At 63.4% G+C, this 56,161-nt stretch carries 50 protein-coding genes (1 of these 50 running past the window's edge); 22 read left to right on the top strand and 28 right to left on the bottom strand.

Going from position 1 to position 56,161, the window contains the following annotated elements:
* Positions 1–49: the final stretch of a Bug family tripartite tricarboxylate transporter substrate binding protein gene (locus AC1DZE_RS04075; protein WP_477699811.1), read on the top strand. Its footprint begins 935 nt before the window's first position; 49 of the gene's 984 nt are visible here — the last part of the coding sequence; its start codon lies beyond the left edge, outside the window; the stop codon is at positions 47–49.
* Between the two features lie 83 nt (positions 50–132).
* The gene (locus AC1DZE_RS04080) at positions 133–1,107 is read left to right on the top strand and encodes a Bug family tripartite tricarboxylate transporter substrate binding protein (RefSeq protein WP_477668557.1); all 975 of its coding nucleotides are present in this window, start codon (positions 133–135) and stop codon (positions 1,105–1,107) included.
* Positions 1,108–1,190: 83 nt separating this feature from the next.
* Here AC1DZE_RS04080 and AC1DZE_RS04085 read toward each other — a convergent pair whose 3' ends face one another.
* On the bottom strand, positions 1,191–1,445 hold the full coding sequence (locus tag AC1DZE_RS04085) for an acyl-CoA-binding protein (protein WP_477668558.1): 255 nt from the start codon (positions 1,443–1,445) through the stop codon (positions 1,191–1,193).
* Between the two features lie 215 nt (positions 1,446–1,660).
* On the opposite strand from AC1DZE_RS04085, the gene AC1DZE_RS04090 reads away from it, so the two are divergent.
* A complete protein-coding gene (locus AC1DZE_RS04090) occupies positions 1,661–3,193 on the top strand; it encodes a wax ester/triacylglycerol synthase family O-acyltransferase (protein WP_477668559.1) in 1,533 nt (510 codons plus the stop codon).
* Between the two features lie 141 nt (positions 3,194–3,334).
* On the opposite strand, the gene AC1DZE_RS04095 is transcribed toward AC1DZE_RS04090, so the two are convergent.
* Positions 3,335–4,102, bottom strand: a complete 768-nt coding sequence (locus tag AC1DZE_RS04095) for a type III pantothenate kinase (protein ID WP_477668560.1) — start codon at positions 4,100–4,102, stop codon at positions 3,335–3,337.
* A gap of 79 nt (positions 4,103–4,181) precedes the next feature.
* Positions 4,182–4,850, bottom strand: coding sequence for a helix-turn-helix transcriptional regulator (locus AC1DZE_RS04100; protein WP_477666524.1), 669 nt, complete (start codon positions 4,848–4,850; stop codon positions 4,182–4,184).
* A 90-nt stretch (positions 4,851–4,940) separates the two neighbouring features.
* On the opposite strand from AC1DZE_RS04100, the gene AC1DZE_RS04105 reads away from it, so the two are divergent.
* Positions 4,941–6,242, top strand: coding sequence for a sensor histidine kinase (locus tag AC1DZE_RS04105; RefSeq protein ID WP_477668561.1), 1,302 nt, complete (start codon positions 4,941–4,943; stop codon positions 6,240–6,242).
* A gap of 47 nt (positions 6,243–6,289) precedes the next feature.
* Positions 6,290–7,276 (top strand): response regulator, encoded by a 987-nt coding sequence (locus AC1DZE_RS04110; RefSeq protein ID WP_477699812.1) that lies wholly within the window; start codon positions 6,290–6,292, stop codon positions 7,274–7,276.
* 8 nt (positions 7,277–7,284) lie between these two features.
* Here AC1DZE_RS04110 and cqsA read toward each other — a convergent pair whose 3' ends face one another.
* Complete coding sequence (cqsA, locus tag AC1DZE_RS04115) at positions 7,285–8,535, bottom strand: alpha-hydroxyketone-type quorum-sensing autoinducer synthase (RefSeq protein ID WP_477673012.1); 1,251 nt, start codon at positions 8,533–8,535, stop codon at positions 7,285–7,287.
* A gap of 219 nt (positions 8,536–8,754) precedes the next feature.
* Positions 8,755–9,198 carry a rhodanese-like domain-containing protein gene (locus tag AC1DZE_RS04120; RefSeq protein WP_477668564.1) on the bottom strand — a complete coding sequence of 148 codons (444 nt, stop codon included), beginning with the start codon at positions 9,196–9,198 and terminating at the stop codon, positions 8,755–8,757.
* A gap of 200 nt (positions 9,199–9,398) precedes the next feature.
* On the opposite strand from AC1DZE_RS04120, the gene AC1DZE_RS04125 reads away from it, so the two are divergent.
* From AC1DZE_RS04125 to icmF, 5 genes are all read left to right on the top strand, one after another.
* On the top strand, positions 9,399–10,289 hold the full coding sequence (locus AC1DZE_RS04125) for a PPK2 family polyphosphate kinase (RefSeq protein ID WP_477668565.1): 891 nt from the start codon (positions 9,399–9,401) through the stop codon (positions 10,287–10,289).
* A 152-nt stretch (positions 10,290–10,441) separates the two neighbouring features.
* Positions 10,442–11,551 (top strand): TRAP transporter substrate-binding protein, encoded by a 1,110-nt coding sequence (locus AC1DZE_RS04130; RefSeq protein ID WP_477668566.1) that lies wholly within the window; start codon positions 10,442–10,444, stop codon positions 11,549–11,551.
* Between the two features lie 77 nt (positions 11,552–11,628).
* Entirely contained in the window at positions 11,629–12,255 is a 627-nt protein-coding gene (locus tag AC1DZE_RS04135; protein WP_477668567.1) for a TRAP transporter small permease subunit, read from the top strand.
* A 64-nt stretch (positions 12,256–12,319) separates the two neighbouring features.
* The gene (locus AC1DZE_RS04140; protein WP_477699813.1) at positions 12,320–14,308 is read left to right on the top strand and encodes a TRAP transporter large permease; all 1,989 of its coding nucleotides are present in this window, start codon (positions 12,320–12,322) and stop codon (positions 14,306–14,308) included.
* Between the two features lie 185 nt (positions 14,309–14,493).
* Positions 14,494–17,817 carry a fused isobutyryl-CoA mutase/GTPase IcmF gene (icmF, locus tag AC1DZE_RS04145; protein ID WP_477699814.1) on the top strand — a complete coding sequence of 1,108 codons (3,324 nt, stop codon included), beginning with the start codon at positions 14,494–14,496 and terminating at the stop codon, positions 17,815–17,817.
* Positions 17,818–17,866: 49 nt separating this feature from the next.
* On the opposite strand, the gene AC1DZE_RS04150 is transcribed toward icmF, so the two are convergent.
* The 3 genes from AC1DZE_RS04150 to AC1DZE_RS04160 form a co-directional block, all read right to left on the bottom strand.
* A complete protein-coding gene (locus AC1DZE_RS04150) occupies positions 17,867–19,015 on the bottom strand; it encodes an ABC transporter substrate-binding protein (RefSeq protein ID WP_477672164.1) in 1,149 nt (382 codons plus the stop codon).
* 182 nt (positions 19,016–19,197) lie between these two features.
* Positions 19,198–20,625, bottom strand: a complete 1,428-nt coding sequence (locus AC1DZE_RS04155; protein WP_477672163.1) for an MmgE/PrpD family protein — start codon at positions 20,623–20,625, stop codon at positions 19,198–19,200.
* Positions 20,626–20,730: 105 nt separating this feature from the next.
* On the bottom strand, positions 20,731–21,705 hold the full coding sequence (locus AC1DZE_RS04160) for a Bug family tripartite tricarboxylate transporter substrate binding protein (protein ID WP_477668572.1): 975 nt from the start codon (positions 21,703–21,705) through the stop codon (positions 20,731–20,733).
* A gap of 176 nt (positions 21,706–21,881) precedes the next feature.
* On the opposite strand from AC1DZE_RS04160, the gene AC1DZE_RS04165 reads away from it, so the two are divergent.
* Positions 21,882–22,787, top strand: coding sequence for a LysR substrate-binding domain-containing protein (locus tag AC1DZE_RS04165; protein ID WP_477668573.1), 906 nt, complete (start codon positions 21,882–21,884; stop codon positions 22,785–22,787).
* Between the two features lie 556 nt (positions 22,788–23,343).
* Here AC1DZE_RS04165 and AC1DZE_RS04170 read toward each other — a convergent pair.
* The 5 genes from AC1DZE_RS04170 to AC1DZE_RS04190 all read right to left on the bottom strand — a co-directional run bounded on the left by AC1DZE_RS04170 (position 23,344) and on the right by AC1DZE_RS04190 (position 30,291).
* Positions 23,344–25,758, bottom strand: coding sequence for a TIM-barrel domain-containing protein (locus AC1DZE_RS04170; protein ID WP_477699815.1), 2,415 nt, complete (start codon positions 25,756–25,758; stop codon positions 23,344–23,346).
* Positions 25,759–25,791: 33 nt separating this feature from the next.
* Entirely contained in the window at positions 25,792–26,793 is a 1,002-nt protein-coding gene (locus AC1DZE_RS04175; RefSeq protein WP_477672161.1) for an ABC transporter ATP-binding protein, read from the bottom strand.
* Between the two features lie 14 nt (positions 26,794–26,807).
* Positions 26,808–27,863 carry a carbohydrate ABC transporter permease gene (locus AC1DZE_RS04180; protein ID WP_477672160.1) on the bottom strand — a complete coding sequence of 352 codons (1,056 nt, stop codon included), beginning with the start codon at positions 27,861–27,863 and terminating at the stop codon, positions 26,808–26,810.
* A 10-nt stretch (positions 27,864–27,873) separates the two neighbouring features.
* Positions 27,874–28,863, bottom strand: a complete 990-nt coding sequence (locus AC1DZE_RS04185) for a carbohydrate ABC transporter permease (protein WP_477668577.1) — start codon at positions 28,861–28,863, stop codon at positions 27,874–27,876.
* Positions 28,864–29,001: 138 nt separating this feature from the next.
* Entirely contained in the window at positions 29,002–30,291 is a 1,290-nt protein-coding gene (locus AC1DZE_RS04190) for an ABC transporter substrate-binding protein (RefSeq protein ID WP_477699816.1), read from the bottom strand.
* Positions 30,292–30,811: 520 nt separating this feature from the next.
* Here AC1DZE_RS04190 and AC1DZE_RS04195 point away from each other — a divergent pair.
* Entirely contained in the window at positions 30,812–31,840 is a 1,029-nt protein-coding gene (locus tag AC1DZE_RS04195; protein WP_477673495.1) for a LacI family DNA-binding transcriptional regulator, read from the top strand.
* Between the two features lie 131 nt (positions 31,841–31,971).
* Here the strand turns inward: AC1DZE_RS04195 and AC1DZE_RS04200 are convergent, their stop codons facing one another.
* The 5 genes from AC1DZE_RS04200 to AC1DZE_RS04220 all read right to left on the bottom strand — a co-directional run bounded on the left by AC1DZE_RS04200 (position 31,972) and on the right by AC1DZE_RS04220 (position 35,966).
* Positions 31,972–32,133, bottom strand: coding sequence for a hypothetical protein (locus AC1DZE_RS04200; protein ID WP_007863796.1), 162 nt, complete (start codon positions 32,131–32,133; stop codon positions 31,972–31,974).
* Between the two features lie 75 nt (positions 32,134–32,208).
* Entirely contained in the window at positions 32,209–33,045 is an 837-nt protein-coding gene (locus AC1DZE_RS04205; RefSeq protein ID WP_477668583.1) for an amidohydrolase family protein, read from the bottom strand.
* Positions 33,046–33,048: 3 nt separating this feature from the next.
* Positions 33,049–34,077, bottom strand: coding sequence for a tripartite tricarboxylate transporter substrate binding protein (locus AC1DZE_RS04210; protein WP_477668584.1), 1,029 nt, complete (start codon positions 34,075–34,077; stop codon positions 33,049–33,051).
* Between the two features lie 36 nt (positions 34,078–34,113).
* Positions 34,114–34,863, bottom strand: coding sequence for a GntR family transcriptional regulator (locus AC1DZE_RS04215; protein ID WP_477673496.1), 750 nt, complete (start codon positions 34,861–34,863; stop codon positions 34,114–34,116).
* Between the two features lie 140 nt (positions 34,864–35,003).
* Positions 35,004–35,966 (bottom strand): Bug family tripartite tricarboxylate transporter substrate binding protein, encoded by a 963-nt coding sequence (locus AC1DZE_RS04220; RefSeq protein ID WP_477699817.1) that lies wholly within the window; start codon positions 35,964–35,966, stop codon positions 35,004–35,006.
* 258 nt (positions 35,967–36,224) lie between these two features.
* Between AC1DZE_RS04220 and AC1DZE_RS04225 the strand changes: the two genes are divergently transcribed.
* A complete protein-coding gene (locus tag AC1DZE_RS04225) occupies positions 36,225–36,953 on the top strand; it encodes a hypothetical protein (RefSeq protein WP_477673194.1) in 729 nt (242 codons plus the stop codon).
* A 13-nt stretch (positions 36,954–36,966) separates the two neighbouring features.
* Here AC1DZE_RS04225 and AC1DZE_RS04230 read toward each other — a convergent pair whose 3' ends face one another.
* Positions 36,967–37,800 (bottom strand): aldo/keto reductase, encoded by an 834-nt coding sequence (locus AC1DZE_RS04230; RefSeq protein WP_477673193.1) that lies wholly within the window; start codon positions 37,798–37,800, stop codon positions 36,967–36,969.
* Positions 37,801–37,944: 144 nt separating this feature from the next.
* Here AC1DZE_RS04230 and AC1DZE_RS04235 point away from each other — a divergent pair, with 144 nt between their 5' ends.
* Positions 37,945–38,256 (top strand): cupin domain-containing protein, encoded by a 312-nt coding sequence (locus AC1DZE_RS04235; RefSeq protein WP_477668589.1) that lies wholly within the window; start codon positions 37,945–37,947, stop codon positions 38,254–38,256.
* Positions 38,257–38,284: 28 nt separating this feature from the next.
* On the opposite strand, the gene AC1DZE_RS04240 is transcribed toward AC1DZE_RS04235, so the two are convergent.
* Together AC1DZE_RS04240 and AC1DZE_RS04245 are read right to left on the bottom strand one after the other, a co-directional pair.
* Positions 38,285–39,358, bottom strand: coding sequence for a DUF6352 family protein (locus tag AC1DZE_RS04240; RefSeq protein WP_477673192.1), 1,074 nt, complete (start codon positions 39,356–39,358; stop codon positions 38,285–38,287).
* 12 nt (positions 39,359–39,370) lie between these two features.
* Entirely contained in the window at positions 39,371–39,523 is a 153-nt protein-coding gene (locus AC1DZE_RS04245) for a hypothetical protein (protein WP_477668591.1), read from the bottom strand.
* A gap of 177 nt (positions 39,524–39,700) precedes the next feature.
* Here AC1DZE_RS04245 and AC1DZE_RS04250 point away from each other — a divergent pair, with 177 nt between their 5' ends.
* From AC1DZE_RS04250 to AC1DZE_RS04275, 6 genes are all read left to right on the top strand, one after another.
* Complete coding sequence (locus AC1DZE_RS04250) at positions 39,701–42,067, top strand: DUF6600 domain-containing protein (protein WP_477699818.1); 2,367 nt, start codon at positions 39,701–39,703, stop codon at positions 42,065–42,067.
* A 314-nt stretch (positions 42,068–42,381) separates the two neighbouring features.
* Positions 42,382–43,155, top strand: a complete 774-nt coding sequence (locus AC1DZE_RS04255) for an ABC transporter ATP-binding protein (protein ID WP_477668593.1) — start codon at positions 42,382–42,384, stop codon at positions 43,153–43,155.
* Entirely contained in the window at positions 43,156–43,860 is a 705-nt protein-coding gene (locus AC1DZE_RS04260; protein ID WP_477668594.1) for an ABC transporter ATP-binding protein, read from the top strand.
* A 73-nt stretch (positions 43,861–43,933) separates the two neighbouring features.
* Positions 43,934–45,127 carry an ABC transporter substrate-binding protein gene (locus AC1DZE_RS04265; RefSeq protein ID WP_477699819.1) on the top strand — a complete coding sequence of 398 codons (1,194 nt, stop codon included), beginning with the start codon at positions 43,934–43,936 and terminating at the stop codon, positions 45,125–45,127.
* Between the two features lie 172 nt (positions 45,128–45,299).
* Positions 45,300–46,184, top strand: a complete 885-nt coding sequence (locus AC1DZE_RS04270) for a branched-chain amino acid ABC transporter permease (protein WP_477673034.1) — start codon at positions 45,300–45,302, stop codon at positions 46,182–46,184.
* A 2-nt stretch (positions 46,185–46,186) separates the two neighbouring features.
* Positions 46,187–47,167, top strand: a complete 981-nt coding sequence (locus AC1DZE_RS04275) for a branched-chain amino acid ABC transporter permease (RefSeq protein ID WP_477668596.1) — start codon at positions 46,187–46,189, stop codon at positions 47,165–47,167.
* Positions 47,168–47,281: 114 nt separating this feature from the next.
* Here the strand turns inward: AC1DZE_RS04275 and AC1DZE_RS04280 are convergent, their stop codons facing one another.
* Entirely contained in the window at positions 47,282–48,280 is a 999-nt protein-coding gene (locus tag AC1DZE_RS04280) for a GlxA family transcriptional regulator (RefSeq protein WP_477673038.1), read from the bottom strand.
* A 145-nt stretch (positions 48,281–48,425) separates the two neighbouring features.
* Here AC1DZE_RS04280 and AC1DZE_RS04285 point away from each other — a divergent pair, with 145 nt between their 5' ends.
* Complete coding sequence (locus tag AC1DZE_RS04285) at positions 48,426–49,073, top strand: cysteine hydrolase family protein (protein WP_477673036.1); 648 nt, start codon at positions 48,426–48,428, stop codon at positions 49,071–49,073.
* 21 nt (positions 49,074–49,094) lie between these two features.
* Here AC1DZE_RS04285 and AC1DZE_RS04290 read toward each other — a convergent pair whose 3' ends face one another.
* From AC1DZE_RS04290 to AC1DZE_RS04305, 4 genes are all read right to left on the bottom strand, one after another.
* Positions 49,095–49,961 (bottom strand): transglutaminase-like domain-containing protein, encoded by an 867-nt coding sequence (locus AC1DZE_RS04290; protein ID WP_477673037.1) that lies wholly within the window; start codon positions 49,959–49,961, stop codon positions 49,095–49,097.
* A gap of 358 nt (positions 49,962–50,319) precedes the next feature.
* Positions 50,320–51,768, bottom strand: coding sequence for an ATP-dependent RNA helicase DbpA (dbpA, locus tag AC1DZE_RS04295; protein WP_477699820.1), 1,449 nt, complete (start codon positions 51,766–51,768; stop codon positions 50,320–50,322).
* Between the two features lie 23 nt (positions 51,769–51,791).
* Entirely contained in the window at positions 51,792–53,072 is a 1,281-nt protein-coding gene (locus tag AC1DZE_RS04300) for an alpha-hydroxy acid oxidase (RefSeq protein WP_477699821.1), read from the bottom strand.
* 7 nt (positions 53,073–53,079) lie between these two features.
* Positions 53,080–54,051 carry a Bug family tripartite tricarboxylate transporter substrate binding protein gene (locus AC1DZE_RS04305; protein WP_477673679.1) on the bottom strand — a complete coding sequence of 324 codons (972 nt, stop codon included), beginning with the start codon at positions 54,049–54,051 and terminating at the stop codon, positions 53,080–53,082.
* Positions 54,052–54,157: 106 nt separating this feature from the next.
* Between AC1DZE_RS04305 and AC1DZE_RS04310 the strand changes: the two genes are divergently transcribed.
* Positions 54,158–54,958: an IclR family transcriptional regulator gene (locus AC1DZE_RS04310; RefSeq protein WP_477699873.1), complete on the top strand. Its 801-nt coding sequence runs from the start codon at positions 54,158–54,160 to the stop codon at positions 54,956–54,958.
* 88 nt (positions 54,959–55,046) lie between these two features.
* Here AC1DZE_RS04310 and AC1DZE_RS04315 read toward each other — a convergent pair whose 3' ends face one another.
* Together AC1DZE_RS04315 and AC1DZE_RS04320 are read right to left on the bottom strand one after the other, a co-directional pair.
* Entirely contained in the window at positions 55,047–55,832 is a 786-nt protein-coding gene (locus AC1DZE_RS04315) for a crotonase/enoyl-CoA hydratase family protein (RefSeq protein WP_477674151.1), read from the bottom strand.
* The gene (locus AC1DZE_RS04320; RefSeq protein WP_477668602.1) at positions 55,826–56,119 is read right to left on the bottom strand and encodes a DUF2917 domain-containing protein; all 294 of its coding nucleotides are present in this window, start codon (positions 56,117–56,119) and stop codon (positions 55,826–55,828) included. Before AC1DZE_RS04320 ends, AC1DZE_RS04315 begins: the two co-directional genes overlap by 7 nt.
* Positions 56,120–56,161 lie beyond the last annotated feature (42 nt).

Consider the following 56,161-nt stretch of genomic DNA (forward strand, 5'->3'; position numbering starts at 1 on the left):
GCCGCGCTGGAACAAGATCGTCAAGGACTCTGGCGCCCGCATCGACTGATCCACCGCCCTTCAGCCAAAACCTGGTCGGGCATTGTCCGGCCTGAGTCACCCTTCCCCGAAAAAAACTATCCGGAGACAACCATGACCCTTATTTCCCGCAGAACCCTCATGGCCGTCGCCAGCCTGAGCACGGCCGCCTGGCTCAACCCGGTGCGTGCACAGCTCGCCGGCAAACCCATCACACTCATTGTTCCCACGGCGGCCGGTGGCACCACCGACATTGCGGCGCGCATGCTGGCCGAGCCCTTGGGCAGGATTCTGCAAACCTCGGTGGTCGTGGACAACCGCGGCGGCGGCAACGGCAACATCGCCGGCCAGATGGTCGCGCGAGGCCCGGCCGATGGCACCAGCCTGCTGGTGCAGTACTCGGGCTACCAATGCATCACGCCGCTGATCCAGCCGGTGCCCGGCTTTGACCCGGCGACCAACCTCAAGCCGCTGGGCCATTTGATTGACGCGCCGCAGCTGCTGGTGGTACGCGGCAACTTTCCCGCCGACAACTTTGTGGACTTCATCAAGTACGTCAAGGCCAACCCCGGCAAGGTCAACTATGCATCCAGTGGCAACGGCTCGCTGCAGCATGTGACGACCGAGCTGCTCAAGGACCTGACCAAGACTTTCATGGTGCACATCCCCTACCGCGGTACGGGCCCGGCGCTGAACGACCTGCTGGCCGGCACGGTGGACTTCACCATCACCACACCGCCGCCGCTGCTGCCGCACATCCGCGCAGGCAAACTCAAGGCGCTGATGGTGACCGGCCGCACGCGCCTGGCCGCGCAACCCAATGTGCCGACCGCCATCGAGACCGGCGTGCCGCTGGTGGCATCGTCGTGGTTCGCGGTCTACGGGCCGACAGGACTGTCCGCCGACCTGCAAGGCCGACTCTCGCTGGCCATCAAGCAGGTGGTGGAGTCGGAAGGCTTCAGGAAGCGCGCCGAAGAGCAAGGCGCGAAAGCGGTTGTGATGAGCGGCGCCGAGCTGGCTACCCTGGGTGACAACGAGCGCAAGATGTGGGGCCGGATCGTGAAACTGGCGAACATTAAAGCCGACTGAAGTCTTTAATAGCCAGCAAAAAGCGGCACAGCCCCGGTGCAAATCGCGCCGGGACTGTGCCGCTTTTTTTGTGGAGGAGAGTCTTAGCTCAGATCGGCGATCAAATCGATGTACTGCTGCATTGCATCGTCCTGCGAGGTGCCCTTGAGGCTGTTCCAGGCGTCCCACTTGGCGCGGGCCACCATGTCACCGAAGCCGGGCTTCTTGTCGGCGTTGTCACCGCTGCTGCCCTGCTTGTAGAGCGCGTAAATCTTCAGCAGCGTCGCGTTGTCGGGGCGCTCGCTGAGGTTTTTCGAATCGGCCATGGCTTTGTCGAAGGCAGCTTTCAGGTCTGACATGAGAAATCTCCGTTTTTAGAAGTGGGTCACCAATGAGGTGGCTTGGGGTAACTGCCCGGTATCTTAGCGAGGCCGTTACCGCCAAAATAGAGGATTACCCCCACGCTTTTCACTACGTGTAATGCGCTGCCCCCCGAGGGGGTTAATTTTCCTTGGGGGCGGCCCGGCGGAAAATTCTTTCCGACAGGTAATTTAGTTGGTTTTAGGGAGTGCTCATGGTTACACGCGTTACCGCTCAGGCCGCAGGCCGAAAAGTGGCAAAAAACGTCCAGAAGAACGTCAAGCGGGCCGTCTCGGGAACCCTGGGCATTTCAGGGGAGCGCATGAGCAAGGTCGACACGGCCTGGCTGCGCATGGACAACGATGCCAACCTCATGATGATCGTGGGCGTGTGGCAGCTTGCGCCGGGCGTCAGGTACGCAGCCGTCTGCGAACGCATCGAAAACAGCCTGCTGAAGTACGACCGCTTCAAGCAGCGCGTGATGGAAGACGCCGCCGGCGCCACCTGGGTGATGGACCGCAACTTCGACCTGGCCAACCATGTCGTGCAGGAGAAATTGGCCAAATCAGCCAACCAGGAGCAGGCCCTGCAGGACCGCGTGGCCGTGCTTGCCACCCAGCGCCTGGACCCGAAACGCCCGCTGTGGCAAATTCACCTGATCGAGGATTACACCGGGCCCGATGGCGTCAAGGGCAGCGCGATGATCGTGCGCATCCACCACTGCATCGCGGACGGTATTGCGCTGATCTCCGTGACCATGTCGCTGGTCGATGGCGGCACGCCGCCGCCTGAGCGGCGCAAGAAGGCTGCGGCGGCTACCGGCACGGAAGACTGGATTGCCGACACCCTGCTCAAGCCCTTCACCGACATCACCGTCAAGGCACTGGGTGCCGTCGGTGAAGGCGCAGCGCGCTCGCTGGGCATGCTGGGTGACCCCAAAAAGGGCATGGAAGACGGCATGCACGGCTCCATGGACATGGCCAAGGTCTTGATGCAGGTGCTCAAGGACGGCGCCGCGCTGGCCCTGATGCCCGACGACTCCAAGACCCGGCTCAAAGGCAAGCCCGGCGGCGCAAAAAAAGTGGCCTGGTGCCAGCCGATTCCGCTGGACGAGGTCAAAGCCGTGGGCAAGGCACTCAACTGCTCGATCAACGACGTGCTGCTCAGCTGCGTGGCCGGCGCCCTGGGCGAATATTTGAAAACCTTCGGTGACGATGTGGCGGGCCAGGAGATTCGCGCCATGGTGCCGGTCAACCTGCGGCCGCTGGACCAGGCGCACAAGCTGGGCAACCGGTTCGGCCTGGTGCCGCTGGTGCTTCCCATCGGGGTGGAGAATCCGATCGAGCGCGTCTACGAGGTGCGCCGGCGCATGGCTGCGCTCAAGGGCAGCTACCAGCCGTTGCTGGCTTTCAGCCTGCTGGCGGTGGCAGGCCTTTTGATCAAGCCGGCGCAGGACGTGATGCTCAACCTCTTTGCCAAGAAAACCACGGCTGTGATGACCAACGTGCCTGGCCCGCGCGAAAAGCTCAAGTTCTGCGGCTCGACACTGGAGCAGAGCATGTTCTGGGTACCGCAGTCGGGCGACGTGGGGCTGGGCGTGTCTATCTTGAGCTACGGCGGCGGCGTGCAGTTCGGCGTGATCACCGACAGCACCCTGTGCCCGGAGCCGCAGCGCATCATCGATGAGTTTGTGCCGGAGTTCGCCAAGCTGTCCATCGTGACGCTGATGTTGCCTTGGGGAGAGTGAGCCCTCGCTGTGCGTCGCAGCTGCCAGGAAGCTCCGGTTAATTTTTTGAGATTTTTATGGCCTTAGCCCAATAACGACGGGCGCAAGCAGCTACTTTTTTGATAGCACATCCCGCAGCAACTCCACCGCGCGGAAAAGGCGTCAGGCTGCAAAACGCTGTGAGGCGATGGCCAACAGTCCGTCGAAGATGAGGCTGTCCACCAGCTCAAACTTCACCGACATGCTGGGCGCCATCTTCCAGCCAGCGCCGCCGGTCATGATGCATTCGGGTGTTTCGCCGCAGTGGCGGGCGACGTTTTCCACCATGCGGTGTATCGCACCGGCAATGGCGAAAGTGCCGCCGCTGGTCAGCGCATCGCTGGTATTGGTGGGAAAGTCGCGCACCTCGCCGGTAGGAACGTGCAGACCGGCCGTGCCGGACTCGAGCGCGCGCAGCATGATGCCGTGGCCTGGAAGAATGAAGCCGCCCAGGAATTTGCCGGAAGCGTCGATCGCCTCGACCGTCACGGCGGTACCCACCATGACAACCACGCAAGGCTTGTTGATGCCGCGCGCCAGCAGCCGGTGGCGCGCACCGATCATGGCCACCCAACGGTCAGCGCCCAACCTGGCCGGATGGTCATAGCCATTGGTGACACCAGCCTCATGCGGGCTGGAAACGACCCAGTGCGGCGCCACGTCCCAGAGTTCCATCTGCTCGACCACACGCCGCTTGATGGCGTCGCCGGCAACGATGCAGCCGAGGATACGCGACGGAGGTTGCATGCCGCCCCACTCTTCTTCGGACAGCTTGTCGATGTTTTCCAGAAACACCGCGCCCTGCGCCAGCAGCTTGGCCTTGGGCACAGGGGCTTCGTACTGGGCCCATTTCAGGCGGGTGTTACCCACGTCAAGCGCTAGGAAGGTCATTTGGCGGATTATGAACAGGTTTGAAGCGCACCTGCAGGCGCAGGCCTACAGGTTTTCCAGTAGACGCGGCAAAGAACGCTCAGATCAATCCGAACCAGCACGCGCGCTGGATGGCGGCCAGCTTGTTGTCGACCTTGAGTTTGGTCATGGCATTGGAGAGGTGAAAGTTCACCGTGCGTTCGCTGCAGGCCAGCAACTCGCCGGTCTCGCGTGCCGTCATCCCCTGGAAGGCCAGGCTCAGGCATTCGAGTTCGCGCGGGCTCAGCGGGCTGCGCGCTTCGGCCAGCGCGCGCTTGAGCAGCGGCCAGATGTTGAGGGCCGACCAGGCCAGCAAGGCCGCCTCGCTGCGGTCATGCCACTGGCGCGGGCTGAAGAGGTAGCATTCAAAGGCCCGCCCCACCGTCAACGGAAAGGCGATGCGCACCACGCTTTGGTAACCGTGAGCCAGCCACAGCCGGCGCCAGCGGCCCAGGCTTTCGAAAGCGGTTTTGGAAATATCCTGCCAGGCGACAAGAGGTGCGTCGGAGTCGCGCCACGGGGCGCCGAAGTCCCGGCTCTCGGCCAGGGCCTCGGCGGCATCCAGCAGGCGCGGAGGGTGAATGGCCAGCACCAGCCGGTCTTCCTGCCCCCCGAACGGGTCGGGGCCCAGTACCATGAGCGCTTCGACCGAGAACTCGCGAAGGGCGCACAGCCAGTCGCTGATGACGCCGTCCAGGCTGACGCTGTCAAAGTTGGCAGGTAACAGCATTAGCTTGACGAGATAAGAACCGGGACAATACAGTCAAATGTCAAATGCATCATCAGTCAGGTTCCCGGTTGTGCTGGAGAAGTTCTTAACGTGAGGAGCGCCCGCTTTCACGCGTGGCTTGCGCGGCGTCCCCTGCTTCAGTGGCTGCGCGAGGAACTGATCCTTGCGCCCCTGGAGCCCATTTTGCATCCATCCCCGCGGCGGCTGTGGTGGCTGGGTCTTTCTTTTTTTTCGGGCAACGCCCTGTTCGCCTGGATCTGGTCGGTCTGGCTGCCGCAGCCCTATGAAAACCTTCCGCTGCGCGTCGTGGCCAGCGTGCTGGGCTACAGCCTGATGACCAAACGCGTCAACCATGACCCGGGAAGCCGGCTGGCGCAACGGGTATTTGGTGTGGTGTTCTGGCTCGAACTGCCGGTCCTGTTCAGCTGGATGTACCTGTGCAACGGCAGCAATACCGTGTGGCTGGCCACCCTGGCGGCCATGGTGCTGATCTACTACCATGTCACTGACTGGCGCCTGGCGACCCTGGGCACCATCACTGGGGGGGGGCTGGCCTGGGTCATGTTCCTGTACGTGGGGCCGGCGGTTCCCGCCCTGCCGGAAGACCAGCGCACCGTGCATGCCGTGGTATTTGCGTTTGCCTGGTCGATCGCGCTGGTGCTGAACCTTTCCTCGGCCAACCTGCGGCGGGAACAGCTTTCCAGCACGCTCACTACCATCGGCATCATGGCGCACGAGCTGCGCACGCCGCTGTCGACGGCAGCCCTGCTGGGCGATGCGATCCAGCTGGAGGTACAGCGCCAGCCCGACAACCCGCGCGCGCTGCAGCTGGACAAACTGGCGCTGCGCCTTCACGCACTGGTTCGAAACATGAACCACCAAATCGACACACAGATCGCGAATGCCAAGCTGCTGCAGCTGCCACGGCATACCCAACAGGTCGCGGCCGGCAAATTGGTCCAGGATGTCGTGGCGGCGTATCCCTACCAGTCGAGTCGCCAGAGGGAATGCGTGCGGGTGCTTGTTCACGATGACTTCACCTTCCGTTCTTCCGCCACACAGTTTTCCCAGGTGCTGGACAACCTCATCAAGAACGCGCTGCATTCCCTGATGGCGGCTGACTCGAAATACCCGCACGGCGCCCTGCGCATTGAAGTCGGCAGGACGCAGGCGCGCGGCCGCATCATGGTGGCCGATGAGGGCATGGGTATCGACGCTGCCTTGCTGCCGCAGATTTTCAAGCCGTTCTTCTCGAGCAACCGCGGCACGGGGCATGGCCTGGGCCTGGCCTTTTGCCAGCAAGTGGTACAAAGCGCAGGTGGCACCATTCATGTGAAATCAGAGTTCGCCGTGGGAGCTGCTTTTACCATCGAGCTGCCGATTACGGCCTGATACCTTGCACATGATTTGCTTTTGACAACCCGCGCTAGACTGACAACATGTCCTTTGCACTTTACCGCCGTCCCGGAGGCGTGGTTTTCCTGGACGACGACCCGGATTATCTCGAAATGCTCGCGGAAGTCATGCCGCTGGACTGGCATGTACGCCTGTTCCTGCGCCCGGTGGCGTGTATAGACCTGCTGCTCCAGGAGCCGGTGCGCTGGGAAGCGGATGCCTGGCGCCAGCAGGAAATCATCAATCGATGGCGCGAGGGGACGGCCCTGATCCCGCAAATCCTGCAGTACTGGCGGGAAGACGGCACGGCGCGATTTGCGCTCACGCAGGTCTGCGTGGTGGACTATTCCATGCCGGCCATGAGCGGGCTGAGGGTGTTGAGCGAGCTGACCGGGTGGTCGGGTTCGCGCGTTTTGCTGACAGGCAGGGCCGACGAGCAACTTGCCGTGTCGGCCTTCAACCGCGGGCTGATCGAACAATTCATTCCCAAGCAATCTCCGGAGATCCGGCTGCGCCTGACCGATGCGGTGCAGGCGCTGCTGCGACAGCCCGATCCCCGGCACCAGCAGACCTGGCGGGCGACGCTGTCCCGCGCGCAGCATGCGCTGCTGTGCGAAACATCCGTCGCGCAGGAGCTGGAAAACCTGGCGCTGCGGCAAGGCTGGATCGAGCATGTGGTGATCGGTGCACCCTTCGGTGTGCTGGCCCTTGACCGCAAAGGCAGCGTCAGCTGGTTGCAGCTGGAACCCGCCGGGAACCTGCCAGAGCTTGCCGAAATGGCGGCATCGCAAGGCTGGGATGCCTCGACCGTGAAGGACGTGGCGGCGGGCAGGAAACTCATCGATCTGGAACTGCAGCTGGCACTGGGCGCCGGCCACAAACCCCAGCCGCGCCAGGCCTTCGCCATCGCTTCCGGTCCGACCGTACTCCATGCGGCGCTTTTTACCGTCGGCGAGCCTTTTAACCCCGGCTTCATGAGCAGCCACGAGCGATTTATTGCCACCTCGGGTGAGAGACACCTTCAGGACTGACGCCGGCATCATGCCTCCTGGCCGGCCCGGGCGCGCCGTGCAATCGGCCAGTCCCATGGTTTCACGATCGGCGCGATCTCGCGTGCGACCGCTTCCACATGGTCCAGTTCGGAATCCATCAGCCCGGCATTCAGGGTTAACCTCATCATCGCGCGTTTGCTGCTGGTGGCCGGCGCGCAGAACATCGACGAAAACACGTTGCGCTCCTCCAGCCGGTCCCGCAACACCATGGTGTCGGATTCCAGTCCAACCTCCAGCGCAATGATCTGCTGGCTGCCCTGATGGATGGGATAGCCCAGCTCGCTCAAGGCAGACCGCAACCTGCGCGTGTGGGCGTGAAGCCTTGCACGCGCATCGTCGCTGTTGCGGATCACCTCCAGCGTGGCTGCAAGGCCGGCAATCTCGTGCGGCAGCAGGCTGGAGCTGAAGATATTGGGAAAGCTTGAACAGAGAATGTAATAGCGCATGTGCGCCGGCGCGGTAAAAAAGCCGGCCCGGCCGGCAAAAGCCTTGGCAAGGCTGGCGGTGATGAAGTGCACGCGGCTGGTGAGGCCCAACTCGGCGCACAGCCCCGCACCTTCCGGGCCGTGTGTGCCCAGCGAGTGCGATTCATCCACCAGGATCATGCAGCCGTGCTGCTCGGCCACATCGACAATTTCCCCCAGGGGACAGATGGCACCCGTGGTGCTGTACACGGAATCGACCACCACGATGCCAGGGCCGTTCCTGGCGATCATCCGGGCGAGATGAACCGGATCATTGTGGCGAAAAGCGAAAGCCGGGGCGCGCGCCGCATGGGCGCCTTCCCACAACGATGCATGGGCCAGCGTATCAAGGTATACAGGGGTCTGCGCATCGGCAATCGCCTGCAGCAGGCCGACATTGGCCGCATAACCCGATTGGCAAATGAAGCCGTCGTCCTTGCCGACCCAGGATGCCAGTGCCAGCTCCAGCGTGTGTGTGGGATGCTGGTTCAGGTGGAAGACACCGGACTGCACCACAAACTCCCGCTCCTTACGCAAGGCTTCCACCTGCGCGTGAACGATGTGCGGATGGCCAGTGACGCTGAGGTAGTCGTTGCCGTCCAGCCGGATGGCATTGGAGTCCGGTGTTTTGCCATGAAGCATGAACTTTCCGCTCCACTGCTGATTCCAGCGCGGCGTGAAGTCACGGGATATTCGCTGGCATAACTGGGCACCAAGGGCAGGGTTGGAAAACTGCGCGGCGTCAGGGGAAAGTTTGCGTTCGAGTACTTGCATGAGGGAGCTCCGTTAAAAAGGGGAACCCCATTGAAAGCGCTCAAACAAATTGATACTTCTTACCCCCTGTCAGAATTAACAGGGGGTACATCAATACACCAAATTTGCGACATCGTGGTGTGAACTATTCACCTCATTTTTAGGAAGTCCAACCGTCATTTAATTACATATTCAAGTTACAAAAAGTAGATGTACCGGCCACCGAAGGTGGCAGTCATCTCAACCCTGCTTCCACGGCAAGCCCCAAAAACGCCAGCCACCCTTGCGGCCGCGCTGCCCCTGCTCATCAGCATCGCCTTCAAAACCTTCGAGGATGTTGTAAGCCTGGACACCCAGCTCGGTCGCGCGTTTGGCCGCTGCGACCGAACGTACGCCGCTGCGGCACAACAGCACTGCCTTCTTGCCGGCAGGCACGGCGTCCTTCAGTCCTTCCTCAAAACCAGCATTGATCGCCATGCCCGGCCATTGCTTCCAGGCCAGAGGTACTGCGCCGGGCACATAGCCCACCCATTCACGTTCGGCGTCGGTCCGCACATCCACCAGCACGGCTTCACCCGACTGCATCCACTCAAAAGCCAGCTGTGGAGAAATATCGCCGGCATAACCGGAAGCAGGCTGGACACCAGGCCGCGCGGAAGCATTTGCAGAAGTGTTTTTTTCCATGACAGGGCCTCTCAGTTCAAATGTTGATCAACAGGCATATGGGCGTGTATGCATCTCATGGCAACGGCCCAAACCAGCAGATCAAGTTTATCCACCTGAAACCACCCATCAGACGGTGAGGGGCATAGGCTGGCCGCGCGCCCTCCTCACGTGGGCTGGGCATGCACAATCATCCTACCGATGAACTGCAGGAGACCCGGATGCCCCGCAACAACGCCGACACACCTTCTCCACAAGAGGTACAGCCTGGCAAGGCAAGCTTCAAGGCGCTGGCCAAAACCGTAGCCCCCTGGCAACCCTCCCCGACGAAGCCCAAGGGGTTTTCCCTCGCCAGCCTTGACCCGGCAGCCAAGCCGTTCTCGACGGGCGACAAGCTACGTGATAAAGCTGCCGTCGAAGCACTGGCCACGGAGATTGACGGATTGCAAAACCTGTTTTACGCGGACAAACGCTACAAACTTCTTGTGGTCCTGCAGGGAACGGACACCTCAGGCAAGGACGGGACATTGCGCGGTGTCTTTGGGCGCATCAGCCCGCTGGGCGTACGGACGGTCAGCTGGAAGGCTCCGACGGAAGATGAGCGGGCGCATGACTACCTGTGGCGAATCCATCAGCAGTTGCCGGGCACGGGGGAGATCGTGATTTTCAACCGCAGCCATTACGAAGATGTGTTGGTGCCGCCCGTCAACGGATGGATCACATCGGCACAAACAGCACAGCGGTTCCGGCACATCAACGACTTCGAACGCATGCTCTCGGAAACCGGTACGGTGATCCTCAAGTTCATGTTGCATATCAGTCCCGATGAGCAAAAGCAACGGCTGCAGGAGCGACTGGATGACCCCGCCAAACACTGGAAATTCAGCGCGGGCGACCTGGAGGTCCGCAAGCAGTGGAAGCAGTACCAGAAGGCTTACGAAACGCTGCTCCAGGCCACTTGCACTCCTTGGGCACCCTGGACCGTGGTGCCAGCGGACTCCAAGACGCATCGCAACCTGATGATCGCCACCCTCGTCCGGGCCAGGTTGCAGGAACTGAAGCTACGCTTTCCGCCGGGCGATCCGGCCCTCAGGGGGCTGAAAGTCACCTGAGCTCCTCGCGGGCTCCTGTCGGTCACGCACAAACAGTTTCACCCTGAGAAGGGGCAACAACCTGTAGCGTTGGTGGAAACCCTCTTTGTAAGGAATGGGCAAGACGGAATGATGAGTCCTCTTATCTTTTTCGAAACAACAGGAGACAAGTCATGACCGAGAGCAAAAGCCCCCGCAGGCGCGGCCTGCTGAAAGGCGCCGCGATTGCCGCCGGCGCCCTGTCCGCCCCCATGGTCGCCATGGCGCAGACAACGTCCTTTCGCTTCCAGAGCACCTGGCCGGCCAAGGACATCTTCCATGAATACGCCAACGATTTCGCGAAGAAGGTCAATGACATGGCCGGCGGCCGACTGAAGATCGAGGTGCTCCCCTCCGGCGCGGTCGTGCCGGCATTCCAGCTGCTCGAAGCTGTGAACAAGGGCACGCTGGACGGCGGCCACGGTGTGGTGGCCTACCACTACGGCAAGAACAACGCCCTGGCCCTGTGGGGCTCCGGCCCGGCCTTCGGCATGGACCCGAACATGGTCCTGTCCTGGCACAACTACGGCGGCGGCAAAGCACTGCTGGAAGAAATCTACAAGTCGATCAGCATGGATGTGGTGTCATACCTCTACGGCCCCATGCCTACGCAGCCGCTGGGCTGGTTCAAGAAGCCGATCGCCAAAGTGGGTGACATGAAGGGCCTGAAGTTCCGCACGGTCGGACTGTCGGTCGACATCTTCACAGCGATGGGCACCTCCGTCAATCCGCTGCCCGGCGGTGAGATCGTACCTGCGCTGGACCGCGGCTTGATCGACGCAGCCGAGTTCAACAACGCCAGTTCGGACCGTGTTCTGGGTTTTCCGGATGTGGTCAAAAACTGCATGCTTCAGAGCTTTCACCAGAGCGGAGAGCAGTTCGAGATTCTGTTTAACAAAGCCAAGTACAACGCGCTACCCGCCGAGCTCAAGGCAATCATCGACTACGGCGTGCAGGCTGCCAGCGCCGACATGAGCTGGAAGGCCATAGATCGCAATTCCACCGACTACGCTGAAATGAAAAAACAGGGCATCAAGTTCTACAAGACGCCCGACGCCGTGCTCAAGGCACAGCTGGAAGCCTGGGACAAGATCATCGAGGACAAAGCCAAGGCCAATCCGCTGTTCAAGAAGGTGATCGACTCGCAGAAGGCCTACGCCGCGCGCACCATCCCCTGGCAGAACGACTACATGGTCGATTTCAAGATGGCCTACAACCATTCCTTCGGCAAGAAGAAGGCCTGAGCCTGCGAGCCCCGGCGAAGCCGGCCAGCCGTCCAACCCTGGATGGCTGGCCTTTTTGATGGGAACACCGGTTCAAAATGAATACACAAAAAATCCTTCACACGGCTGATCACATCAGCACCTGGGTCGGGAAGGCCGCCGCCTGGCTCATCGTGATCCTCATGGTGGTCGTTTGCGCTGAAGTTTTCAAGCGTTACGCGCTCAACGCGCCCACCGCATGGATCTTCGACGTCAATAACATGCTGTATGGCACGCTGTTCATGCTGGGGGGCGCCTACACGCTGGCGCATGACGGCCATGTGCGCGGCGACTTCTTCTACGGCAACTTGAAGCCCCGCACGCAGGCCTGGCTGGACCTGGTCCTGTACATCGTCTTCTTCCTGCCCGGGATTATGGCGCTGACCTGGGCCGGCTGGACATACTTCAATGAGTCACTGGCGATGCGCGAACAAACCTTCAACGCCACCCCTATCCCGCTGTATCCGTTCAAGTTTGTCATCCCGGTGGCTGGCACCATTGTGCTGATGCAGGGGCTGTCCGAGATCCTGCGCTGCGTCGTTTGTATCCGCACCGGCATCTGGACACCGCGGCTCAAGGACGCCCAGGAATCCGATGTGGTCGCGCAGCAGCTGGCCGGCAGCGAGTTTGTCGATGAAGAAGCCAAGCTGCTGGCCATCGAAAAATCCGCCGGCCTGAAAGGTTGAACATGAATCGCCCGGCCGTTCCGAAGATTCATGGCACCGCAGCCCACAGGGCGGAGGTCTCCAAATGAGCAACGCAGTCCTCGGCATGACCATGCTCGGCCTGATCGTGGTCGTCATCATGATGGGCTTTCCCACCGCATTCACACTCATGGGCCTGGGCATGGCGTTCGGCTTCGTGGCCTTCTACGATCCGTCCACCCATTTTTGGGAAAACAGGATCTTCGACCTGATGGTCCAGCGCGCTTTTGGAGCGATGACCAACGAGACCCTGTTATCGATTCCGCTGTTTGTGCTGATGGGCTATGTGATGGAGCGCGGCGCGCTGGTGGACAAGATGTTCCATAGCGTGCAGCTGGCGTTCCGCAGCGTGCCCGGCTCGCTGGCGGTCACCACCCTGATCATCTGCACGTTCTGGGGCATCGCCAGTGGCCTGGTGGGCGCTGTGGTGGTGCTGATGGGCGTGATCGCCATGCGGCCCATGCTCAACGCCGGCTACGACACGCGGCTGGCGGCCGGCGTGATCACCGCCGGCGGCACGCTGGGCATCCTGATCCCGCCCTCGGTGATGATCATCGTCTACGCCGCCGTCGCCGGCCAGTCCGTGGTCAAGCTCTACGCGGCGGCCATGTTCCCCGGCTTCTTCCTGGCCCTGCTCTACCTGGTCTACATCGTCGGCTGGGTCATGCTCAACCCCAAGATCGCGCCCAAGCTGCCGCCGGAGCAGAACCGCGCGCCGGTGCCGCTCTGGCTGCAGCAGGTGACCGCCGCCTATTCGCGCAGGACGCTGCCGGCGTTGGCCATGGCCGTCGCGGCTCCGGGCAAGGCGCTGCAGGCGGGCGCCCAAGTCAGCCGCGGCTTCCTGTTGCGCAGCTTGGGCACAGCCCTGGTGCCGGTGGTGCTCGCGCTGGCGACTCTGGGCGGCACCTGGTGGTATGTGGTCATCCATTCGCAGGCCGACAACATCGCCCAGGTGGCGGCGGCACGCACCGCCAAGGCCGCAGCGCCGGCGGGCGGAGGCCTGCAAGGGCCCGCAGTCAGCGGCGAAGTCCAGGAACCACCGACGGAGAGCGGCGTGAAGGAGCCGCCGGCCGCCGAAGGCGGCCTCCAGGAACCACCTGCGGAAGAAGGGCTGAAAGAACCCGGCGACACGGTCAAGGAGCCGGCCGAAGCCGGCGGCTTGCAGGCGCCGCCGGGATCGGAAGATGCGAAGCCATCGACAGCGACAACCACCGCCGACGCACCACTGCAGGAAATAGGCGAGCCCTCGGGTTCGGGGCCACAGACCGCACCCGTGCCCGAGTCCTTCTACACGGGCTTTGCCATCGCCTGCGTGCTGATGGCGGGACTGCTGCTGTGGTACTACCGGCGCTTCGACGCCGAGCAGTTCGAGATCCTGCGGATGCTGGTGAGCTCGGTCATGCCGCTCGCGCTGCTAACCATCGTCGTGCTGGGGGTCATCCTGTTCGGCATCACAACCGCCACCGAATCGGCGGCCGTCGGCGCGGCCGGCGCCTTTCTCATGGCTTGGCATGCCGGCACGCTGGACTTTCAGAAAATCAAGGAGGCGGTGTTCCTGACCTGCAAGACGACCTCCATGGTGTGCTGGCTGTTTGTGGGTTCAGCACTCTTCTCCGCGGTTTTCGCTCTGCTGGGCGGCCAGCGCGTCGTCGAGGAATGGGTGATGTCGATGAATCTGACACCACTGCAGTTCCTGCTGCTGTCGCAGGCCATCATCTTCGTCCTGGGATGGCCACTGGAGTGGACCGAGATCATCGTGATCTTCGTGCCCATCTTCCTGCCGCTGCTGCAGCATTTCCAGATCGATCCGATTCTTTGGGGCGTGCTGGTTTTCGTGAACCTGCAAGCGGCCTTCCTGTCGCCGCCCGTGGCGATGTCGGCTTTCTACCTGAAGGGGGTGTCGCCACCCCATGTGACCATCAACCAGATCTTCGCCGGCATGATGCCCTACATGCTGATCGTGATCCTGTGCATGGTGTTCATGTACGTCTGGCCCGGGTTGACGCTCTGGCTGCCTAAATACCTGTACGGGTAAACAGCCCGGAAGCCATTGGGCCCCAGGCTTTGGCAAAGAGGGGCGCTCCGCGTCCCTTTTTTTGCTCGCACCGCTACAGGGCGCACACTTGATCGGCGCCGGCTTACCGGCTAAGATTGACGTTTACGTAAACGTCAATCAAACAGATCACAGATCGACGGCCCAACCGCCGCCCGGAGACAACCATGACCGACATGTCCGCTGAATACAAAGCGCTCGCCAGCTACCGCCCTACTCACAAAGTGCGCTTCATCACGGCGGCCAGCCTGTTTGACGGTCATGATGCCGCCATCAACATCATGCGGCGCATCCTGCAGAGCATGGGCGCGGAGGTCATCCACCTGGGCCACAACCGCAGCGTGGACGAAGTGGTCACAGCCGCCCTGCAGGAGGACGCGCAAGGCATCGCTATCAGCTCCTACCAGGGCGGGCATGTCGAGTACTTCAAGTACATGGTCGACCTGCTCAAAAGCCGCGGCGGCGAACACATCCAGGTGTTCGGCGGGGGCGGCGGCGTCATCGTGCCGCCCGAAATCCGCGAGCTGCATGCTTACGGCGTCACCCGCATCTACAGCCCTGAAGACGGCCAGAAGATGGGCCTGGCCGGCATGATCGGCGAGATGGTCATGCGCTGCGACAAAGACCTGACCAGTTTCGCGCCCAAGAACGTCACGGCCATTGAAGGCCACGGAGAGATGAACTGGCGGGCGCTGGCGCAGTTGATCACGGCGCTGGAGAATGGCAAGGCCGACGCGGCGCTGGTGGACAAAGTCCGCACGCAGGCCTCCACCTGCAAGATCCCTGTGCTGGGGATTACGGGCACTGGCGGCGCCGGCAAGTCTTCATTGACCGACGAGTTGATACGCCGCCTGCGCCTGGACCAGAACGACAAATTGCGCGTGGCAGTCATCAGTATCGACCCGTCTCGCCGCAAGAGTGGTGGCGCGCTGCTCGGCGACCGCATCCGCATGAACGCGATCAACCCCTGGACTGTCCCCCTGGCAGGACAGAAGGACGCCGACAGCGGTCAACGCGTCTTCATGCGCTCACTGGCCACGCGCGACTTCGGCTCCGAAATCAGTCAGGCCCTGCCCGACGTGATCGCCGCCTGCAAATGCGCAGGGTTTGACCTGATCGTGGTCGAGACCTCCGGCATAGGCCAGGGCGATGCCGCCATCGTGCCGCATGTGGACGTGCCCATGTACGTGATGACGCCCGAATTCGGCGCCGCCAGCCAGCTCGAGAAAATCGACATGCTGGACTTCGCCGAGTTCATCGCCATCAACAAGTTCGACCGAAAGGGTTCGCTCGACGCCCTGCGCGATGTCTCAAAGCAAGTGCAACGCAACAAGGAAGCCTGGGGCACGCCGGCCGACAAGATGCCGGTCTTCGGCACCATGGCTGCGCGCTTTAACGACGACGGCGTGACGGCCCTCTACCAGGCGCTCAAGCCGCGCCTGGCCGCGTTGGGCCTGGCGCTTGAGGGCGGTGTGCTACCCGCGGCCGAAGTGCGCCACAGTACCAACCAGACGCCGGTGGTGCCGGCCGCGCGAACGCGCTACCTGGCCGAAATCAGCGACACGGTGCGCGGCTACAAAAAACGTGCCCGCGCGCAAGCCCAACTGGCGCGCGAGGTGCAGCAGCTCAAGGCCGCGGCCTCCATGCTCAAGATCGACAAGCCCGACCGCGCGCCAGCCGCCGAAGCCGCGCTGGACCTGGCCGGTCACCGCAAGACGCGCATGGACGCCGATGCCCGCGCCCTGCTCGCCCAGTGGCCCGACATGCAGGCCGCCTACGCCGGTGACGAATACGTGGTCAAAATCCGCGACAAGGAAATCCGCACGGCGCTGACCACCAAATCGCTCTCGGGCACCACCATCCGCAAGGTGGCGCTGCCGCAGTACGAAGACCACGGCGAAATTCTCAAATGGCTGATGCTTGACAACGTGCCCGGCAGCTACCCTTACACTGCCGGCACCTTTGCCTTCAAGCGCGAGGGTGAAGACCCGACCCGCATGTTCGCCGGCGAAGGCGACCCCTTCCGCACCAACACCCGCTTCAAGCTGCTCAGCGAAGGCATGGCGGCCAAGCGGCTGTCCACCGCGTTTGACTCTGTCACGCTCTATGGCAACGACCCGGCACTGCGCCCTGACATCTATGGCAAGGTCGGAAACTCGGGCGTTTCCATCGCCACGCTGGACGACATGAAGGTGCTGTACGACGGCTTTGACCTGTGCAACCCATCGACGTCTGTTTCCATGACCATCAACGGCCCGGCGCCGACCATCCTCGCGATGTTCATGAACACGGCGATCGACCAGAATCTGGAAAAATTCAAAAAGGACAATGGCCGCAACCCCACGGCAACCGAAGCCGCGAAGATTCGCGAGTGGGTGCTGGAAAACGTTCGCGGCACCGTGCAGGCCGACATCCTGAAAGAAGACCAGGGACAGAACACCTGCATCTTCTCGACCGAGTTCAGCCTCAAAGTCATGGGCGACATCGCCCAGTACTTTGTGCACAACCGGGTGCGCAACTTCTACAGCGTTTCCATCAGCGGTTACCACATCGCCGAAGCTGGTGCCAACCCGATCAGCCAGCTGGCCTTCACGCTGTCAAACGGTTTTACCTTTGTCGAAGCGTATCTCGCGCGCGGCATGCACATCGACGACTTCGCGCCCAATCTGAGTTTCTTCTTCTCTAACGGCATGGACCCGGAATACACGGTGATGGGCCGCGTGGCGCGCCGCATCTGGGCCGTGGCCATGAAAGAGAAATACGGCGCCAACGAGCGCAGCCAGAAGCTGAAATACCACATCCAGACCTCGGGCCGCAGCCTGCATGCGCAGGAAATCCAGTTCAACGACATACGCACCACGCTGCAAGCGCTGATCGCGATTTACGACAACTGCAACTCGTTGCACACCAACGCGTTCGACGAAGCGATCACCACACCCACAGAGGAATCGGTGCGCCGGGCCATGGCGATCCAGCTCATCATCAACCGCGAATGGGGCCTGGCCAAGAACGAAAACCCCTCACAGGGCGCCTTCATCATCGAGGAACTCACCGAGCTGCTCGAGGAAGCCGTGCTGCTGGAGTTCGAACGCATCGCCGAGCGTGGCGGCGTGCTGGGTGCCATGGAGACCGGCTACCAACGCGGCCGCATCCAGGACGAGTCCATGCACTACGAGATGCTCAAACATACCGGTGAGCTGCCCATCATCGGCGTCAACACCTTCCGCAACCCGCATGGCGACGCGGTACAGGACAAGCTCGAACTGGCCCGCTCTACCGAAGAAGAAAAGCAAAACCAGCTCAAGCGCCTGGGCGACTTCCACCGCCGCCACGCGGACGAGTCACCGGCCATGCTCAAGCGCCTGCAGCAGGCCGTGATTGAGAACCTCAATGTATTCGAGGTATTGATGGAGGCGGTGCGGGTCTGCTCGCTGGGGCAGATCACCAATGCGCTGTTTGAGGTGGGTGGGCAGTACCGGCGGAATATGTAAATCGCCGGGGGCTGCTATTACCTAACTGATCAATGGCAAATTATTTGAGCTATTGACGAATCCTGCCAGAGCTGGTGACGATGGATAACTCGACGAAGCTGGAGCCAGAGTGCTGTCCAGGTTTAAAGCTGATCAAGTAACCACCAAAGTCAAAATTACTCATGCTGTCCAAGGCTAGAACGCTCCCCTCGCGGCTGGGCCTGCTGCCTTGGCGGCGTATCGCTTCAGAAATGACGCGAGCGGCAATATAGCCCTCCATCATGGCGTAGCTCACAGGCACTTCCAGGTTGGGTGTCTTGGCAGCGGTCTCAGTAAATTCCTTGACTAGCTGACTGGAGACCTTGTACGGACTTGGCGTCACTTGGGCGATAGCCACACCTTGCATCTGCTCCGGAGACAGTCGTTTCGAGAGTTGCTCGATGTCGGCGCCCGAATGCGAAAGCAGTTGAGCCGCGCCACCTGCAATACGGTACTTCTCAATGAAGCCAGCCGCAGCAGACCCGCTGGAAACCATGATGATCGCTTGCGGCTGCATGTTCATGAAAGTGTCCACGGCGTCGGTGACATTGACCGTGTTGGCGACGTAGGAGGCGCGTCCTTCGATCGTCGCTCTGACTTTCCTAGCTGACTCCTCGGCCGCGGCGATTACCGCAGTTGAGCCCGGCCCAGCCTCATGGAAAAGCCCCAGGCGCTTAATCCCGATGGTGGCCAAATGCTCGATGAGTTTGGAAATCTCGTCGCGCAGGCCTGCCCGCACGCTATACAGGTAGGGGGTGTCCGGCTGAATCTCCGAAGTACGGTAGCCCACCAGAGCGATCTTTTCTTTTGCCAAAATTCCCGCAGACACCAAGTCTGCAACATTCTTGCCGCCAAAGTAGCCGGCCAGGACCAGCGGCTTATCTTCAGCAATCATCTGCTTGGTCAAAGTGACCGTGTCGTCGGGCCTCCCGCCATCATCCTTGCGCAAGAGTGTGAACTTATGACCGTTGATGCCGCCGGCCTTGTTCATGGCGTTGAAATGCAATTGCATGCCGGCGGCGTAAGCGCGGCCCTGACCGGCCTCCGGCCCTGACATGGGGCCGACCTGGCCCACTATGATCTCTGCGGCGAGTACCGGACCGGCTCCCGTCACAAGGGCCCCCACGGCCAGTGCCATCAGGGCCTTGGCGAAAGCCGACGATAAACAACGGTTGTGCATGATGATGAGAGCTTCCTTTTGTGCCGCGAATCTGACGGACTTGGGTATCGATCAGTTGTCAACCTGCTGCAACACGGTCATTTCCAAACGCGGACTCTCCGTTGCCAGCGCCGCTTCGACTGTGATCCGGACGGGGGAACCGTCGGGTTCGGGCCCGCCTGAGCAGGGCTGGATTCCATGGATCAGGGAAGGGGGCTCGACCCGCCTCCTCGTGGACGGCCGAAACGCGTGCCGTCATCGACCCGGGCTTCGAACTGCAGCAGCGCCAGCAGTTGGCGAACCTTGACGCCTTGCGGTCGAGCCAGGTTGTCGCGAAGCGGTGCCAAACGCTCTTCCGGAAGGATGCCCGTGGTGCATTGCTCGAATTTGATTTGCCGCTCCAACGGCGAAAACGGATTCAGGAATGACCCTTTGGCGTGGTGAACCACACGCTCCAGGCGTCGTCCGTCCTTCAAGATCACGGCCGTGGTGTGGGGAAGCAGCTGTGTTGCGGTTTCTACGCGTGTCGAGTCCAGGTGCATTGCGACGCGTGGCATGAGGCGCCGGGTCATATCGTCATGCACCGCTTGCGGCGTGAAGTCGGCCAACGTGACCGTGCCGTAACGGAGCATCGTTGCCACCGCGTAGGGCATGGAGAACATGGCCTCGCGGGGACCCTGGGGCTCTGGGTATTTGAGGTTCACCAGGTTGACGCGCCCGACCAGGGTTTCAACACGCTCCACCGCTTCCGGGCCAAAACCATGTTCGGTTGCGAGGGCATGCAATGCGTCCAGGCAGCGGTGCGTGGACGCGCAGTTGGGATACAGCTTGAACGCCAGGCCATGGCTGTCGATCGCCAGCGGGCCGTCACTGACCGCAGCCACGGACTGCCAGTCGGCCGCAGAGCCACCGGCGTAGAGTGCGCCAAACCCGTGCGGGCCTTCCAGGACTGTATCGCTACCGGTGACGCCCGATGCCGCCAGCGATGCGGCCAACACACCACCTTGCGCCGCCAGTCCGGCATGCACGGGTTTCGTGTCGGTGCCGAACTGGACCTTGGGTCCAGCTGCCATGGAAACGGCCAAGCTGAGGGCGTGTGTCATCCCGCTGACTCCCAGCCCAAGCAGTCTGGCGCAAGCGGCTGCGGCAGCAATTACACCAATGGTTTGGGTGCCATGCCAGCCTTTTTCGGCATGGGACCGGTCCATCGCCATCCCGACGCGGGCCATCACCTCACTTCCGACGATCAGTGCATCCAGAACCGCATCGAGCGTGGCATCAATCTCGTGGGCTTGCGCCAGGATGGCTGGGATCACGGCGCAGCCAAAATGACCGCCAGCGACGAGAAACATCTCATCCAGCTCCCGCGCATGGGCGGCCGTGCCGTTGGCCAGCGCACTGAAGGCGGCACAAGTTCCGGTGCTGCTGCCCACCACCGGGACTGGGCCCGTGGCAGGCAATCCCGCCCGTACCGAGGCGCAAACCGGGTCCCCAGCACCTGCCACCATGGCAGCAATGGTGTCCTCCAGGGAGTGCTCCGCCGTGCGCAGGGTGGATTCACCCCATTGATTGGGAACCGTGGCAGCCCAGTGCGCGAGAACCTGGGTAGCGGGGACGGGGGAACTGAGCATGCTTGTCCTTGGGGTCTGTTTTGGTATGTGGTTGCGCCTATCAGCGCAGCCGGGTATGGAACGAACGGCAGACACGCAGCAGCAGGTCTACGCGAGAAGGCAAGCTCAGTCGAGCTTTACTCCGGCGTTGCGGATTACGTCACCCCATTTTTTGGCTTCGCTGTCGATATGCGTCTTGAAAAACTCGGGGGTTCCCCCGAGCGCGACCTGCCCCACTTGCGCGAATTCGGCTTTGGTCGCAGGTGCCTGCAACCAGTTGTTGATCTCACGGTTCAGGCGCAGGATCACGGGCCGAGGCGTGCCCGTCGGTGCCACAATGCCGCCCCATGCCACCACCTCGAAGCCTGCAATGCCCGCCTCTTCCATGGTCGGCACATTGGGCAGCAGCGCCGAGCGACGTTTACTGGTAACCGCGAGCGGACGCACCTTGCCCGACTGGATCGCGCCCACCATGGACGGCAGGTTGTCAAACATGAAGTCGATCTGCCCGCCGATCAGGTCGGTCTGCGCCTGCGGGGCCCCGCGGTAGGGAATGTGGCTGAAGCTGATGCCGGCTTTTTCCTTGAGGATTTCGCCGCTGAGGTGACTGGTGGTGCCGTTGCCGCCGGAACCCATGGTCAGATTGCCCGGGTGGCTCTTGGCATAGATGACCAGTTCACGCACCGAGGCGATGGGCAGGCCATGGCGGACCACCAGCACATTGGGCACCTGCGAGAGCACGGCCACCGGCGCCAGGTCTTTATCGGGGTTGTAGGGCATCTTGGAAATCAGGCTGCGGTTGATGGCCATGGTCACGATATTGCCGAAGCCCAGCGTATAGCCGTCGGGCTTGGCGGTGGCCACCGCCTGCATGGCAATGGTGCCTGCCGCGCCGGGGCGGTTCTCGACGATCACCGCTTGTTTGAGTTTGTCCTGAAGGTAGTAGGCCAGTTTTCGGCTGGTCTGGTCGGGCGTGCCGCCGGCGGCCGAGGGCACGATCAGTTTGATAGGCTGGGTGGCGGGCCAATCCGCCGCCAGGGCGGTGCCAGCCAGCGTGGCCGCCGCCAGCAGCAGTACAAGGCGCGCTTGAAATTTCGACATCTGTGACTCCAACTTCTGTTCTTGAGGGGCCGCCCACTGCGGCGCCCTGAATATCTGACATGCGCGCCGGCCTGTCCAACGGAATAAACGCATACCCCCCTGCATTTATTTCATGCCTGCATAGCCTTTTTCATTGCGGGCGAACGGATGCCATGCCAATAATGGCCGTAACCGCCATGAAATATCCAACGCAGCGCCACCTGCCCTCCATCGTCAACCTCAACACCTTCGAGGTGATTGCACGGCGCTTGAGCATCACTGCCGCAGCCGATGAACTGGGTCTGACGCAAAGCGCGGTGAGCCGCCAGCTATCGGACCTGGAGGGCTTTGTCGGCGTTGCACTGTGCCGGCGCACAACTAGCGGGATGGAGCTGACGGTTGACGGTGCCAGCTACCTGCGGCGGGTGCGAACTCTGCTGGACGAGCTGGAGTCAGCGACCATCGCCGCGTCCATGGGCTCCATGCCAGGCAAGATACTGCGGCTGTCCGTGCCCACCACCTTTGGCACGCTGTGGGCCATGCCACGGCTGTGCGCCTTCGCCATCGCGCACCGGCAGATCCAGCTGGACGTGGCCACGCATACCGGGCCCATCAGCATGCGCGACTCGGGGCTGGACGCGGCCATCGTCTACTGCGAAGGGCCGGAGCCCGGCTGCGTGGCCGACCTGCTACACCCCCTGCACTCCTTTCCTCTTGCGGCGCCCACGCTGAGCCGGCTGGCGGCGCCGCTGACGGGCACACAAATGGCAGCGCTGCCCTTGCTGCACCAGAGCATGGTGCCCAACTCATGGCCGGCCTACCTGCGGCAGCTGGGCGCGTCTGTAGAAGTCCCGATGCCGGGTGCCCACTACGGTCTGCTGTCGCTTGCATTGACGGCAGCGGAGGCCGGTCTGGGTGTCGCATTGGCGCCGGACTATGTGAGCGCATCGGCGCTGCAGACCGGGCGCCTGGTCAAGCTGAATGACAAGCCCTTTATTTCGCCGCGCAGTTACTTTCTGGTGACGACGAACGAGCGCGCCAAGGCGCCCGTAATCCAATCACTGCGCCAATGGTTGACGAGCCAGTCGCCGCCTGCCCCTTGAGGCTCCGGCGGTGTCCAGCTGAATGAGGCGGAGGCGGCGTGGGCCAGGAGACTGATCAACGCGCGAAGTTGCCGCTCCAGGCCAATCACACCAGAGACGCCGGAGAGTGCAATGGGCCAAGTCACAAATTCCGTCGAAGTCCACCTCAATGGTGAGGACCCCAGGGGCCTTCCCAAAGTGGCATCGACGGATTCGTACCCAGCGTGCGTTTTGCCTCGGCCCTGGTTTTGGCCGCATTGACCGGTTTGACATGGTGGTCCGGCACACGCAGGGTTTGCGTTTGGCTGACTGGACTGACCGGGCGGCCGGCGGCAGCGTCTGAGGCATGTAGGCCGGTTGTGGTGAAAGCGGCCGCCAAGCCGACAGATGCAAGGGGTCGCATGATAAGGGCCAACATTTGAAGCCTTCCGTAGTGAATTGTCGTCACTGCAGGACAGCATGCAAAGGACGTGCCAGAACTCCGGCCATCGTGTTTCACCGTCACGGCATACCGCCAAGGCTGGTGATCCGCTGCCCGGGATCGCAGCGGCCCAGGACACATTTCCCTCGTATAGGGTCAAAGCTTCAGCGTCAGCCGCCTCCAGGCGCCTTCGAGCTGATCCTGCACCAGCGCCCCGCCGTCAAAGCTAAGCGGGCGTTGCTCTGTTGCCGGCAACAGCAAGACCAGGTTGTCTTGCACAGGCGGCTGTGCGCCCTCACGGAACACCGCGATGCGCAGGCCTTGCTCGGTGCAATCAACACGCAGGCGCCACTGCCCATAAGCACCGCTACGCCAGGCCTGGCTATGGCCGTCGTCTTCAAAACAGCTTGCTTCGAAACTTCCCGCACCCTGATGGGGAAAGACCTGGAAGCCGCGCAGATCTTCGACCGCTGCGAAATGGATTTCTCCCAGATTCAGCGGTATGGCGCAGCCTTCGCGTGCCAGCAATGGGGGCGAGCCATCCAGCGGCGCATTCAGCGTGATCCGCTGGCCGGCTTTCACGTACCGCGCGGTGTGCGCCTCGTACCAACCGCCGGTGCCGGGCAGCCACACGCGGCGCTCGGTCTGGCCGGGCTCGATCACCGAGGCCACCAGCAAATGTGCGCCCAGCAGCATGTCGTCGTTTTCTTCCAGGCAGTGCGTGTCTTCCGGGAAGTCGTGGTACGTCGGCCGGATGATGGGTTCGTAGGCGCGGTGGTAACGCCACACCAGGTCATACAGGTAAGGCATGAGCCGGTAGCGCAGGCGGATCAACTCGCGCACCTGGGGCGTGACCTCGGGGTACATCCAGGGCTCATTGACGGTTCCGTCGTCGTTCCATGAGTGGATGCTGAAGCGCGGCAGGAAGATGCCGTGCTGCACCCAGCGCAGCAGCAACTCGGGCCCCGGCGCAGGACCGGAAAAACCGCCTATGTCGTGCCCGGTGTTGGACACGCCCGACATCGCCAGGCCCAGGCCCATGCGGATGTTGTAGCGCAGCGTTTCCCAGGCCGTGTAGTTGTCGCCCGACCAGGTCTGCACATAGCGCTGCATGCCGGCGGCGCCTGAGCGCGACACCAGGTAGGGCCGCTCCGCGGGCGCGAACTCGGACTGCGCGGCGTGCGATGCCTGCATCATCAGCAGGGTCTGCAGCGGGCGCACCTCGCGCGCGGGACGCGGCGCGCCGAAACCGTGGGCCAGCGCCTTGTCGCTCCAGATCTCGTATTCGTTGTTGTCATTCCAGGTGGCGGGGATGCCGTATTCGAGCAGCTGCTCAGTCACCTGCTTCTTCCACCAAGCGATGGTCTTGGGGTTGGTGAAGTCAAGGTAGGCGCCTGTGCCGTCCCAGAACTGTATGGCGGTGGGCTGGCCATCCGGGTCGTTGACAAGAAGGCCAGCCTGGCGGGCTTCCTCGAAACGCGGATGGTCGCGCAACAGCGCGGGCTTGATGTTCGGCACCAGGCGCACGCCGCGGTCGAGGTAGCTCTGCACGAAGACCGCAGGGTCGGGAAACTTCTCGCGGTTCCAGTTGAAGACGTAGCGGCCCGGGCCAATGGAGGTGTAGCCCGACGACAGGTGGAACGAGTCGCAGGGAATGTCGTGCTCTTCACAGCGTTCGAGGAACTCGCCCATGCGCTCCTGCGCATTGGGCGCGTCGGTGTAGCTCATGGTCGAGCCTGAATAACCCAGCGCGTAGCGCGGCGGGAAGATGGGCCGGCCGGTGAGCCAGGTGTAGCGGCGCGTGATGGCGGCCGGGTCGTCACCGGCGATGTAATACAGATCCAGGTCACCATGGTCGGCCACAAAGTAACGGTAGTGGCCGTGGTAGTTGTCCATCTCGCGGCCCATGTCGAAGCTGCAATCGGACAAGGTGTCGTAGAACAAACCGAAACACAGGCCGGCGTCTTTTTCACCACCTTTGCGCGTGATGTAGAACGGGATGTGCTTGTACAGCGGGTCGGTGCTGCGTGCGCTGTAGCCCATGGGGTCGAGGTTGCACATGCGGTAGCGCTGGCCGGCACGGTTGGCGTCGCCGGCGCGCTCGCCCAGGCCGAAGTAGGCTTCGCCGCGTTCGCGCTGCAGGTAGTGGTAGACCTTTTCGTCCCACCAGCCGAAGTTGTAGCTCTGCGTGGAACGGTCGGCGGCGGTGGCCTGCCAGCGGCCCTGTTGCCGGCTTTCCCAGCGGCAAAAGAAGCCTTCGAGCGCGATGGTCAGGCGCACGGCGCCTGTGGTGATCTGTAGTTGTGAGCCCTCTTCCTTGAGTTCGAATGCGGGCAGCGAAAAGCCGCTCACGTCGAAGCGGTCGCGGCCTTCAACAGGCAAATTTTCAAGCCCAGGCGCCACGGTCCAGCTGCGCGGCATCTGCAGCCGTCCTTGCGGCAGCACCAGCACACGAACGATGTCTTCTTCGAGCACCCAGATGTGCGCCGTGGCGCCACTGGTGCTGTTCAGGACGAGGTGGTTGCCGCTGCGCGATTGCAGGGCGAAAGTGGGAGCTTGGTCAAGGCGCATGGTCGGCTGGTCAATGTTTCGGGTGGCGCAGGTTCAAAGACGCAAGCCGTTCTGGTCGAAGAAATGCAGGTGCTCTGCGGGTGCGGTCACCTTGACGGTGTCGCCGCGCTGGATGTTGGTCTGCCCGCTCAGGATGATTTCAAAAGGCGCGTCAGGCACCACGTGGCCATGCAGAATGCTGGTACTTCCCAGTTGCTCGACCTGCGACACCTTCATCTGCAGCGGGCCGTCGTTGGACAGTTGCGCATGTTCGGGCCGGATGCCCACGGTGTGGGCTCCGGGCCTGGCGCCAGGCATCTGCGCCACCGGCACGAAATTCATGCGCGGGCTGCCGATGAAGCCGGCCACGAACTGGTTGCAGGGCTGGTTATACAGCTCCAGCGGCGAGCCAACCTGCTCGATGCGGCCGGCGCGCAGCACCACGATCTTGTCGGCCATGGTCATGGCCTCGACCTGGTCGTGGGTGACGTAAATCATGGTCGCGCCCAAGCGGGCGTGCAGGTCACGGATCTCGGCGCGCATGGAAACGCGCAGTTCAGCATCGAGGTTGGACAGCGGCTCGTCGAACAGGAAAAGCTTGGGTTCGCGCACGATGGAGCGACCTATGGCTACGCGCTGGCGCTGGCCGCCGGAGAGCTGGGTGGGTTTGCGCTGCAGCAGCGGCGTGAGCTGCAGCATGGCGGCGGCGGCATTGACCTTGCTTTCGATGACCGGCCTGGCCACACCCAGGTTCTCCAGGCCGAAGGCCATGTTGTCGTAGACGCTCATGTGCGGGTACAGCGCATACGACTGGAACACCATGGAGCAGCCGCGGTGCGCAGCGCTCACGTCATTGACACGCTTGCCGTCGATGCAGATGTCGCCGCTGCTGGCGGGCTCCAGCCCCGAGATGATTCGCAGCAACGTGGATTTTCCGCAGCCCGAGGGGCCGACGAAGACCACAAATTCACCGTCGGAAACGGTCAGGTCTACGCCATGGATGATGGTGATTTTGTCAAAGGTTTTGACGACACTGGCAAGTTCAAGAGTGGCCACGGAGAGTCCTCGGTTTATTTGACGCCGGCGCTGGCAATGCCGGTGGCGATGTATTTCTGCAGAAAGGCAAAGACCAGGGTGATCGGAATCAGGGTGATCACGGTCATCGCCAGCAGGTAGTGCCACTGCGTGTTGAGTTCGCCCTGGAAGGCGTTGAGCGCGAGCTGCAAGGTGAAGTGCTCCGACTTGGACAACACGATCAGCGGCCAGAGAAAATCGTTCCAGCGCCACATGAACGAGAAAATGGCCAGCACCGCCATGGCCGGCGCAGCCAGGGGCAGGATGATCTTCCAGTAGATACGCCACTCGCTGGCGTTGTCCATGCGGGCGGCCTCGAGCAGCTCGTCAGGAATGGTCAGCATGTATTGGCGCAGCAGGAACACGCCCGTGGGCGTGGCCACCGCGGGCAGGATCACGCCCCAGAGGTTGTTCAAGAGGTTCAGTTCCGAGATCACCAGAAAAGCCGGCACCAAAATGATGGTGGGCGGAATCATCAGCGTGGCGATGATCAGCACAAACACCGTCTTTTGCCCGGTGAACTGGTACTTGGACAGCGCGAAGGCCGCCATCGAATTGAACAGCAGCGTGAGGATGGTCGCTACCACGGTGATGAACACGCTGTTCCAAAGGTAAGTGCCGAAGGCGAACTTGCCGAACAGCTCGGTGTAGTTGCCGCCGGCAAACTTGAGTTCATTCACCGGTTTGCGGTCGTTGATGTTCACGCGCAGTTCGGTCTGCGGCGCCGCGGGGTCGACCATGGTGGCGACCAGGCCGATGCGGCGCACCTGGGCCAGTTCGCGGATGTTGCCCTGCTCATCCTTGGCGCGGAACAGCGGCAGGGGCTTGTCGTAACCGGCCACCACGGCTTCTTTCTGGCTGTAGGGCAGAAAGGTCGGCGGGAACTGGCTCAGCGCGCTTTCGGTCTTGAACGACGACATCACGAGCCACAGCACAGGGCCGAACATCACGATGAGGCCTGCCAGCAGGTAGGCGTAGGAGACCCAGTCGGTCCAATGCAGGCGGGTGCCGCCGTGCTTGTGACCCTGGGTACGGGTAAAGAAATTGGCCATCGCTTTTTCCTTACTTCCTGATTTTTCCGGCCTCGCCGGCTTTGGACAGCCGCAGCTGCGCGAGCGTCAGGGCCATCAGGCCGGCGGCCAGGATCAGCGAGGCCGCGGCAGCCAGGCCATACAGGTGGATCTGTTCAGCAAAACCGGTCTGGTAGATGTACTGCACGATGAAGGTGGTGGCCGAGCCCGGGCCGCCGCCGGTGAGCACAAACACCTCGTCAAAGCTCTGCACCGCGCGGATCATCACCAGCACCAGCACCACGATCAGGTTGGGCATGAGCAGCGGCAGCGTGATGCGCCTGAGCACACGCCACGGCGGCGCGGCGTCCATCTCGGCGGCTTCGTAAACGTCTTTCGGGATGGCCTGCAGGCCGGCCAGCAGAATGAGTGTGTAAAAGCCCATGTGGGCCCAGATGGATACCACCACCACCCAGAAAAATGCCCAGTGCCGGTCCAGCAACCAGTCCATCGGTGAGGCGCCCATGGCCACCAGGCCGGCATTGAACACGCCCTGGCTTTGCAGCAGCCATTTCCAGATCAGCGCCACCACCACCGGCGACAGCAGCACCGGGTAGAAAAACACGCCACGCCAAAAGCCGCGGCCTATGATTTTCCGGTTCAGCACCAGGGCCGTGACCAGCGAGAAGAACACCATCAAGGCCACCTGGATCAGGCTGAACTTCACCGTGTTGGCGATGGAGCGCCAGAAGATGTCGGTGCGGCAGGTCTGCAGGTCGGTGTAGTCGCGGCATTCAAGCAGGATGGCGAAGTTCTCCAGCCCGGTGAAAGGCCGTTGCGTGGGCAGAAGGTTCACCCCGCCGGTCACCGCATACACCAGGTTCACCACGATGGGCAAAAAGGTGAAGAGGCTGATCACCACCAGGTTGGGCCCGACAAAGAGCCAGCCTATGCGCGAAGCACCCAGCCATCTCTGGCCCAGCCGGAAAACCGGCTCGAACAGGTTGAACAAAAAGCCCAGGAAAGCTGAGAAAACCGACATACCGACTCCGATCTATGTATGACGCCACCAGCACATTGCCTTACGCCAGGTACACCGCGGAACTGGCTCCGCCAGGCCGCAGGTGTCGCCCCCTGCAAGGGGGGAGGCGCGCACGAAGTGCGCGCCACGGGGGTGTGCCTATTTTTCGGCTTGTTTTACCGCTTCGGCCATGTCGGTGCCGATCTTGGTCACGGCCTCGTCCACGCTGATTTCTCCCACGATGGCCTGAGTGACCCGGGTCACGGTCGGCAGCATCAGGGCGCGGTTGTACTTGTAGCCTTGCAGCGCGTAGGCCGGCGGCGCGATGGTGGCAGTGCCGCTGCTGAACACACCCAGCGCGGCCTGTGCCGCAGGGCCGGCAGTCGGATAGCTCACGCCTTTTTTGGCCACGCCGGCATGGGCCGGGATGTTGTTGGTGCGTGAGGCGAATTCAGCGACGTTGGCTTCCTGCGCCATGAAATCCAGGAAGCGGCCCACTTCCTTCGGGGACTTGGTGGTCTTCAGCGCCACCCAGGCCGCGCCGCCGGGCATGCCCGAGCAGGCGGCGGGACCGCAGGGGTTGGGCACGGCGACCCAGTCGAAGGCGTTGCCGATTTCTTTTTGCATGCGGTTGATCTGCCATGAACCTGACAGGATCATCACCACGCGGCCGTTCTTGAACTCGCCCACCGCGTCGGCATAGCTGGAGCCGCCCGAGCCGCCCCAGACGTCTTTGAGCATGGTGCCGTCCTTGTGCCAGGCAACGAACTTGCCCACGGCGGTCTTGTAACCGGCATCCACCGTGAGGTTTCCCTTGGCGTCGAAAATCTTCGCGCCATAGCTGACGGCGGGGCCGGCGAAACGGTGGCCCGAACGGTCCCAGGCCATGGCGGCCGGGGTCTGCGTAGCCTTGGCCACCTTGCGCGCCGCATCGGCCCACTCTTCCCAGGTGGCCTTGGGGCCGGGCATCGGCACCTTGGCCTGCTCAAACAAGGTCTTGTTGACGAAGGGGCCGGTCATGGTCATTTGCGACAGGAAACCGTAGATGCCCTTGTCGCCCGCCTTGTTGCGCATCCAGGGCAAGGTGCTCCCGAAGTTGTCTTCCCAGTACTTGCGGTCCTTCACATAGGCACTGATGTCGATGTAGTTCTTCGACAGGCCGCCGATTTCGGCGACACGCGCGATGTCGGGTCCCTGCCCCGCCGCGAGCTGCACGGGCAGCTGCTCTACCACCGTCTTGTAGGGCACCACGTCAAGGATCACCTTGGCGCCAGCGTTCTGGGCTTCATAACGCTTGATGAGGTCGGCCGCGACATCGCATTCATTGCCGTCCTGGTAGCACATGACGCGAATGTCGGCGAAGGCGCTGGTGGCCAGCGTGGCGACGGCGGCACCCAGGAGGCCGGCGCGCGTGGCACGCCTGGCGAGAAAACGAAGCTGGAAGTTCATGGTTGTCTCTTTCTGGAAAAAGGAAGGATGGGGCCGATCGGTCGTCGGCTTCAGGAATGCGCGCCGGCCGCCGGCGCAGGGAACGCCCAGGCCGCATGGCTGGGATGGGTGACCGCGGCGCTGGGATCGCCGCGATCAACTCGAGCGAGCAGCGTCGGCAGGGGCTTGCCGCGGCTGTGCGTGCTGCTGGAGGTGAAAACCATGTCGTCCTGTGCCGTTGTGTTGCGATCGTTGGCGGTTTTGGCTATTATGGCAAACGTTTGCCAACCATTGGCAATCGTTTGCCATACTTGTCAGTCGCGGCTTTCTCGGTTATATGTTTTGTCTTGGCACGCACTGATCGCGCCGCCGGTCGGCCACCTGCCCTCGCCTCTTGGCCCCTTGTTTTCCCAAAATACGACCCATCGATGCTTCGCTTTCCACTCGCCGGACTCCCGCCTCGCCATTCGCGTGTCCCGCCTTCGCGCCAACCCAACATTCGCTGCGGCGTCCAGACCCGGCAGGCCTGCCGCCCGCACCGATGACCGACGACACCCCGCGCAGGCGCAAGGGCGTCGGCCCGGTTTCGCTGAGCGAAGTCGCCGTGCAGGCCGGCGTCTCAATCTCCACCGTCTCGCGCATCGTGAACGGCGAGACCCGGCGGGCTTCGCCGGAAACGCTGGCGCGCGTGCGCGAGGCGATCAAGACCGTGGGCTACCACCCCAACCAGCTTGGACGCGCGCTACGCAACCGTGAGAGCCGCCTGGTCGCGATGCTGGCCGCCAACCTCGACAACCCGGTGATGGCCACGCTGGCCGCCTCCACCGAGGCCGCGCTGCGCGAGGCCGGCTACACGATGATCCTGTGTGACACGCACGACCGGCCGGAGCTGCAGGACGACTATCTCAACGCCATGCGTTCGCAGGTCGTGCAAGGCTACGTGATGGTCGCGGCTCAGCCCAGTGCCGGCCTGCGCGACTTCGTGGAGCGCGGTGCGCCTATGGTCTTCGTGAGCCGGCGCAGCCCGTTCGGCACCTGCGCCTTCGTGGGGCCCGACAACCTGGCGGCCGGCGCCGCCGCCGCAGACTACCTGCTCGACCGCGGCGTCGACGCGCCGGCCGTGGTATTTCCGTCGCGCGGATCGTCCACGACCCGGGAACGCGTGCAGGGCTTCTGCGAGCGGGCCGCCGACAGAGGCCTGTCAGCCGACCGGATCCGCCGGGTGGAGGCCCCGGGCATCTCGCACCTGGAAATCGGCTACGCCGCCGGGGCCCAGTTCGCGGCGCCCGGTGCCTGGCCGCGCGGCGCGATGTGCATCAGCGACCAGGTCGCCTACGGGCTGCACCGCGTGGCCCGCGAGAGCGGGATCCGGGTGCCCGGCGACTGCGAGCTGGTCGGCATCGACGGTAATCCGATCAATGCCTGGCTCGCCCCGTGGCTCACCTCGGTCGAAATTCCGCATCAGGATTTCGGACCGGTCATCGTGGACCTGATGCTAAGCCTGTGGGGCGGCGAAGCGCCACGCGAACGCCTCATGCCGCACCGCATGGCGGCTGCGCTCGAGAGCTAAAACAGGCCAAGCCTGAGCCGCCGTGCCCATGCTGTTCATTCAGGCGCGTGATCCCAACGGCATAAAAAAAAGCGCCCCAGGGCGCTTTTTTTTATGGATGCAGCCTCAAGGGGCCGCATCAGCAGACCGGCTCAACCCTGATGCGGGCGCTTGCCTGGGTTCTTTTTGCTGCGGGTGTGCGAACCGCGCTCCAGGCTGATCTTCTGGCCGCGGCCGGTCGTGATCGTGTAGCCCTTGGGAGGGACTGGCTTGGGGGCGCAGATGTCGGCTTCGACTCTGATTTTCTTGGGCATGGAAGACTCCGGGTTAAAAATGGCGTAGCCCGTGATTTTAAGCCACTCCGGGGCTGCAGGCCTCCGCCGGGCTTATCAGGCGTACAAGGCGACCGGCGCCTGCTCCCGGACGCACTGTGTTTGGGCCGCCGCCAGCGTGCGCGCCACGGGCTCCCAGGTGCTGGCGTAGGCGGGCAGCGCGTCGGGCGCAAAGGCGGTATGCGGCCAGTCGGAGCCCCAGACCAGGCGCCGGCCGAACAGCCCCGCAACCTTGCGGATGACCTCGTCCAGCGCCTCATACGGCGCTTGCACGCCCAGGCGGTACCAGCCCGAAAGCTTGACCCAGGCGCCCTGGGCGGCGAGTTGCTCCAGTGCCCGCCAGGCCGGGTGATCCGGAGGAATGCCGGCGTGCATGCCGGCGAGGTGATCCAGCACCGCCGGCACCGGGCTGGCCGCATGCAGGGCCGCGATCACGGGCAGGTCTTGCGGTGCCGCATACCACTGCACATGCCAGCCCAGCGCGCGCAGGCGCGGCGCCAGGGCCTGGAAGCTGTCCCGGGCGCCGTCACCCTCCCCGGCCTTGAGGCTGTCCCCGACGGGAGACACCAGGTTAAAGCGCACACCGCGCACGCCGAGCGCATGCATGGCCTGCAGCGCCGCATCGTCGATGGAAGGCGGCAGCACCACCACACCGCGATGCCGCCCGCCACCGGCACGCAAGGCGTCCAGCAACACCGTGTTGTCGGTGCCGTAGACGCTGGGCTGCACCAGCACCAGGTGGCCGAAGCCATGGCTTTGGGCCAGTTGCTCGATGTCCGCCAGCGGCCGGTGCGCGGGCTGGTAATGGCCCGGCGCGACAGCCGCAGCCGCGTCAAAGACGTGGACGTGGCTGTCCCAGCCGGGCGCCACCGGGTCAGGCGTGGAACTCTGCACCGCTTAACCCGTGGTGATCTTGCGGTCTTTGATGATGCGGCCCCATTTGAGCTGCTGGGCCTTGAGGAAAGCCTGCGTCAGCGCTTCAGGGCCCTCGGGGAAGGCTTCACCGCTCAGGCTGCGGATACGGCCCAGCACTTCGGGGTCGGCCATGGTCTTGCGGATAGCGGCGATCAGCGCAGCTTTGGACTTGGCGTCTATACCAGCTGGGGCCAGCACCGGGTTCCACTCGAGCACCTCATAAGCCGGCACGCCGGCTTCTTCCATGGTCGGCATGTCGGGCAGCGAGCGCGTGCGGCGCCGGCTGGTCACCGCCAGCGGGCGCAGCCGGCCCGACTGGATCTGCCCCAACGAGGAGGCCACGTTGGCGAAGAACAGCGGCACCTGGCCAGCCATCACGTCGTTCATGGCCGGGCCGCCGCCGCGGTAAGGCACGTGCACCAGCTTCACGCCGGCCAGGTCTTCAAACAGCGCACCGGCAAGGTGCTGGGCCGAACCGTTGCCGGAGGAGGCATAGGCGATCTGCCCGGGTTTGGCCTTGGCCAGGCGTATCAGGTCCTTGACGCTTTTGGCCTCAAAACCGGGCGTGCACACCAGCACGTTGGGGAACTGCGCCAGCACGGCCAGTGGCGCGAACGCCGTGTCGGTGTCGTAGGGCAGCTTGGGATAAAGCGCGGGATTGACGGCGAAGGACGAGGCATCGACCAGCAACTGCGTGCCGTCGGGCGCGGCGCGCGCCACCTGTGTCGCGGCGATCTGGCCGCCGGCGCCGGGTTTGTTGTCGACCAGCACGGTCTGGCCCAGGAACTCGGCCATGCGCGGCGCGATCAGCCGCGCCATCAGGTCGGCGCCGCCGCCCGCGGCATAGGACACGACCAGCGTGATCGGCTTGCCGCCGGCGATCTGGCCCGCGGCATGGGCGGCAAAGGCCCAAGGTGCGGCGACGGCCGCGCCCGCGGCCTGCAGCACGAGGCGGCGCGAGCGGTTCAGGGGTTGCGCTTTGCTTGCAGGGTGGTTGCTTGGGTGTGACATGGTTTTCTCCGATTTCGGGGGGTGTTCAAGGGACGTTCAGGTGATGGTGACGGTGTAGTGAAAAGCGTGGGCGTCGCCCCGCGTGTAGCGCACTTCGACGCAATGGCCGGCCAGGTCGTAGGCGCAGCGCGTGACCAGCGCACAGGGATGGCCGGCCGACAGGGCCAGGTGGCCGGCCTGCGCCGCCGTCAGCGCGCCGAAGCCGATTTCATCGACCGCGCGGGCCACGTGCACGCCGCAGCGTTCGGCAAACATCGGGTAGAGCAGGTCGCCCCAGCTGCCGGTATCGCTCTCGACGAGCTCGGCAAACAGGGCCGGGGGCAGCCAGATTTCCTCATAAACACAGGGCTGGCCCGAGAGCGACCGCACGCGTTGCAGCCGCAGCGCCATATCGCCGCGTGCCAGGCCCAGGCGCCGTGCCACCTCGGCGGGTGCGACCAGCAGCCGGCGCGAAACGATGTGCGAGGCCGGCACTTCGCCCGTGCCTTCGCCAAAGCGGAAAAACCGCATCATGGTGCCGCCCGTCATGCCGGCACGCACAAAGGTGCCGCGGCCATGGATGCGCTCTATCAGCCCCTGGTCGGCCAGCAGTTCCAGCGCGCGGCGCAGCGTGCCCAAGGCCACGCCGTGCTCGGCGGCCAGGGTCTGCTCGGCCGGCAAGGCGCTGCCCGGCGGCCACTCGCCCGCCACCACGCGCGCGCGCATGGCGGCGGCCAGGGCGGCATAACGGCTTTGGCCCGGTTCGGCGGGCACCACGGTCAGCGAAGGGTTTGCTGGAATGGCCATGATTGATCTAGTCCTATAGATGACTAGATCATGTCACGTACCCGGACTTTTGCCTCTTAGGGTTTACACGGAGCGCTGTAGCCCATAAAAAAAGGCGACGCCCATCGGGGCGCCGCCTTGCGCGGAAAAGCGTGAACCGTTTATTCGATGGTCGCGCCGGAAGCCTGCACGATGCCCTTCCATTTCACATAGTCGGTCTTGAGCAGGCTGGAGAACTGCTCGGGCGTCATGTTCTGCACTTCGGCGCCCTGGGCGTGGATGGCGGCCTTCATCTCGGGCGTGGCCAGCAGCTTGTTGACCTCGGCGTTGACGGTGGCGACGATGTCTTTGGGGGTGCCGGCCGGCATGAAAAGGCCGTACCAGGTGCTGACGTCAAAGTCCTTGTAGCCCAGTTCAGCCACGGTAGGCACTTCGGGCAGCGAGGTGCTGCGGCGGGCCGAGGTGACGGCCAGCGGGCGCAGCTTGCCCGACTTGATCTGGGCAATGGCCGAGGGCAGCGAGGACACCATGAGGTCCACGTTGCCGGCCAGCACGTCCATCATGGCCGGGTTGGAACCCTTGTAGGGCACGTGGCGCAGCTTGATGTTGGCGGCGCTGTTGAAGATCTCGCCGGCCAGGTGGATGGTCGTGCCATTGCCGGGCGAGCCGTAGGTGATGGAGTCGGGCGCTGCTTTGGCTGCCGCCACCACGTCGGCCAGCGTCTTGAAGCGCGACTGCACGCCCGTGACGATCACCACCGGCGTGTAAGCCACGTGGGCCACGGCCACCAAATCCCTGGTCGGGTCGTAGCTCAGGTTTTTGTACAGCCAGGGTGCAACGACCAGGTTGTCCTTCTGGCCCATGACCATGTCATAGCCCGTGGGCGCGGCACGCACGGCTTCGGCGATGCCGATGGTGCCGCCGGCGCCGCCGCGGTTGTCGGGGATCACATTCCACTTGCTGACCTCGGTCAGCTTGTTGGCCACCAGGCGCGACAGGATGTCGGTGCCGCCGCCGGGGGGGAACGGAACGATCAGCCGGATCGGCTTGGCCGGGTAGGTTTGGGCCTGCGCGGCACAGAGCATGAGCGCGAGGGCGATGAACGACAAAAACTTGCGAAGCATGGGGAAGGTCTCCTTATGGGGCTTGCAAGCATAAGGCGAATGAAAAAGAAGCACCCGCTTGCAACCGGTTTGACCTTCAATTTTATTCGCCGGCCTGTCTATACAACATGGCGGCGTAGCGAGGCCGGACCGTGATCCGCGGGGTCCGGCGTCTCGATCGGCGATGGCGCGGACGGGCTGCAGCGTCTGCCATGCACCACCAGCGCCCCCGCAAGCGCCGCTTATGATCAGCCCTTTAAAAAATAAGGGGGGCCTTGCATGTCATCAAACTCTTCTGCCGCGCCATCCATGGTGCGCACCGGCGCCAAAGCCGGCATGGCGTTTGCCAGTTCCGTCGCCATGGGTGGTTTGCTGGCTTTCCTGCTGGGCGGTGGCGTGTTCTTCTTCTACCTGAGCCGGCTGTCCGGCCTTGGCATGCCCGCCGCTGCGCATGCAGGCGGCGCCGGCGCCATCCTCGCCTTGCTGTTTTCACCGCCATTGCTGGTCAGCATGCTGCTGCTGGCCTTTGTTCCGATTTACCTGATGCTGGGCGTGGCGCGTGGCCGCAGCCGGGCCATACAACAAGTCGTGACGGGTCATGGAGAGGCCATGTCGCAGCGCTTGACGGACGCGATTGCCGGACGTATCGAGGCCATGCCGCGAACCAAGGGTGCACTCGAACGGGTGTCAGAGATGCTGTCGGCCGATGCCATCGGTCAGCAATTGGCGCCCGTGCTGGGCCAGGGACGCGCCGTGCGCGGCATGATCAATTTCGTGGTGAACCGCCTGCCGCTGGCTGATGTATTGGCGCAATGGCAGCAGGCCCGCGCCGCCGAGGCCGCACCTGCGCCAGCACCAGGTTCGCCTGACCCCGTGTTGCGCACTCTGCTCGCGCAGCGTATTAGCCAGACGCTTCAGGATGCCGCCACGCCTTCCCGCAAGCCGCTCTACATCGCCATGGCCGTCCAGGCGGCCTTGCTGGCAGTAGGGATGTGGCTGATGCGTTGACCCCTGGAAAGGTCTAGATCATCTCCAGCGAGGTGGCGCGGGAAGGCGGCTTGAACAACACATCCAGTTCAGCCAGTTGTTCATCGCTGAGCCGGATCTGCGCTGCCGCGGCGTTCTCGCGCAGCCGTTCCGGATGGCTGGTTTTGGGAATCGCGATGACGCCGCCCTGCGCCAGCACCCAGGCCAGCGCCGCCTGGGCGGGCTGCATGCCGTGACGCGCGGCGAAGCGGGTCAGGCCCGCATGGCGCAGCAGCCGCGCCTGCTCGATCGGTGAATAGGCCATGACCGGTACCTTGCGTTCATGCAGCCATGGCAGCAAGTCCCACTCAATGCCGCGGCGCGTGAGGTTGTACAGCAGCTGGTTGATTTGCACGCCCTGACCGCCGGGCACTTGCCACAGCTCCTGCATGTCGGAGAGGTCAAGATTGCTCACGCCGTAATGACGGATCTTGCCGGCCTTTTGCAGCGCCATCAAAGCCTGCATGGTTTCGGCCAGCGGCACAGAACCCCGCCAGTGCAGCAAGTAAAGGTCAATGCGGTCGGTGCGCAGCCGCCGCAGGCTGCGCTCGCACGCGGCCACCGTTCCCGCCTTCGAGGCATTGTGCGGATACACCTTGGTGACGATGAAGGCCTCATCACGCCTTCCCTGCAGCGCCTCGCCAACAAGCTCTTCGGCCAGCCCCTCGCCATACATTTCCGCGGTATCGACCAGCGTACAGCCCAGGTCCAGGCCGAGCTGCAGGGTCGCGAGTTCGTCGGCGCGCCGCGCCGGCGCATCGCCCATGTTCCAGGTGCCCATGCCCAGGGCGGAAACGGCTTCGCCGCAGGGCAGCAATACGCTTTTCATGCAAACCATCTTAGCGCCGCGGAGTCCTGAACGGCGCATTTCAGTGATGCGGATACGGAATCAATGGCCCCCGAAGAATTCATGGTTCCGCCGGCCCCGCGACGTAGCATGGCGGGGCTTTCACTGCACCTGATGGAGACCGACATGAAGATCATCCGAAGCAAGGATTTCACCGCAGCACGCGCCTGGGGCGCGCTGACGGTAGCCAATATGCAGGGCATCACCACCCGGCTGCACTGGACCGACAAACCCTACAAGTGGCATATCAACGAAGGCGAAGAAGTGTTTGCGGTGCTCGATGGCCGCGTGGAAATGCGTTACCGCGACAACTGCGGACAATGCTCCGTGATGCTGGAAACCGGCGACATCTTTTTCGCGAGCGTGGGCACCGAGCATGTCGCCTCGCCGGTGGGCGAGGCCCGCGTGCTGGTGGTGGAAGTGGAGGGCAGCGACTGAAATGATCCGGCTTGATCCGCGCACACCCCTAGGAAGCTGCAGGCAGCAGCGGCAGGTTCACCAGCAGGTTTTGCGGCTTGAGCTTTACCACCCCGTCGGCGTTCATCATCAATCCCAGGTACACCGGCTTGCCGGCCACATCGCTGCGCATTTCCCGCGCATCCACAAACTCCAGCCGGAACAGGCTGACCAGGCGCTGCAGCCGGTCGGGCGCAACGTCCCTTCCCTCATACAGGTCATTGAGCAAGGCTGTGGAGTCCACGTCCAGCCCTACATGCCAGCGCCAGGCTTCATCGTCCACTTTCTGCACGGGCCGGATGGTGACTTCAACGCCCAGAAAATGCTTCACCCACTTCTGCAACACACTTGCCAGCGCCTTGAGACCTGAGCGGGCACGCACCATGGTGAAGACCAGGCCGTGGCTCAGGTCGTTGCTGACTTCATGCGTCAGGTCCAGCAAAAAACGGTGGCGGCCCGGCTGCTGCCAATACGTGAAAGCGTTGTCGTCATTGAGCACCTGCAGCTCCACAACAGGCACCGGCGCCTTGGCCTCCGCAAGGAAGCGGCCGAAGTCGCCCACACCGCCGGTCTCATTGAACATGTCGATCACCTCCTGGTCGCCGCTTAGCACCTGGCCGTCCTGTGTACTGATGCGCTGCGGGCGAAACAGCATTTCAGCGGCGCGCACTTCATATGCGTCGGTGGAACCGTGCAGCACATTGTGGACAACGGCCTGGGCAACCAGGTCGATGAACAACGGCGGTATGTCGATGCGGCCCGTTCCGTCCCGCGGGAACAGGCTCAGGTAATACGCCTCCAGCGTGCCGGCGGCGAGCAAGCCATCGCGAAAGCGCAAAAACAGCTTGTAGTTGTCACGCGCATCCGCATCTTGCAGGGCCGTCAATTCGGCAGGCGAGACCGGCCGGGACGGCGCGGCCACCAGTGCGGCGTGCAAGGCACGTTCGGCATCGCATGACTCCGCCACCGGCGCGAGTTCGGGCCGCGCGAGGAAGAGCCGCAGATAGTCGTCGGAGAGGGCGAGCCAGCCGCGTGCGTTGCGCTGGAGCCGGGAAAAGCCACTGGAAGGCCAGAAATCTTGCATGGGGCAATCGTCTCATATTGCACGCGCCATTTTTTCGCCGCAACCCAGTCGCTCCTTTTTTGATAGCTGCTCGCGCTCGTCTGCATTGACTTGCAGGCATTTTTCTCTAATAAAAATGTCATCAACAGAAAGATCAGCCGCTGCGGACATTACATCCCGTTTCATTCCTGCCTTCTGTTTCGCAATCTTTACTGCCTGTTAGCACTCCATCCATCGTCACGCACGTTGTACTGGGTAAGGTCTCCTCATCAGGCTGGCGATCACGATGCGATCATGACCGTTACGTGTCAGCCCGCCTTCCAGTCCATCCATGTCCCGCAAGACAGGAAGAGAGCGTTCAACATGACAGCAATCGACACCAGCGACACAAATTCGTCCCATACCGACCACACGGCCTTCCGGCCTTCGCACCTTTACGGGTACTTCGTGCTGCTGGCCTTTGCAGTCCTGCTGGCATTGCTGCAGCCCGTTGCCTGGGCGCAGGAACCTGCGCCTCAGGGCGCCCAGCTGGACCCACCCGGCCGGGTCGCCAGACTTAACCTGGCCGAAGGCGCCGTAAGCTTCGCACCGGGCGACAGCAACAACCCGGCAGAAGCCCCGGCCTGGACACCCGCCATGCTGAACCGGCCGCTGACAGCCGGCGACAGGCTGTGGACGGGCCCCGGCGCCCGCTCGGAACTGTACGTGGGCTCGACCGCGCTGCGCATGAACAGCCAGACCAGCCTGGATTTCCAGGCACTGGACGACAACACCACCCAGCTGCGCCTCGCCCAAGGCACGCTCAAGCTGCGCGTGCGGGCCCTCTACGAAGGCCAGCGCCTGGAAGTGGATACGCCCAACCTCGCGTTTGTGGTGGCGCAGCCCGGTGACTACCGGCTGGACGTCGACCCTGCCAGCAACACGACGCGCGTGGTGGCCCAGTCGGGCAGCGGCGTGATTTATGGCGACGGCGTCGCCCCTGTCACGCTGCAAAGCCGCCAGCAGGCCAACTTCAGCGGCACGCAGCTCACCCCGGCAGGACCGGGCGCCGCACAGCAGGACAGTTTTGACCTGTGGGCCGCTAACCGCGACCGGCGTGAAGACCAGTCGGTTTCGGCGCGTTACATACCGCGCGAAACCGTGGGCTACCAGCAGCTCGACAGCTACGGTAACTGGAGTCAGGACCCGGCCTACGGTGCCGTCTGGATACCGCGCGCCGTGCCCGCCAACTGGGCGCCCTACCGCGTCGGCCACTGGGCCTGGGTCTCGCCCTGGGGCTGGACCTGGGTGGACGACGCGCCCTGGGGGTTTGCACCGTTTCACTATGGCCGCTGGGCACAAATCGGCCCGCGCTGGGCCTGGGTGCCGGGCCGGCTGGCACCGCGCCCTGTCTATGCGCCCGCCCTCGTCGCTTTTGTGGGCGGCAGCAGCGGCGGTGTGAACTGGAACATTTCCATCGGCGGCGCACCGCGGCCCGGTGTGGGCTGGTTCCCGCTGGCACCCGGCGAAGCCTTTCGCCCCGCCTACCGCGTGAGCCCGCGCTACGTCACGCAGGTGAACCACAACATCGTGGTCAACAACACCGTCAACGTGACCAATATTTACCGCTACCAGCGCCAGCCTGCAGCGGTGACGGCTGTCAGCCGCGAGGACTTCGAGCGTGGCCGGCCTGTGCACGGCAATCCCCACCGGCTGAGCAGCGCCGACCTGGGCCGCGCACAACTCGTGGCCGACCGCGGCGCCCTGCCGCAGCGCCCGAATCGGTCGGAGCTGCACGCACAGCAGCGCCCCGTGGCCGCCGCCGCATTGCCGCCGCCCGCCGTGGCCACGCGGCCGGTGGTCAGCAGCCGCAGCGACCGCAGGGATGATCGCCGGGACGGCCGGCGCGATGACAACAACCGGGACGAGCACCGCGCCGGTCCCGCCGCCGGCAGGGACCACGACGCCCGGCCACAAGCCGCCGCTCCCGCTTCCCCCGCCGCGCCTGTCGGCGCAGCGCCAGCCGCACGGCCCTCGCCCGCACCGGACCGCAGCGCCCTCGAGGCCAGCCAGCGCGCGCAACGCGAGCAGCAGCGCCAGCAGCAGGAGCAAAAAGAACGCCTGCAAGGCCCCCAGCTGGAACAGCAACGCCGCCAGGGCGAAGAGGCCATAGGCCAGCGCGCCCTCCGCGAGCAAGCCCAGCGCGATGCGCGGGCCCGTCAGGAAGCGCAGGAACGCGCCCAGGCCGCGAATGCCAATGCCGATGCACGCGCCAACGCCGACCGCCATGCCGCCGAACAGGCTCGTCGCAGCCAGCAACAGGAACAGGAACAGCGGGAAAAGCTTCAGGGTCCCCAGCTGGAACAGCAGCGCCGTTCCGGTGAAGAATCCATAGGCCAGCGCGCCCTGCGCGAACAGGCCCAGCGCGACCAGGAAAACACCCGCCAGCAACAGGCCGCGCAAAGACAGCAGCAGCAGCAGCAGCAGCAGCAACAGCAACAGCAACAGCAACTGCAGCAACAACAACATTTGCAACAACAGCAGCATTTGCAACAACAGCAACAACGTGCGCAGCAGGAGCAGCAGCGCCAGGCCCAGGCCCAGGAACAACAACAGCGGCGGCAACACCAATTGCAGCAACAGCAGTCACAACGCGACGCCACCCCAGACAAACCGTCCCGCCAGGCCGACGCAACCAATCCGCGCGGCCAGCGCGGCGAAGGCGGCCCAGGCCGCAACCGCGAGCAATAAAAAAGCCAATACGGGCGCCGGTTTCCTACCGGAGGGGGCACTCCTCATCAAGCAGGGGCCGCGGAACCGGCTTTGCCGGGCCGCAGGCGCAGCGCCCCTATACGTAGGGAAAGGGGCAGCGCGCCGTAGGCTCGAAGTGGGGAGCGTGGGGGCTTTAGATCACGCAAAACTACTTAAGGGTCTGACCCGGTACCGCGTCGGAGGGTGGGTGGCTAGGATGACCACCTGTGTTTCACGGGTTCGCGCCTGCTGCCGCATCAGCCGCCGCGGCACCTTGCGCCCGTGATATCCAACCCATCTTCCGGAGAACCAATTTGTCAGTGGAGTTCATTCTCGAAACACGAGGGCTGACCAAGGAATTCAAGGGGTTCGTGGCAGTCAACAACGTGGACCTGAAAGTCCAGCGCGGGCATATCCATGCGCTGATCGGGCCCAACGGCGCCGGCAAGACGACTTTCTTCAACCTGCTGACGAAGTTCCTCATCCCCACGCGCGGAAGCATTGTCTACAACGGCAACGACATTACGTTTGAGCAACCCGCGCAGACCGCGCGGCGCGGCATCGTGCGGTCATTCCAGATCTCTGCGGTCTTCCCGCACATGACAGTCCTTGAAAACGTGCGCGCCGCCTTGCAGCGCAACCTCGGCACCTCGTTCCATTTCTGGAAAGCGGAAGAAACGCTGTTTCATCTCCACGACCGTGCCCGCGAGCTGCTGGCCGAAGTCGACCTGAGCGACTTCGCCGATGAGCTCACCGTGAACCTGCCCTATGGCCGCAAGCGTGCGCTCGAACTCGCCACCACGCTGGCGCTGGAACCCGAACTGATGCTGCTGGACGAACCCACGCAGGGCATGGGCCACGAAGACGTGGACCGCGTGACGCAGCTGATCAAAAAAGTCTCGGCTGGCCGGACCATCCTGATGGTCGAGCACAACATGAACGTGGTGTCGTCGATCGCCGACCGCATCACGGTGCTGCAGCGCGGCGCCATCATTGCCGACGGGCCATATGCCGAAGTGTCAGCGAATCCGTTGGTGATCGAAGCTTATATGGGCACAGCGAACACCGAGCTTCAAGGGGCGCACTAGATGACCAAAGAGCTCCTCAAGATAGAAGACCTGCACGCCTGGTACGGCGAGTCGCACATCCTGCATGGCGTGAACCTCACCGTCAACGAAGGCGAGGTGGTAACACTGCTGGGCCGCAACGGCGCGGGGCGCACCACCACCATGCGCGCCATCGTCGGCATGACGGGTGCGCGCAAGGGCTCCATCAAGATCAACGGCGAAGAAGCCATCAAGCTCGCGCCGCACAAGGTGGCGCGTCTGGGCGTGGGCTACTGCCCCGAAGAGCGCGGCATTTTCGCCAGCCTGACAGCCGAAGAAAACCTGATGCTGCCGCCCACCATAGCCCCCGGCGGGATGAGCCTGGACGAAATCTACGCAATGTTTCCCAACCTCAAGGAACGCGCCAGCAGCCCCGGCACGCGACTGTCTGGCGGCGAACAGCAGATGCTGGCCGTGGCGCGCATTTTGCGCACCGGCGCGCGCCTCCTGCTGCTCGATGAAATTTCCGAAGGCCTGGCGCCCGTCATCGTGCAAAAACTCGCAGAGATGATCCTCACGCTCAAGGCCAAGGGTTACACCATCGTGCTGGTGGAACAGAACTTCCGCTTCGCCGCGCCGCTGGCTGATCGCTTCTACGTCATGGAACACGGCCGCATCGTCAAGCAGTTTGCGCAAAACGAGCTGGCCGGCAACATGGGCATGCTGCAGGAATACCTGGGCGTCTGACGCCGGGCATGCCGAACCCTTTTTTAGTCCCCTCGATTCCCCCAAGTTCACCCCTTCCATAACAGGAGACATCATGAAACTCAAAGCACTTGTTGCCGCACTCGCCCTTGGCCTCACAGGCGCCGCTTATGCGCAGAACACCGGCCCGATCAAGATCGGCATCATCACCGACATGTCCAGCCTTTACGCCGACATCGACGGCCCCGCCGGCGCTGAAATGCTGAGGTGGGCCGTGCAGGATTTCGGCGGCAAGGTCCTGAACCGCCCCATCGAGGTGCTGAGCGCCGACCACCAGAACAAGGCCGACGTCGCGTCGTCCAAGGCACGTGAATGGATCGACAAGGACGGCCTGCAGATGCTGATTGGCGGTACCAACTCCGGCACGGCACTGGCCATGTCCAAGGTCACCACCGAAAAGAAGAAACCCTTCCTCGTCATCGGCGCCGGTTCGGCCCGCCTGACCAATGAAGACTGCTCGCCCTACACCGTCCACTACGCCTACGACACGGTCTCGCTGGCCAAGGTCGCCGGTTCCGCGCTGGTCAAGGCCGGCAACAAGAGCTGGTACTTCCTGACCGCCGACTACGCCTTCGGCTACTCGCTCGAGGGGGATGCCTCCACCGTGGTCAAGGCCAACGGCGGCACCGTCGCCGGCACCGTCCGCCATCCGCTGAACGCCTCGGACTTCTCGTCCTTCCTGCTGCAGGCGCAGTCTTCCAAGGCGCAAATCCTGGCACTGGCCAATGCTGGCGGCGACTTCACCAACGCCATGAAGGCCGCAAAGGAATTCGGCATCGGCAAGACCATGAAGGTTGCCGGCCTGCTGGTATTCATCAACGACGTGCACTCCCTGGGCCTGGCCAACACCGAAGGCCTGCAACTGGCCGACAGCTGGTACTGGAACCAGGACGACGCCTCGCGCAAGTTCGCCAAGCGCTTCTTCGATAAATACAAGCGCATGCCTTCCAGCCTGCAGGCGGCCGACTACTCCGCCACCCTGAGCTACCTCAAGGCCGTGCAGACCGCCGGCACGACCGATTCCGACAAGGTCATGAGCACGCTCAAGGGCATGAAGATCGAAGACTTCTACAACAAGGGCCAGATCCGCGCCGACGGCCGCATGATCCACGACATGTACCTGTACGAAGTCAAGAGCTCCAAGGATTCGGGCACGCCATGGGACTACTACAAGACCATCGCCAAGGTGCCGGGCGAGCAGGCTTTCACCACGGTGGCCGAATCCAAGTGCTCGGCTCTCAAGAAGTAAAGCATCACTGCAACTGCGCAAACGTTGAACTGACGAAAAAACAAAAAACGGGGTAGAACGAGGGTTCGATCCAGCCGGTCATTTCGCAGAAATGCAGAATGACCGGCTGCTTCTTTGAAAAACCCTTGCACTCCCGCCACAAGTAACGGTATCGGTGTCCTGACAGGTTCCCATGGAAATTTTCGGTATTCCCCTGCAAGCGTTTATGGGCCAGCTGATGCTGGGCCTGGTCAATGGCGCCTTCTACGCCATGCTCAGCCTGGGGCTCGCGGTGATTTTCGGCCTGCTGGGCATCGTCAACTTTGCGCACGGCGCCCTCTACATGCTGGGCGCTTTTGCCGCCTGGATCATGCTGGACCAGTTCGGCATGAACTACTGGTTCGCGCTGGTGCTGGCGCCGCTGACGGTCGGCATTCTCGGCGTCATCATCGAGCGGCTTTTCCTCAAGCATCTGTACAAACTCGATCCACTCTACGGCCTGCTGCTGACCTTCGGCCTGGCGCTGGTTCTCGAAGGCGTCTTCCGTGAAATTTACGGCGTCTCGGGTCAGAACTACAACGTGCCCGACCTGCTGGCCGGCTCCATGGACCTTGGCTTTATGCGCCTGCCGATTTACCGCGCCTGGGTGGTGGTGGTGTCGCTGGTGGTCTGCCTGGGCACCTGGTACCTGATCGAACGCACCCGGCTGGGCGCCTACCTGCGCGCCGGCACCGAAAACGCGCCGCTGGTGCAGGCCTTCGGTATCAACGTGCCCATGATGGTGATGCTGACCTACGGCGCGGGCGCCGCCCTGGCAGCCCTGGCCGGCGTGCTGGCCGCGCCCATCATCCAGGTCAACCCGCTGATGGGCTCCAACCTGATCATCGTGGTCTTTGCCGTCGTCGTGATCGGCGGCATGGGCTCCATCCTCGGCTCGGTCATCACCGGCCTGGGCCTGGGCATCGTCGAAGGCCTGACCCGGGTGTTTTATCCTGAAGCGTCCAACATCGTGGTATTCGTCATCATGGTCATCGTGTTGATGTTCCGGCCCGCCGGCCTCTTCGGAAAGGAAGCCTGACCATGAGCGCCCTCTCCACCAAAGCCGCCAACATGCTGCGCATCACTTACCTCGTCCTGCTGGCTTTTGCGCTGGCCGCGCCCTTCCTGGGTCTCTACCCGGTGTTTGTGATGAAGCTGCTGTGCTTTGCGCTCTTCGCCTGCGCCTTCAATCTGTTGCTGGGTTTTACCGGCCTGCTCTCGTTCGGCCATGCCGCATTCTTCGGCTCTGCCGCTTATGTCACCGGCTGGTTCATCAAGTCGCAGAACTGGACGCCCGAACTGGCTCTGCTGGCCGGCGCGGTGGCGGCCGGGCTGATCGGCCTGCTGGTCGGGCTGGTAGCCATACGCCGCCAGGGCATTTATTTCGCCATGATCACGCTGGCAATTGCGCAGATGGTCTACTTCGTCTGCCTGCAGGCGAGCTTTACCGGCGGCGAGGACGGCCTGCAGGGCGTGCCACGCGGCAAGCTGTTCGGCCTGCTGCCGCTTGAATCCGACATCTCGCTGTATTACGTGGTGGTGGCGATTTTTGTGGCCTGCTTTCTGTTCATCTCGCGCATCGTGCACTCGCCCTTCGGCCAGGTGCTCAAGATGATTCGCGAGAACGAGCCCCGCGCCATCTCGCTGGGCTACAACGTCGACCGCTACAAACTGTTGGCCTTTGTGCTGTCGGCCGCACTGGCTGGCCTGGCCGGTTCGATGAAAACCCTCGTCATGGGTTTTGCCACGCTGTCGGACGTGCATTGGTCCATGTCGGGTGAGGTCATCCTGATGACCCTGCTGGGCGGCGTCGGCACCTTCTTCGGCCCGGTCATGGGCTCGGGCATCGTGATCGCGCTGCAGAACCTGCTGGCCGACAAGGTCGGCTCCTGGGTCACCGTCATCATCGGCGCGATCTTTGTGCTGTGCGTGCTGGCCTTCCGCAAGGGCGTGATCGGTGAGTTGCAGGCCTTCCTCGAACGCCGCCGCGCCGCGGCCAAGGCTGCCTCGGCAAAACCCTGATCGGCAGGGCTGGGCGGTCGTCCCGTCCGGCTGCTTTTAAAGCCCTTCAGTTGCTATTATTTTAATAGCTGCTTGCGCCCGTTACTATTGGCTAACAGCCTCATTTCCTCAAAATCAGTTGCCACGAAACTCGCGCCGGTACATCGACGGCGAGGTTCCAAGCGTCGCCGCAAAGTGCTGCCGCAGGGATACCGCCGAGCCGAATCCTGCGTCCTGGGCAATCTGCTCCATCGAGCGGCCGGTTGATTCAAGTTGCCGCTGCGCCAGCGCCAGGCGCTGGCTTGCCAGCCACTGGCCCACGGTGGTGCCGGTGATCTGCCGGAAGTGCCGGGTGAAGGTGCGCCGGCTCATCAGGGCACGTGCTGCCAGCGTATCGAGGCTGTGGGGCTGACGCAGGTTTTCCTGCACCCACGCCAGGATGGCCGACAGCCGGTGGTCGGAGCCTGTGGCAGGCAAAGGTTGCTCCACGTACTGCGCTTGCCCACCCTGCCGCTGCGGCGCCACCACCATGCGGCGCGCCACCCGGTTGGCCGCTTCGGCGCCGAAGTCCCGGCGCAGCAAATGCAGGCAGCAATCAATGCCGGCGGCCGTGCCCGCCGAGGTGAGCACATCACCGTCGTCAACATACAGCACATCGGGCTGCAGCCTGACCTGCGGATAGCGCTCGGCAAAAGCCGGCGCCAGCGCCCAGTGCGTGGCGGCGGGACGGCCATCCAGCAGGCCGGCCTCGGCCAGCACAAAAGCCCCCAGGCACAGCCCGACGATGCGCGCGCCGCGCTTGTGCGCTGCCCGCAGTGCTTTCAGCAGCGCTTCGGAGGGCCGCTCCATCGGGTCCCGCCACGACGGCACCACCACGGTTTGCGCCTTCGCCAGCGCGCTCAGGCTGTGTTCCACCGCAATGGTGAAGCCCGCTGTCGTATGCAAACTGCCCGGCGTTTCGGCGCACACCAGCAACCTGAAACGCGGCAGATCGGGCCCTGAAAAATCATTGCCGAACACCATGCACGGCACGGAAAGATGAAACGGGCTGATGCCGTCAAACGCCACCACGGCGACCGTGCTGAGCTGGCTTGCGGTGCGTGACTTGATGCGTGACTTGCCGACGACCGGCATCTGTGGAAGTGCTTTTTTCGACATGGCCCAATTCTATCGAATATTGTCAATTGGGCCACTTTCCGGAAAACCTGCCGCGCCCAACAATCACACCATCAGCATCCGTTGATCACTTGATTCAGCCACAACCCGCAGGAGCAAATACATGGCCATCCAGAACTCAAAGCCCGCAGCACCCCGCCGCGCCCTCGTCGTCATCGATGTGCAAAAGGAATATTTCAGCGGCGGCGGCCTGCTCATCGAATACCCGCCGGTGGAAAAGACCTTGCCAAACATCGGCCGCGCCATGGATGCGGCGCGCGCCGCGGGCATTCCGGTCGTCGTGGTGCAACACAGCGAGTCGACCGCAGCGCCCGTGTTCGCCAAAGATTCACCCACATGGGAGCTGCACGAGACTGTGGCAAGCCGTCCGCGTGACCACTACATCGAGAAAGCCTGGCCCAGTGTCTACACCGGCACCGACTTCGCGGCCTGGCTGGAAGCGCACGGCATCGACACCCTGACGGTGGTCGGCTACATGACGCACAACTGCGACGCCTCCACGATTTTTGAGGCCACGCACCGCGGCCTGCATGTGGAGTTTTTGCAGGATGCCAGTGGCGCACTGCCGTATGCCAACGAGGCCGGCCGGGCCAGCGCCGAAGAAATCCACCGCGTGTTCAGCGTGGTGTTTCACTCGCGCTTTGCCGCCACAGGCTCCACCGACGCCTGGATCGCCGCTGTCCAGGCCGGCGGGCGGCTGGAGAAGAACAACGTCCTCGCGTCAAACCGCGCGGCCATTGCCGGCCGGTAACAGGCAACTTTGCGTCGGCCCTCAGAGGCCGTCGGTCGAGAGCGCATGGTTCACGCGCTGCGGCACGACCAGTTGCCCATACCCATCCGGCACAGCCTGGATGTGGATGATGGGCGCGCTGGACGTGACGCTGCCGAACAGCATGGCAAAGGCGGCATCGGCCGCATCACGGCCGGTAGCGAACCGCACAAAGCCCATGGGAATGGCGGTGCCTGACGGATCGAACAGGTACCAGCGATGACCCAGGTAGACCTCGACATAGGCATGGAAGTCGGTGGGGCCGAGCGCGGGGTCGGCGCCGTAATCAATGCCGGTGGCAAAGCGCGCCGGCAGGTTGAGGGCGCGGCACAGCGCGATCATCAAATGCGCGAAGTCGCGGCAAACCCCGACGCGCTCCACCACCGTGTCGATCGCCGAAGTGCTGCCATGCGAGCTGTTGGACTCGAAACTCACGCGCTGCTGCACCCACTGGCAGATGGCTTCTGCCCGGCTGTAGCCTTGCTGCAAATGACCGAACTCGTTGGAGGCCAGCTTCTGCAGCCGGTCGGACTGGCAGTAGCGGCTCGGGTAGATGTAGGGCAGCACGGCACCGGGAAGCTGGCAGACCGGCACCTCGCCCAGCTCACCCGGAGCCGCTGTGTAGTGGTAAATGTCTACGGTGGCTTCATAGCGCACGCTCAGTGGGCCGGGCTGGGCCTGCAGGCGCAGGTAGCGGTTCCGGCTCGCCGGGTCGGCGTCGATGGTGAAGGGCACCGGCTGGCTGACCTGCAGGTTTTCGGCCTGCACGATCTGTTGCTGCGTGTGCGCCGCGTGGACGTTGAAGATGAAGTCGCCGCCCGGAGGCGCGACGTCGTAGTTGAGTTCGACGGAAAACTGGAGCCTGACCATGGATTCTTTCCTTGCCGTTGCGCAAGGGGCAGGCCTGGAGCAAGCCCGCCGCCGCGCAATCGTCAATCAATGAAGGGAGCCTCTCAGCGTGGCGCTCGCCGCAAGCGGGCACCTGCGCAAAAGCGCGCTGATCTGGTGTACCAGTCATTGTGGACCTCTTCGAGGCGGACACCGGCGATTTGCGGGGGTTTGCGGCTTTGGCGTCCGCCATGAATACGTGGTGTCCGGCTTGCGGGTGGCATGGGCGCCTACACGTCAGGGCTGACAACACGAATCAGCGCCCTTTTCGCTATAAATTTAATAGCTGCTTGCGTAAGTCAGGTATGGGCTGAGGGCCGATTTTGCTTAAAAATCCAGGTCAGCGACCCTCAGGCTCGTCATCCAGCAGCCGCACTTTCACGCTTTTGCCCTTGACCCGCCCGGTGGACAGCTTGTGCAGGGCTTCGGCGGCAATCTCGCGGTTCACCGCCACATAGGTGGAGAATTCATTCACGTTGATCTTGCCGACCTGCTCGCGCGTGAAGCCGGCCTCGCCGGTCAGCGCGCCCAGCACGTCGCCGGCGCGGATTTTTTCCTTGCGCCCGCCCACAATCTGCAGCGTCACCATGGGCGGCAGCAGCGGCTCATTGCTGGCGGGTGTCAGTTCGGTCAATTTGTGCCACTCGGATTCAGCCTTTTGCAGCACCTCGATTTTTCCGACATAACCCATCTCGTCCATGCTCGCCAGGCTGATGGCCCAGCCCTCTTCATCAGCGCGGCCAGTGCGGCCGATGCGGTGAATGTGCACTTCGGCGTCCGGCGTCACGTCGACGTTGATGACCATCGCGAGCTGCGCAATGTCCAGGCCACGGGCGGCCACGTCGGTGGCCACCAGCACCGAGCAACTGCGGTTGGCAAATTGCACCAGCACCTGGTCGCGCTCGCGCTGCTCCAGTTCGCCGAACAGCGCCAGCGCGCTAAAACCCTGCTCTTTCAAATAGGCCACCAGTGCGCGGCACTGCGACTTGGTGTTGCAGAACGCCAGCGTGCTGGCCGGGCGGAAATGCCGCAGTACCTGCGCAACGGCGCCCAGGCGGGCTTCGTCATGGTCGCTGTCGGGCACCTGGTACCAGCGCTGCTGGATCTTGGTCTTCTCATGCTGGGCCTGGACGGTGATGGTTTGCGCCGTCTTCATGAACTGCTGGCTTAGTTTGGCAATTCCTTCAGGATAGGTTGCCGAGAACAGCAGGGTCTGCCGCTCTTTGGGGCACTGCTTGGCGACGGTGACGATGTCCTCGAAGAATCCCATGTCCAGCATGCGGTCGGCCTCATCGAGCACCAGGGTGTTCAGCGCTTCCAGGGTCAAATTGCCGCGCGCCAGGTGGTCCATGATGCGGCCCGGCGTACCCACCACAATGTGCGCGCCGTTTTCCAGGCTGGCGGTCTGGTTGCGCAGCGGCACACCGCCACACAGCACCACCACCTTGGTGTTTTCCTCGGCCCGCGCCAGACGGCGGATCTCGGTCGCCACCTGGTCGGCCAGCTCACGCGTGGGGCACAGCACCATGGCCTGTATGGCAAAGCGCCGTGCATTGAGATTGGCCAGCAGAGGTATTGCAAAGGCGGCTGTCTTGCCGCTGCCGGTTTTGGCCTGCGCGATCAGGTCTTTGCCCAGCAGCGCCACCGGCAGGCTGGCAGCCTGGATGGGCGTCATGCTGAGGTAGCCGAGCTGCTGCAGGTTGGCCAGCACGGCGGCGTTCAGCGGCAAGCTGGCGAAGTCGGTATTGCCGGCGGAAGAAGGGAAAGAAGGGGAAGGAGAGGAGCTCATCCCCCATTATCGGTGCCGGGCCTTCAGCGGCCTGAACCTGGCTGCATTCGCAGCCCATGGTCACCCTCCCTCGCGAGTGCCAGGTCGCGCAACTGTGCACCGTGTACTTCCGAAATGGAGGTCAGACCGAGCAGGCCCAGATCACGCTGGACTTCGTCGGCCAGGATGCGGATCGCATGGCGCACACCCTCTTCGCCGGCGACGGCGGCCGCATAGTTGAACGGGCGGCCGACAAACACGAACCTGGCGCCGAGTGCGAGCGCCTTCAGGACGTCCGTCCCGCGCCGGATGCCGCTATCCATCATGACCGGGAAGTCGGCGCCAACCGCCCGGACGACCTCGGGCAGCACGCGCAGCGGCGAGACCGTGCCATCGAGCTGGCGGCCGCCGTGGTTCGACACGATCAGGCCGTCGGCGCCCATGTCCCGCACCTTGCGTGCGTCCTCGTGGTTCATGATGCCCTTGACCACCAGGATGCGCTTCCATTTGCGGCGGATGAGGGCCAGGTGCTCCCAGTCCAGGTGGTCCTTGGCGCCGAAGTCACGAGCCACCTGCGACGAGAGGATCGGAGCGCCACGGGTCGCGTACGAGTTCTCGAAGTGCGGCATGCCATGGATAACGAGCGTCCGCAGGAACGTGCCGATCGTCCAGCGCGGGTGGGTGAGCCCCTCCCACGCCAGGCGAAAGCCCGGTCGCAGGGGCGTGGAAAAGCCTGCACGGATGTTGTTCTCGCGGTTGGCGAGCACGGCGGTGTCGACCGTCAGCACGAGCGTCTCGACGCCCGCACGGTCGACGCGGTCGATCAACGCCTCGATCTTGGCGGTCTCGCCCGGCAGGTAAGCCTGGAACCAGGTCTCCGGGGCCGCGGCCATCACCTCTTCCAGCGGGATGAGTGAGGAGCCGCTCATGATCATCGGCACGCCCTCGGCCGCCGCTGCGCGGGCCTGCACGAGGTCGCCGCGATACGCACTGAGCGCACTGATGCCCATAGGCGCGATACCGAACGGTGATGTGTAGCGCCTACCGAGAAGGTCGACCGCCTGGCTGCGGCCGGACACGTTGCGCAGTACTCGCGTGACGAAACCGAACTCCAGGAATGCCGCGCGGTTATCGTGCAGCGAGGCCGAGTCTTCCGCTCCGCCGGCGATGTATTCAAAGAGCGGGCGCGGCAGGTGGCGCCGGGCGCCTGTCTCGAAATCCCGCAACGACAGGAATTTCCGCAAGCCCGGCGGCGCGGCGGGACGTGCTCCCGGCGACAGGCGCGTCACCCTCGGCACGGCCCCGGAAGAGGCGAGTTGCGACATACAGAGATCAGTTCACCTGGATGTTTGCTTCGCGGATCACCTTGTCCCAAAGTCCGGTTTCCTTGCGGATCATGTCGGTGAGCTCGGCCGCATCCGCAAGCTCGATGTCGACCCCCTGTTCTTCGAAACGCCTGGCCACCCCAGGGTCGAGCGACGCTTTTTTCATCGCCGCGTAGAGGCGCGCGACGACGGGTTCCGGCGTTCCGTTGGGCGCGAAGATGGCATTCCAGCTCTTGTAACCAAAGCCGCGAACGGTGTTCGAAATCAAGGGGATCCCCTTCAGAGGCGCTGCGGCGCTGGGGGCGGTGAGGCCGATGACGCGCAGCGAGCCGTTCTGGGCCATGCCGGTGAACGAAGGCATGGTTCCGAACATCGCGTGAATCTGGCCGGAGACAAGGTCCGTGGTCGCCGCCGAAGCCCCGCGGTACGGCACGTGCTTGATGTCGATCTGCGCGGCGCGCGCGAACAGTTCCGTGCCGAGGTGAGCCAATCCCCCGACGCCCGCAGAGCCGAAGTTCAGTTGGCCCGGATGTGCCCTGGCATACGCAACCAGCTCCGCGATCGTCTTGAACGGCATCTTCGCCGTCACCACCAGCACGTGTGGTGCCGTCGCGATCATCCCCACCGGCGTGAGCTGGGTCAGGATGTCCACGCGCGGCTTCTGCAGCAGGGGTTGTGCCGTGATGTTGCCGGAGGCGGCGAAGAGCAGCGTATGGCCATCGGCCTTCGAGCCTGTCACCTTCTGCATGGCAGGCACGCCGGCGCCGCCGCCGGCGTTCTCGATGATGAAAGGCTGTCCCAGGGCCGTGCTCATGGCCTGGGCCAGATCGCGACCGAGGACGTCCGTCGCGCCACCGGCGGCGAATGGAATCACCATCCTGGTCGAAACCGAAGAGGCGCCCTGCGCCCAGGCGCCGAACGCGGCGATTGCAGCCGCCGAAGCAAGGAAGCTACGGCGCCTGGCGTGCATGTTTGTCATGGAACGTGTCTCCTGGATCAAGGAGCGCATGATCCGAACAAAGATACAGGATAGGCAATGCGTTACGCCTGACGTAACGGTGCGCGGGCTTGAATACAATCCGGCCATGCCGCAAGAGTCCAGATTCAAGCCGCCGCATGCGACGCCGAAGCGACTTCTCGCGGACGGGCCGGTGGGAACCTCGACGCGTCCAGGCGACGAGAACGTCACGGCCGTGGCGCGTGCGCTGGCTATCCTCACTGCCTTCGAAGGCGACGAGCTCTTTCTCCCGCTGGCGGAGCTCGCACGCCGTACCAGCATGCACAAACCCACGGTGCTGCGGCTTGCGCGCACGCTCGCTGCAGCCAGATTCCTCGTCAGGCGCGAAGACGGTGCGTGGCGGCTCGGCCCTGCAGTAGGCTGGATGGGCTCCCGCTACCAGGCGCAGTTCGACCTCGACTCCGCCATCGAACCCATCCTTCGCCAGCTTGGTACGGCCACGGGAGAAAGCGCCTCGTTCTTCGTCTTCGAAGGCAACCTGCGCAGCTGCCTGATGCGTTGCGAGGGAACGGCAGGTGTTCAGAGCCAAATTCGCTCTGGCGAGGTTTTTCCCCTGGACCGCGGATCCGCCGGCCGGGTGATTCTGGCCGCCCTGGGCGAACCGGGTGATCTGAATGAGCGCATCCGTCGATGCGGTTTCCACATCACCCGCGGCGAGCGGAACTCGAAAATCGCGAGCGTCTCCGCGGCCGTGCGCGGACGCCATGGCGCCGTGCTGGGCTCTGTCAGCACGGCGGGCCCGGTAGAACGACTGACGAGTGCGGTACTCGCGCGTTACGCGCCCGCCACGGTTCTGGCGGCGAAGCAGCTCGGGCAAACGCTCGGCGCCATGCCTTCCACGGCGCTGCGGGCAACCTGGCATCCGTGATCTGCGTCGCAAACGACGCGAAATGTCACCCGGGCGCACCTGATGTGATGTGATGCACTATCCTGTGCGGCCTGCGAAAAATGCAGCCTCAGCGATGAAGAAATACAGGCTGCCGCTTCTCCACAAACGCTGCCGTTCCCTCTCGTGCGTCTGGCGAAGCCGCCGCGATCATGAACTGTGCGGCCTCGATGGCCAGGCCTTCGTCGATGGAAACATTCAGGCCCCGCGTCACGGCGCGTAGCGAGGCCGTCACGGCCACGGCGGAGTTTTCGGCGATGCGGTTGGCCATTCGCAGGCAAGCCGGAAGCAGGTCATGGGCCGGCACCACGTGGTTGATGAGGCCTATCAGCAGGGCTTCCTCGGCACTGATGGCGTCGCCGGTCAGGATCATTTCGTTGGCGCGCTTGCGGCCGATGTGGCGGGGCAGGCGCTGCGTGCCGCCAAAGGGCGGCGGAAAACCGAGCCGGATTTCGGGTTTGGCAAAGCTGGCATGTTCCGCCGCGATGGCCAGGCTGCAGGCTTCCATGGTTTCGCAACCGCCGCCGAAGGCGATGCCGTTGACGGCCGCGATGATGGGTTTGGGATAGTTTTCGATGCGCCTGGTCATGGCCTGGCCGCGCATCACGAAGTTGCGCCACGCTGCCTCGGGCGAGGTGGCTATGTCGGCTGCGAAGCCCGCAATGTCGGCGCCCGCACTGAAGGCTTTATCGCCCTGCCCCGTCAGCACCAGGCAGCGCACGCTGTCGTCGCGCTCCAGGGCGTTCAGCCTGTCCATGAGCTCATCGATCAGGGCGTAGTTCAGTGCGTTCAGTTTCTCGGGCCGGTTCAGGGTCAGTATCACGTGTTGGCCGCGGCGCTCAGTTTCTATCAGCATGGGGCCTCCTCAGGTTTTCGGGCAATAGCGTCGGGGGATACAAATGACAACACACCGCAACCGCGCGGGGCGCCCACAAAATAAGTCGCGGCTTGCGGCGTGACAAAGGACTGGCCGCTTTCCAGCACCACGTCGCTGTCCCGGCGTCCAGCCAGCGCATCGCTGGTGATCCAGAGGCAACCCCCAGTGCAGGCCAAAACCTGGCCGCGCGGCAAGCGCAAGGGTTTGGGGATGGACCCGAGCTTCAGCGGGGTCTGTGGAGTTTGTAGGGTTTGCAGGGCATGCATGGCGGACTCCTTGAAAAGTGTGGTTTGATTCTTCTTTGGAAC

The sequence above is a fragment of the Polaromonas sp. P1_F1 genome (assembly GCF_056405795.1).

What these genes read in the sequence shown, in the direction of transcription:
- AC1DZE_RS04080 (WP_477668557.1), top strand. Translation starts at nt 133, where the DNA reads ATGACCCTTATTTCCCGCAGAACCCTCATGGCCGTCGCCAGCCTGAGC.
- AC1DZE_RS04085 (WP_477668558.1), bottom strand. Translation starts at nt 1,445, where the DNA reads ATGTCAGACCTGAAAGCTGCCTTCGACAAAGCCATGGCCGATTCGAAA.
- AC1DZE_RS04090 (WP_477668559.1), top strand. Translation starts at nt 1,661, where the DNA reads ATGGTTACACGCGTTACCGCTCAGGCCGCAGGCCGAAAAGTGGCAAAA.
- AC1DZE_RS04095 (WP_477668560.1), bottom strand. Translation starts at nt 4,102, where the DNA reads ATGACCTTCCTAGCGCTTGACGTGGGTAACACCCGCCTGAAATGGGCC.
- AC1DZE_RS04100 (WP_477666524.1), bottom strand. Translation starts at nt 4,850, where the DNA reads ATGCTGTTACCTGCCAACTTTGACAGCGTCAGCCTGGACGGCGTCATC.
- AC1DZE_RS04110 (WP_477699812.1), top strand. Translation starts at nt 6,290, where the DNA reads ATGTCCTTTGCACTTTACCGCCGTCCCGGAGGCGTGGTTTTCCTGGAC.
- cqsA (WP_477673012.1), bottom strand. Translation starts at nt 8,535, where the DNA reads ATGCAAGTACTCGAACGCAAACTTTCCCCTGACGCCGCGCAGTTTTCC.
- AC1DZE_RS04120 (WP_477668564.1), bottom strand. Translation starts at nt 9,198, where the DNA reads ATGGAAAAAAACACTTCTGCAAATGCTTCCGCGCGGCCTGGTGTCCAG.
- AC1DZE_RS04125 (WP_477668565.1), top strand. Translation starts at nt 9,399, where the DNA reads ATGCCCCGCAACAACGCCGACACACCTTCTCCACAAGAGGTACAGCCT.
- AC1DZE_RS04130 (WP_477668566.1), top strand. Translation starts at nt 10,442, where the DNA reads ATGACCGAGAGCAAAAGCCCCCGCAGGCGCGGCCTGCTGAAAGGCGCC.
- AC1DZE_RS04135 (WP_477668567.1), top strand. Translation starts at nt 11,629, where the DNA reads ATGAATACACAAAAAATCCTTCACACGGCTGATCACATCAGCACCTGG.
- AC1DZE_RS04140 (WP_477699813.1), top strand. Translation starts at nt 12,320, where the DNA reads ATGAGCAACGCAGTCCTCGGCATGACCATGCTCGGCCTGATCGTGGTC.
- icmF (WP_477699814.1), top strand. Translation starts at nt 14,494, where the DNA reads ATGACCGACATGTCCGCTGAATACAAAGCGCTCGCCAGCTACCGCCCT.
- AC1DZE_RS04150 (WP_477672164.1), bottom strand. Translation starts at nt 19,015, where the DNA reads ATGCACAACCGTTGTTTATCGTCGGCTTTCGCCAAGGCCCTGATGGCA.
- AC1DZE_RS04155 (WP_477672163.1), bottom strand. Translation starts at nt 20,625, where the DNA reads ATGCTCAGTTCCCCCGTCCCCGCTACCCAGGTTCTCGCGCACTGGGCT.
- AC1DZE_RS04160 (WP_477668572.1), bottom strand. Translation starts at nt 21,705, where the DNA reads ATGTCGAAATTTCAAGCGCGCCTTGTACTGCTGCTGGCGGCGGCCACG.
- AC1DZE_RS04165 (WP_477668573.1), top strand. Translation starts at nt 21,882, where the DNA reads ATGAAATATCCAACGCAGCGCCACCTGCCCTCCATCGTCAACCTCAAC.
- AC1DZE_RS04170 (WP_477699815.1), bottom strand. Translation starts at nt 25,758, where the DNA reads ATGCGCCTTGACCAAGCTCCCACTTTCGCCCTGCAATCGCGCAGCGGC.
- AC1DZE_RS04180 (WP_477672160.1), bottom strand. Translation starts at nt 27,863, where the DNA reads ATGGCCAATTTCTTTACCCGTACCCAGGGTCACAAGCACGGCGGCACC.
- AC1DZE_RS04185 (WP_477668577.1), bottom strand. Translation starts at nt 28,863, where the DNA reads ATGTCGGTTTTCTCAGCTTTCCTGGGCTTTTTGTTCAACCTGTTCGAG.
- AC1DZE_RS04190 (WP_477699816.1), bottom strand. Translation starts at nt 30,291, where the DNA reads ATGAACTTCCAGCTTCGTTTTCTCGCCAGGCGTGCCACGCGCGCCGGC.
- AC1DZE_RS04195 (WP_477673495.1), top strand. Translation starts at nt 30,812, where the DNA reads ATGACCGACGACACCCCGCGCAGGCGCAAGGGCGTCGGCCCGGTTTCG.
- AC1DZE_RS04200 (WP_007863796.1), bottom strand. Translation starts at nt 32,133, where the DNA reads ATGCCCAAGAAAATCAGAGTCGAAGCCGACATCTGCGCCCCCAAGCCA.
- AC1DZE_RS04210 (WP_477668584.1), bottom strand. Translation starts at nt 34,077, where the DNA reads ATGTCACACCCAAGCAACCACCCTGCAAGCAAAGCGCAACCCCTGAAC.
- AC1DZE_RS04215 (WP_477673496.1), bottom strand. Translation starts at nt 34,863, where the DNA reads ATGGCCATTCCAGCAAACCCTTCGCTGACCGTGGTGCCCGCCGAACCG.
- AC1DZE_RS04220 (WP_477699817.1), bottom strand. Translation starts at nt 35,966, where the DNA reads ATGCTTCGCAAGTTTTTGTCGTTCATCGCCCTCGCGCTCATGCTCTGT.
- AC1DZE_RS04225 (WP_477673194.1), top strand. Translation starts at nt 36,225, where the DNA reads ATGTCATCAAACTCTTCTGCCGCGCCATCCATGGTGCGCACCGGCGCC.
- AC1DZE_RS04230 (WP_477673193.1), bottom strand. Translation starts at nt 37,800, where the DNA reads ATGAAAAGCGTATTGCTGCCCTGCGGCGAAGCCGTTTCCGCCCTGGGC.
- AC1DZE_RS04235 (WP_477668589.1), top strand. Translation starts at nt 37,945, where the DNA reads ATGAAGATCATCCGAAGCAAGGATTTCACCGCAGCACGCGCCTGGGGC.
- AC1DZE_RS04240 (WP_477673192.1), bottom strand. Translation starts at nt 39,358, where the DNA reads ATGCAAGATTTCTGGCCTTCCAGTGGCTTTTCCCGGCTCCAGCGCAAC.
- AC1DZE_RS04245 (WP_477668591.1), bottom strand. Translation starts at nt 39,523, where the DNA reads ATGAAACGGGATGTAATGTCCGCAGCGGCTGATCTTTCTGTTGATGAC.
- AC1DZE_RS04250 (WP_477699818.1), top strand. Translation starts at nt 39,701, where the DNA reads ATGACAGCAATCGACACCAGCGACACAAATTCGTCCCATACCGACCAC.
- AC1DZE_RS04260 (WP_477668594.1), top strand. Translation starts at nt 43,156, where the DNA reads ATGACCAAAGAGCTCCTCAAGATAGAAGACCTGCACGCCTGGTACGGC.
- AC1DZE_RS04265 (WP_477699819.1), top strand. Translation starts at nt 43,934, where the DNA reads ATGAAACTCAAAGCACTTGTTGCCGCACTCGCCCTTGGCCTCACAGGC.
- AC1DZE_RS04270 (WP_477673034.1), top strand. Translation starts at nt 45,300, where the DNA reads ATGGAAATTTTCGGTATTCCCCTGCAAGCGTTTATGGGCCAGCTGATG.
- AC1DZE_RS04275 (WP_477668596.1), top strand. Translation starts at nt 46,187, where the DNA reads ATGAGCGCCCTCTCCACCAAAGCCGCCAACATGCTGCGCATCACTTAC.
- AC1DZE_RS04280 (WP_477673038.1), bottom strand. Translation starts at nt 48,280, where the DNA reads ATGCCGGTCGTCGGCAAGTCACGCATCAAGTCACGCACCGCAAGCCAG.
- AC1DZE_RS04285 (WP_477673036.1), top strand. Translation starts at nt 48,426, where the DNA reads ATGGCCATCCAGAACTCAAAGCCCGCAGCACCCCGCCGCGCCCTCGTC.
- AC1DZE_RS04290 (WP_477673037.1), bottom strand. Translation starts at nt 49,961, where the DNA reads ATGGTCAGGCTCCAGTTTTCCGTCGAACTCAACTACGACGTCGCGCCT.
- dbpA (WP_477699820.1), bottom strand. Translation starts at nt 51,768, where the DNA reads ATGAGCTCCTCTCCTTCCCCTTCTTTCCCTTCTTCCGCCGGCAATACC.
- AC1DZE_RS04300 (WP_477699821.1), bottom strand. Translation starts at nt 53,072, where the DNA reads ATGTCGCAACTCGCCTCTTCCGGGGCCGTGCCGAGGGTGACGCGCCTG.
- AC1DZE_RS04305 (WP_477673679.1), bottom strand. Translation starts at nt 54,051, where the DNA reads ATGACAAACATGCACGCCAGGCGCCGTAGCTTCCTTGCTTCGGCGGCT.
- AC1DZE_RS04310 (WP_477699873.1), top strand. Translation starts at nt 54,158, where the DNA reads ATGCCGCAAGAGTCCAGATTCAAGCCGCCGCATGCGACGCCGAAGCGA.
- AC1DZE_RS04315 (WP_477674151.1), bottom strand. Translation starts at nt 55,832, where the DNA reads ATGCTGATAGAAACTGAGCGCCGCGGCCAACACGTGATACTGACCCTG.
- AC1DZE_RS04320 (WP_477668602.1), bottom strand. Translation starts at nt 56,119, where the DNA reads ATGCATGCCCTGCAAACCCTACAAACTCCACAGACCCCGCTGAAGCTC.